The 57,671-nt window shown below is 46.6% G+C and carries 40 protein-coding genes, 1 tRNA gene, 2 pseudogenes and 1 other annotated feature; of the genes and pseudogenes, 32 read left to right on the top strand and 11 right to left on the bottom strand.

Features of this window, described 5'->3' with window-relative positions; translation table 11 throughout:
* Positions 1–15 precede the first annotated feature (15 nt).
* From QUB13_RS22210 to QUB13_RS22190, 5 genes are all read left to right on the top strand, one after another.
* Positions 16–723 carry an HAD-IA family hydrolase gene (locus QUB13_RS22210; RefSeq protein ID WP_333384844.1) on the top strand — a complete coding sequence of 236 codons (708 nt, stop codon included), beginning with the start codon at positions 16–18 and terminating at the stop codon, positions 721–723.
* Positions 724–880: 157 nt separating this feature from the next.
* Positions 881–1,504, top strand: a complete 624-nt coding sequence (locus QUB13_RS22205; RefSeq protein ID WP_333384841.1) for a DUF3859 domain-containing protein — start codon at positions 881–883, stop codon at positions 1,502–1,504.
* A 2-nt stretch (positions 1,505–1,506) separates the two neighbouring features.
* The gene (locus QUB13_RS22200) at positions 1,507–3,261 is read left to right on the top strand and encodes an asparagine synthetase B family protein (RefSeq protein WP_333384839.1); all 1,755 of its coding nucleotides are present in this window, start codon (positions 1,507–1,509) and stop codon (positions 3,259–3,261) included.
* Between the two features lie 208 nt (positions 3,262–3,469).
* Positions 3,470–4,690, top strand: a complete 1,221-nt coding sequence (locus tag QUB13_RS22195) for a diaminopimelate decarboxylase family protein (RefSeq protein WP_333384837.1) — start codon at positions 3,470–3,472, stop codon at positions 4,688–4,690.
* A gap of 124 nt (positions 4,691–4,814) precedes the next feature.
* On the top strand, positions 4,815–6,134 hold the full coding sequence (locus QUB13_RS22190; protein WP_333384834.1) for a hypothetical protein: 1,320 nt from the start codon (positions 4,815–4,817) through the stop codon (positions 6,132–6,134).
* 220 nt (positions 6,135–6,354) lie between these two features.
* Here the strand turns inward: QUB13_RS22190 and QUB13_RS22185 are convergent, their stop codons facing one another.
* From QUB13_RS22185 to QUB13_RS22175, 3 genes are all read right to left on the bottom strand, one after another.
* Entirely contained in the window at positions 6,355–8,028 is a 1,674-nt protein-coding gene (locus QUB13_RS22185) for an asparagine synthetase B family protein (RefSeq protein WP_333384832.1), read from the bottom strand.
* A 181-nt stretch (positions 8,029–8,209) separates the two neighbouring features.
* Entirely contained in the window at positions 8,210–9,670 is a 1,461-nt protein-coding gene (locus QUB13_RS22180; protein ID WP_333384829.1) for a serine/threonine-protein kinase, read from the bottom strand.
* A 444-nt stretch (positions 9,671–10,114) separates the two neighbouring features.
* Complete coding sequence (locus QUB13_RS22175; protein WP_333091839.1) at positions 10,115–11,119, bottom strand: LysR family transcriptional regulator; 1,005 nt, start codon at positions 11,117–11,119, stop codon at positions 10,115–10,117.
* Between the two features lie 284 nt (positions 11,120–11,403).
* Here QUB13_RS22175 and QUB13_RS22170 point away from each other — a divergent pair, with 284 nt between their 5' ends.
* The 9 genes and pseudogenes from QUB13_RS22170 (at position 11,404) to QUB13_RS22130 (ending at position 19,777) form a co-directional block, all read left to right on the top strand.
* Complete coding sequence (locus tag QUB13_RS22170) at positions 11,404–12,117, top strand: NnrU family protein (protein ID WP_333384826.1); 714 nt, start codon at positions 11,404–11,406, stop codon at positions 12,115–12,117.
* Between the two features lie 45 nt (positions 12,118–12,162).
* Positions 12,163–12,540 (top strand): thioredoxin family protein, encoded by a 378-nt coding sequence (locus QUB13_RS22165; protein WP_333193891.1) that lies wholly within the window; start codon positions 12,163–12,165, stop codon positions 12,538–12,540.
* A 379-nt stretch (positions 12,541–12,919) separates the two neighbouring features.
* Positions 12,920–14,965: an NAD(P)H-quinone oxidoreductase subunit 5 gene (locus tag QUB13_RS22160; RefSeq protein ID WP_333384861.1), complete on the top strand. Its 2,046-nt coding sequence runs from the start codon at positions 12,920–12,922 to the stop codon at positions 14,963–14,965.
* A 469-nt stretch (positions 14,966–15,434) separates the two neighbouring features.
* Positions 15,435–17,018, top strand: a complete 1,584-nt coding sequence (locus QUB13_RS22155; RefSeq protein WP_442922194.1) for an NAD(P)H-quinone oxidoreductase subunit 4 — start codon at positions 15,435–15,437, stop codon at positions 17,016–17,018.
* A 226-nt stretch (positions 17,019–17,244) separates the two neighbouring features.
* Positions 17,245–18,111 carry a hypothetical protein gene (locus QUB13_RS22150; protein WP_333384823.1) on the top strand — a complete coding sequence of 289 codons (867 nt, stop codon included), beginning with the start codon at positions 17,245–17,247 and terminating at the stop codon, positions 18,109–18,111.
* A 258-nt stretch (positions 18,112–18,369) separates the two neighbouring features.
* Positions 18,370–18,606 carry a type II toxin-antitoxin system Phd/YefM family antitoxin gene (locus QUB13_RS22145; RefSeq protein WP_333384820.1) on the top strand — a complete coding sequence of 79 codons (237 nt, stop codon included), beginning with the start codon at positions 18,370–18,372 and terminating at the stop codon, positions 18,604–18,606.
* A gap of 100 nt (positions 18,607–18,706) precedes the next feature.
* Positions 18,707–18,910, top strand: coding sequence for a type II toxin-antitoxin system VapC family toxin (locus QUB13_RS22140; protein ID WP_333384817.1), 204 nt, complete (start codon positions 18,707–18,709; stop codon positions 18,908–18,910).
* A gap of 132 nt (positions 18,911–19,042) precedes the next feature.
* On the top strand, positions 19,043–19,315 hold the full coding sequence (locus QUB13_RS22135; protein ID WP_333384814.1) for a hypothetical protein: 273 nt from the start codon (positions 19,043–19,045) through the stop codon (positions 19,313–19,315).
* A 252-nt stretch (positions 19,316–19,567) separates the two neighbouring features.
* Positions 19,568–19,777, top strand: a pseudogene (locus QUB13_RS22130) (type II toxin-antitoxin system HicA family toxin).
* A 62-nt stretch (positions 19,778–19,839) separates the two neighbouring features.
* On the opposite strand, the gene QUB13_RS22125 reads toward QUB13_RS22130, so the two are convergent.
* Complete coding sequence (locus QUB13_RS22125) at positions 19,840–20,547, bottom strand: LuxR C-terminal-related transcriptional regulator (RefSeq protein ID WP_333384811.1); 708 nt, start codon at positions 20,545–20,547, stop codon at positions 19,840–19,842.
* A 92-nt stretch (positions 20,548–20,639) separates the two neighbouring features.
* Here QUB13_RS22125 and QUB13_RS22120 point away from each other — a divergent pair, with 92 nt between their 5' ends.
* From QUB13_RS22120 to QUB13_RS30540, 3 genes are all read left to right on the top strand, one after another.
* Positions 20,640–21,062, top strand: a complete 423-nt coding sequence (locus QUB13_RS22120) for a DUF6220 domain-containing protein (protein WP_333384808.1) — start codon at positions 20,640–20,642, stop codon at positions 21,060–21,062.
* Between the two features lie 9 nt (positions 21,063–21,071).
* Positions 21,072–21,500 (top strand): MAPEG family protein, encoded by a 429-nt coding sequence (locus QUB13_RS22115; RefSeq protein ID WP_333384805.1) that lies wholly within the window; start codon positions 21,072–21,074, stop codon positions 21,498–21,500.
* A gap of 131 nt (positions 21,501–21,631) precedes the next feature.
* The gene (locus QUB13_RS30540) at positions 21,632–22,111 is read left to right on the top strand and encodes an IS1/IS1595 family N-terminal zinc-binding domain-containing protein (protein WP_442922193.1); all 480 of its coding nucleotides are present in this window, start codon (positions 21,632–21,634) and stop codon (positions 22,109–22,111) included.
* An 88-nt stretch (positions 22,112–22,199) separates the two neighbouring features.
* Here the strand turns inward: QUB13_RS30540 and QUB13_RS22100 are convergent, their stop codons facing one another.
* A complete protein-coding gene (locus QUB13_RS22100; protein WP_333384802.1) occupies positions 22,200–24,710 on the bottom strand; it encodes an ATP-binding protein in 2,511 nt (836 codons plus the stop codon).
* Positions 24,711–25,028: 318 nt separating this feature from the next.
* Here QUB13_RS22100 and QUB13_RS22095 point away from each other — a divergent pair, with 318 nt between their 5' ends.
* The 3 genes from QUB13_RS22095 (at position 25,029) to QUB13_RS22085 (ending at position 29,741) form a co-directional block, all read left to right on the top strand.
* Positions 25,029–26,426, top strand: coding sequence for an AAA family ATPase (locus QUB13_RS22095; RefSeq protein WP_333384799.1), 1,398 nt, complete (start codon positions 25,029–25,031; stop codon positions 26,424–26,426).
* On the top strand, positions 26,423–27,061 hold the full coding sequence (locus QUB13_RS22090; RefSeq protein WP_333384796.1) for a retron system putative HNH endonuclease: 639 nt from the start codon (positions 26,423–26,425) through the stop codon (positions 27,059–27,061). Before QUB13_RS22095 ends, QUB13_RS22090 begins: the two co-directional genes overlap by 4 nt.
* Before the next feature lie 649 nt (positions 27,062–27,710).
* Positions 27,711–29,741: an SUMF1/EgtB/PvdO family nonheme iron enzyme gene (locus tag QUB13_RS22085; protein WP_442922192.1), complete on the top strand. Its 2,031-nt coding sequence runs from the start codon at positions 27,711–27,713 to the stop codon at positions 29,739–29,741.
* Positions 29,742–29,854: 113 nt separating this feature from the next.
* Here the strand turns inward: QUB13_RS22085 and QUB13_RS22080 are convergent, their stop codons facing one another.
* Positions 29,855–31,624: a DMT family transporter gene (locus QUB13_RS22080; RefSeq protein WP_333384790.1), complete on the bottom strand. Its 1,770-nt coding sequence runs from the start codon at positions 31,622–31,624 to the stop codon at positions 29,855–29,857.
* Positions 31,625–32,245: 621 nt separating this feature from the next.
* On the opposite strand from QUB13_RS22080, the gene QUB13_RS22075 reads away from it, so the two are divergent.
* Positions 32,246–35,581: a non-ribosomal peptide synthetase gene (locus tag QUB13_RS22075; RefSeq protein WP_333384786.1), complete on the top strand. Its 3,336-nt coding sequence runs from the start codon at positions 32,246–32,248 to the stop codon at positions 35,579–35,581.
* A 147-nt stretch (positions 35,582–35,728) separates the two neighbouring features.
* Positions 35,729–37,165 (top strand): PepSY-associated TM helix domain-containing protein, encoded by a 1,437-nt coding sequence (locus QUB13_RS22070; RefSeq protein WP_333384783.1) that lies wholly within the window; start codon positions 35,729–35,731, stop codon positions 37,163–37,165.
* 220 nt (positions 37,166–37,385) lie between these two features.
* On the opposite strand, the gene QUB13_RS22065 is transcribed toward QUB13_RS22070, so the two are convergent.
* Positions 37,386–38,452 (bottom strand): ISKra4 family transposase gene (locus tag QUB13_RS22065; protein WP_333384858.1). Its coding sequence is split into 2 segments (ribosomal slippage): positions 37,386–38,284 and positions 38,284–38,452, totalling 1,068 coding nucleotides; the frame shifts between segments, so codons are not numbered across the junction.
* A gap of 180 nt (positions 38,453–38,632) precedes the next feature.
* Positions 38,633–39,733 (bottom strand): alpha/beta fold hydrolase, encoded by a 1,101-nt coding sequence (locus QUB13_RS22060; RefSeq protein ID WP_333384780.1) that lies wholly within the window; start codon positions 39,731–39,733, stop codon positions 38,633–38,635.
* A gap of 163 nt (positions 39,734–39,896) precedes the next feature.
* Here QUB13_RS22060 and QUB13_RS22055 point away from each other — a divergent pair, with 163 nt between their 5' ends.
* Together QUB13_RS22055 and QUB13_RS22050 are read left to right on the top strand one after the other, a co-directional pair.
* Positions 39,897–44,858 (top strand): amino acid adenylation domain-containing protein, encoded by a 4,962-nt coding sequence (locus tag QUB13_RS22055; protein WP_333384777.1) that lies wholly within the window; start codon positions 39,897–39,899, stop codon positions 44,856–44,858.
* A gap of 36 nt (positions 44,859–44,894) precedes the next feature.
* Positions 44,895–48,968, top strand: a complete 4,074-nt coding sequence (locus QUB13_RS22050; protein WP_333384774.1) for a non-ribosomal peptide synthetase — start codon at positions 44,895–44,897, stop codon at positions 48,966–48,968.
* Between the two features lie 32 nt (positions 48,969–49,000).
* Here the strand turns inward: QUB13_RS22050 and QUB13_RS22045 are convergent, their stop codons facing one another.
* Positions 49,001–50,392 (bottom strand): inorganic phosphate transporter, encoded by a 1,392-nt coding sequence (locus tag QUB13_RS22045; RefSeq protein WP_333384771.1) that lies wholly within the window; start codon positions 50,390–50,392, stop codon positions 49,001–49,003.
* 67 nt (positions 50,393–50,459) lie between these two features.
* On the opposite strand from QUB13_RS22045, the gene rplS reads away from it, so the two are divergent.
* The 8 genes from rplS (at position 50,460) to rplL (ending at position 55,039) form a co-directional block, all read left to right on the top strand.
* Positions 50,460–50,843: a 50S ribosomal protein L19 gene (gene rplS / locus QUB13_RS22040; RefSeq protein ID WP_194069690.1), complete on the top strand. Its 384-nt coding sequence runs from the start codon at positions 50,460–50,462 to the stop codon at positions 50,841–50,843.
* 134 nt (positions 50,844–50,977) lie between these two features.
* A tRNA-Trp gene (locus QUB13_RS22035) sits at positions 50,978–51,050 on the top strand.
* 324 nt (positions 51,051–51,374) lie between these two features.
* Positions 51,375–51,608 (top strand): preprotein translocase subunit SecE, encoded by a 234-nt coding sequence (secE, locus tag QUB13_RS22030; protein WP_333384768.1) that lies wholly within the window; start codon positions 51,375–51,377, stop codon positions 51,606–51,608.
* Positions 51,605–52,243 carry a transcription termination/antitermination protein NusG gene (gene nusG / locus QUB13_RS22025; protein ID WP_194069689.1) on the top strand — a complete coding sequence of 213 codons (639 nt, stop codon included), beginning with the start codon at positions 51,605–51,607 and terminating at the stop codon, positions 52,241–52,243. Before secE ends, nusG begins: the two co-directional genes overlap by 4 nt.
* A gap of 3 nt (positions 52,244–52,246) precedes the next feature.
* Positions 52,247–52,672 carry a 50S ribosomal protein L11 gene (gene rplK, locus QUB13_RS22020; protein ID WP_006635588.1) on the top strand — a complete coding sequence of 142 codons (426 nt, stop codon included), beginning with the start codon at positions 52,247–52,249 and terminating at the stop codon, positions 52,670–52,672.
* 233 nt (positions 52,673–52,905) lie between these two features.
* Positions 52,906–53,619: a 50S ribosomal protein L1 gene (gene rplA, locus QUB13_RS22015; protein WP_194012020.1), complete on the top strand. Its 714-nt coding sequence runs from the start codon at positions 52,906–52,908 to the stop codon at positions 53,617–53,619.
* Between the two features lie 108 nt (positions 53,620–53,727).
* Positions 53,728–53,899, top strand: a sequence feature (ribosomal protein L10 leader region).
* Positions 53,900–53,928: 29 nt separating this feature from the next.
* Positions 53,929–54,531 (top strand): 50S ribosomal protein L10, encoded by a 603-nt coding sequence (gene rplJ / locus QUB13_RS22010; protein WP_333384766.1) that lies wholly within the window; start codon positions 53,929–53,931, stop codon positions 54,529–54,531.
* A 118-nt stretch (positions 54,532–54,649) separates the two neighbouring features.
* A complete protein-coding gene (gene rplL, locus QUB13_RS22005) occupies positions 54,650–55,039 on the top strand; it encodes a 50S ribosomal protein L7/L12 (protein WP_333090297.1) in 390 nt (129 codons plus the stop codon).
* A gap of 264 nt (positions 55,040–55,303) precedes the next feature.
* Here the strand turns inward: rplL and crtD are convergent, their stop codons facing one another.
* On the bottom strand, positions 55,304–56,899 hold the full coding sequence (gene crtD, locus QUB13_RS22000) for a C-3',4' desaturase CrtD (RefSeq protein WP_333384763.1): 1,596 nt from the start codon (positions 56,897–56,899) through the stop codon (positions 55,304–55,306).
* 181 nt (positions 56,900–57,080) lie between these two features.
* Positions 57,081–57,671, bottom strand: a pseudogene (locus tag QUB13_RS21995) (CopG family transcriptional regulator); the annotation flags it as partial.

Here is a 57,671-nt window from a genome sequence, read left to right as displayed (position 1 = left end):
AATTCATTCTAACTAATGACAAAAATTATTTTTTTAGATGCCGCCGGTACACTGTTTGACGTTCGCGGCAGCGTCGGCGAGGTATATGGAAAATTAGCCAGCAATTGGGGAATAACTGTTTCTAACGAAGAGTTAAATGCAGCATTTTCCCAAAGTTTTGCCACAGCCAGTCCGATGGCATTTCCTGGGATAGAAGCAGCAAAAATTCCCCAGCTAGAATTTGAATGGTGGCTGACAGTTTCCGCGAAAGCATTTCAAATAGCAGGCGTTTTCCATCAATTCTCAGACTTTCCAAATTTCTTTGCCGAACTCTACGCTCATTTTGCCACCGCCGAACCTTGGTTTGTCTATCCCGATGTATTCCCCGCCTTAAATAGGTGGCAGCAACAAGGAATTGAATTAGCCGTAGTATCGAATTTTGATTCGCGAATTTATGCAGTCTTAAAAGCATTAAATTTAGCAGAATATTTCACATCGGTGACAATTTCTACCGAAGTAGGTGCTGCTAAACCAGATTATAAGATTTTCACGGCAGCTTTACAAAAGCACAACTATATTGCTGAAGATGTGTTGCATATTGGCGATAGTTTTAAGGCTGATTATTGTGGTGCTAAAAATTCTGGGTTAAAGGCAATTTGGTTGAATCGCCACCAGGAAATACTAGATTTAGAAAAGTTAAATTTTCCGAATGTGGAGGAATTTGCTAGTTTGGATTTGATCTAAATATGATTTTTATGATGTTAAGTTTATGATTTTTATGAATTGACTTTAAAAATTATTTATTGAATAATATGGATAATTTAACCGCAGAGGGCGCAGAGGGCGCGGAGGAAGAGAAGAGAGGGGTGATTTATATATCTGATTTTTACTGGAAAACTCTATGGAAACTCGACTTACTCAAGTTCAGTTAGCACAGGTTGTCGCTGAAATCGATAGGTTATCAAACCAGCGTGATTTAGAATTGGGGACTGATCAGGTAAGAGAAATTTTACGGGAGTTGAATTTGCCTGATGAACTTCTGGAAGATGCGATCGCCCAAATGCACCGCCGCGAGGCCTTGGAAAAACAGCAGCGACGGAATCGTTGGATTGCGATCGCCTCGACTGCGGTTGTGATTTCGGCGATCGCGATCGGCATTCTATTCGGGCAAAATCGACAGCAGCAAAATGCTGGAGTTGCGTCAACAGAAGACAGGATTTCGCTATCGAAAAAGGGTGGTGATAGCCTCAGTCAAGTCAATCGTCAAATCAATCCCCGCATCTACTACCAGGTGACGTTGAAAAATGCTCCGATCGGCAATCGGTTGTCTCTGCAATGCGACTGGACTAATCCGAGTGGTCAAATTGTTCATCAGAACAAGTATCAGACTCGCACGATCGATACATCAGTTTGGAATACTTACTGTTTTTATGACCTCGGATCTGCTTCCTTGCAGGGAAACTGGGAGGTTCGGATGTCTCTGGATGGGCGCGCGATCGGCAGTGAACCTTTCGTGGTGAAATAGATATGGGTGCGATCGGCAAACCTGCACATTTCATCGGCTACTGGGGACAAGCCGATCTCACAAAAACCCTTAGCCGTTTAGTGCCTAATTACTTTATCCGATCGGGCAAATTGTCAGAATGGGCGATCGCCTCTGCATCAATCCTCGCGGCTGACACAGTGACGCTGAATGCTTGCGGGCGATTTCAACCGACGGATTTTCCGGGAGATGTTTGGGCTGGAGTGGAAACGGGACAGCTACGGCTGGGGCGCGATCCGTTTGGGCGCGTGCCACTTTACTGGATGCAGTTGGCAAAAACGATTTGGTTTTCGACTCAAATGCAATTGCTGCTACCGCTGATTGATTCTCCTGAAGTGAGTCCGATCGCCCTACACAGTTATGCTTGTTTTTCCTATGTACCAACGCCGTTAACTGCGATCGAGCAAATTGCATCTGTAGCAGCCGGAACCGAAATCGTTTGGGAAATCGCCGATGTTCAGTCTCAGCCGAAAGTGAGATCGCTGAAATCAGCTTGGAAAGAAGCGCCGCAATTACTGCGGAGTGAAGATGAGGCGATCGCACAATTGCAAACGCTGTTACAACAGGCGATCGATCGACAGGTGGCTGATTTGCCGATCGACGAACCAGTCGGCGTTTTGCTATCAGGCGGGATTGATTCTTCCCTAGTGACAGCGCTGCTAGTCAAAGCAGGCTTGAAAGTCCGCGCCTATGCCCTCGATTTTGGTGTCGAAAGCTATTCCGAATTGCCCTACGCGCAACAGGTTGCCGACTTTTTCGGGATTCCGCTAATCCGAGTGGCGGCGACGGGCGATGCAATCTTGGGCGCGATCGGGCCAACCGCCAAAGCCCTAGATTCACCCTACGGAGACGGCACAACAGCCCCGCTGTTTTTGCTCAAACAGGCGGCGGCGCAAGACGTGCGAGTTGTATTCAATGGCGAAAACGGCGATCAGCTATTTGCCGGATGGACAAACAAACCCTTGATTGCTAACGGAGTTTACAGCGCAGAACATCCAGCCGGCAAAGAAACCTTTGAACAGCAGTATTTGCGGACATTCCAGCGATTTTATGGTTATGAAAAACAAATTTTTACGCCCAGTTTTTTATCAAAGAGGCTCGATCGCACTCAATCCCACGATTTAAGCGTTTACCTGCAAGATGCGATCGGTACCGACACCTGTCCCTCCCTGCTAGCCAAACTGCGGCGGGCTTCGCTGATGCTCAAAGGTGCCCAAAATATCCAGCCGAGGGCCACCGCATTGGGCTTTGCTTGCGGTTTGTGGGTGCGATCGCCCTTCTGCGACCCCGACCTCACGGACTGGACGTTTCAACTCCCTGGCGAGCTGCTACTGCAAGGTGCGTGCGAAAAATACATCCTCAAAAAAGCCTCCGAACGTTGGTTGCCACCGGAAATTGTCTGGCGGGAAAAACGCGGGATGGGTGTGCCGTTGAAGGTGTGGTATTACCGGGAGTTTTGGAGTGCGATCGGATCTCGGCTGAATCCGAATGTACTGCGATCGCAAAAATCCTGGCAACCGCATTTAGCCGACTCGATGTTATCGGGAAAACTCGGAGTTGCCATGCGCGATCGATATATTGGCAACAATCTCTGGTTGCTGCTGATGTGGCAAGCATGGCGAACCGAAGTGTTAGGCGAAATTCCGGTTGGGCGATCGCTGGATCATGTTTTTTGGTTGCCACCGGCGATCGGACAACGCATTTGGAAATATCGAAGGAGGTTAACAGTTGACAGTTGACAGTTGACTGTTGGCAGTTGACTGTTGACAGTTGACTGTTGATATGGTCGGGGCGGGTTTATAAATTTGTTGGCTTTGAATTTGAGAATACTGGTGAACCCGTCCCTACAAGATATGGAATTATATCAGAACAGATCCATCGGACTTGATATAACCTCCGTTACATCCGTTACATCCGCTACAAAATCCGTTGCCGAACTTCTTCCTTATGATTGAATCTCTGCTAAATAATGAAACCAAAATACATTCGCCGCCGTGCTCCGAAGCAATCGCCAAGCGACTGTTATCAACCTACGGTTCGCCGCTTTACGTGTATCAAGCCGATCGCCTTTTTCAAACCCTAGAACACATTACGCGATCGATCGACTATCCGCACGTTCAGTTTCATTTTGCCACTGTCACCAACGGCAATATTGCTCTGTTGCAACTGATTCAGCCAACTGGTTGGGGGCTGCACGCGAATACGCCCGGTGATGTTTTTTTAGGACTGAAAGCGGGTTTTACGGGCGATCGCATTGTCTACACTGGCAGTAACCTCAACCGGGCGGATATTCAGCAACTGATTGAATGGAAGATCGATCGATTCAACTTCGATAGCCTGTCGCAACTCCAGGATTTTTGCGAATATTCGCGCAGTCAACCGCGATTAATCTGTCCCGAAATTGGACTGCGGCTCAACTTACCGGAATTGACGGGAGACAGCCGCATCGGACTCAATCCCGCTGAATTTGAAAAAGCCCACGAAATCGCGCAGCAGCATGGTTTTAGCATCACTGGACTGCATTTTTATCGGGGGACTGGAACTAATGCCACTGGTGCTTTTACGCAAGTAATCGATCGCCTAATTGCGATCGCCCAACAGTTACCCGATTGGCGAATTCTCGATTTTGGGGGTGGTTTTGGCTATCCCTATCGAGGCGGTGCGGTGTTTGACTGGGGGGAGTTTGGTACGGCGATTACTGAACGATTGAGTGCGCTATCTCGCCCGATCGAGTTAGTGATTGAACCGGGACGATCCGCGATCGCAGGTTGCGGTATTTTGCTAGCAAAAGTTGTGTCTGTGAAGTGGTTGGGCGAGCGGCAAATAGTCGGAGTCGATACCACTGTATCAAATCTATCAGTGCCTGCGGTACACGGAGGCTATCGGGCGATCGCAACTTGGGAAACCGGCGATGTATCGCGATATGAAACCGATATTTGCGGCAACACGACTTATTCGCGGGATTATTTGGGGCGCAATTGTTGGCTACCGAAACTGCAAATTGGAGATGCGATCGCCATTTTGGATAGTGGGGCTTACGGTTATGCGATGTCGTCGCATTTTCTGCACCGCCCCCGCCCTGCTGAGGTGTTGATTGATGCTAAGGGCGATCGATTAATTCGACAGCGAGAAGACTATTCCATCTTGTTAAACGGGCAAATCTTTTAAACCGAATTATTCATCTCTCTCTTCTCTTCCTCTGTGCCCTCTGCGCCCTCTGCGGTTAAATCATTCCGAAACAACCGTAAACGACATAAATCCATTAAATTAATCAGGAGTAACCGAAATGGGAATGAAATGCGTCCAGTGTAACACCGACAACAATTTGCGCGATCGTACCACCAACTCAGGGCGCTGTAAGAATTGCAACCATCCCTTTGTATTTGATCCCACTACTATCACCGATCAAAAAATCGCATTTACCGATCCATTCTTCAAGAATGCGATCGCAGATATCTCCAGCCAAAATATGTTATTTTTTACGCCCAAACAGTTTTTGTATTTGATGGATAAACGGCTAAAAAATCGCACGTCATCTAACCTCTGGAAGTGGACTTTAGAATATTTGATCCAGAGCTTGATAATTCTAATCGTTGGCGGTTTATTCATGAGCTATATTTTTTCTGATACTGTGGGATTTTTGATAGTCTGGGCAGTTTTAAATATTATTTGGATTGGGGGCTTTTTTGCCAAAAGCAAATCTACCGAGCAAAGTGCTCGCAACAGAAGAATTAATGCCACAAATTTACAAACTTTAGGAATAATTATTTTAGTAACAGGCATTTCAGCAAGCTTGATACTGAACTATGTCCCAGGATACATCGCAGCGATCGCCCTAGGACTATTTTCCTACTGGCTGGGCATTTCACAAAAAAATAGTCCACAGATAACTGGTGAAATATTTCTAGTCAATCAAGCCCAGAGCGATAAATGGCTGCGAGACTGGCAAAGAGTAAACGGTACACTAGAAAAACTCCTCCCTGCACCTCGCCAACAAGCTTTATCCGCCAGCATCGATCCAGAAATTAGCGCCTACAGTTTCGATCGCGCAATCATCTGCGACAGTGACGAAACCGCCCAATTCCTGATTGCCAACAACGTCCATTTTGAGAACAACTGCGCCATTCTCAGCATCAGCGGCTATCCCCAAAGCATCTTCGACACAGTAATCGCAATGCTGCGACGCAATGCGGATTTAAAAGTCTATGCGCTGCACGATGCGAATCCTGCTGGAGTTAGTTTAGTCCATCAATTACGAACCAGTCCAAACTGGTTTGCAAATCAAGCTGTCACAATTTTTGATTTAGGCATTTCTCCCCGTCAAATCTTGGAAACCCGCGATATGTTTGTACAGCAATCTCAAACAATGGCACAAAGCGCTCGTCAATTACCCGACGCTGTGAGGCAAGGTTTAACAGCAGAAGAACTAGCGTGGCTAAATGCCGGCAATTTCGTGGAATTGGAATCTTTTACGCCGCAGCGGTTGTTGCGCGTGGTGAATTATGGACTTGCTCAGAGTGGAGATCCGCAGAGCAATGAAGGCTTAATATTAGTCGATAATTCTGTGGGATATGGCGGCGGCTATGTGTTTGTTTCCGATAGTTTTGGTTAACGGCGTATTTTAAAACTTTTAGGACTTAGGCAGAAACCGGGTTTTTTACGAAAATATTGCATTTGAGTCTTTAAAATTGGTAAAGATCCGGTTTTTTTGAGATTTATGGTAATATCCGTTACAGTTGGATCGGAATTATTTAACCGCAGAGAACACAGAGAACACAGAGGAAGAGAAGGGAGTGATGAATGGTTTCGATGAAGGGCGGATTTGATATTAGTTAACGGCGATTTACCTGTAACCAAATTTCTAGTGTTACCAACAGCCACAGCTTCAGCCCGTAGCGGGGAAAAACTTCGCCTCGATAGTTTAGCCATTCATCAATCAATGCCCGATCGAGGTAAGGTGCGATCGCCGCATGACGATTCAACAGCAACGATCGCGCTTGTCGTTGCCAATCCCTCAAAAACCACTGCTGCATTGACATTACCATCCCGCTTTTCGGACGGTTGACAATCGCATCTGGGAGTAAATCGGCAACAGCAGCCTTGAGCACAGCTTTTTCCTGGGCGCCCGAAAGCTTGTATTCTGGGGGGATTTGCAAACTCAGCGCCACCATCCGCCGATCGAATAGGGGCGATCGAGCTTTTAGCCCCGCAGCAGCCGTCAGATTATTCACCTTAGTTAAAATGTAATCGGCTCCCTTATACTCAATATTCAGGCGCATCAACCGATTCAAAAAAGTCGTTTCTGTCTGTTGCAATTCCTGTGCAAACACCGAAGGCGTATTTTTCACCTTTTCCCAAACCTCCGGTTTCAGCAAGCGCGGTAAATCCACATAGCATTTCTGAAACGAAGTTAAGTAAGCTGCGATCGGATCTGGTTTACCCTGAATCGAACCATACAAACTATTCAGCAACATCGGCTTATTTTTGGGCCCGCCAAAACACGGATCGCCACCTTCCCCATTCAGTACCACATCTGCAAATTGTTTTGCCGATCGCCCCAACAGCAAATTGGGCACCGTCAAGCCTTCCCCCACCGGATCGTCCATAGCAGCCAGCGTTTCCGGTAGCAATTCCCAAATTTGCTTGGGCGAAACTTCTAAAATATGGTGCTCGGTGCCACAATGTGCTGCGACGATGTTAGCAAATTCAATCTCGTTTGGATATTGGGCCCCAAAGTGCATCGAAAAAGTGTGCACCGGCCGATCGTGCAACCGGGATGCGATCGCAGTCACGCAACTTGAATCAATGCCACCCGAAAGGTATGCTGCGACAGGTTCCCCGGCTGGTAGCCCTTCTTGCACCAGTTGTTCCAAGAGCGATCGCACTTGTTGACTGTGCCATTCCAAAGGGCGATCGGCATTCGTAATTTGCTCCTGCGGTTCCCAGTACCTCTGCGCCTTAACATCCGGTAAATACAAGTAACTACCAGGGCGCAATTCTCGCACCGATTCCCACAGCGTTTGGGCTCCGGGTACAAAGGCACAGCACAAATAGTCGCGCAAAGCAACTAAATCGAGTGTGCGATCGTGATACGGATTGAGCGATCGCAGTCGAGGCGCAATCCAGCGAGTATTTCCCGCACGGGTGTAATAGAGCGTTTTGGCTCCGACGCGATCGCGCCCCAGACACAAGGTTTTCTCCTCTAAATCCCACACAGCCAGCGCAAACTGTCCTTCCAGCAAGCTCAAAGTTTGAGGGCCCGACTGTTCCCACAGCCGCCCGACGATCGCCAAATCCGTCAATCCATCGCTGTCAATCTGTTGTTTGAGTAGCAAAGTGCGATCGAAGGAACAGTCACCCACCAGCACAAATCGCTGAGTAGGGCTGAAGGTAGGTTCAGCTCCAATTATGGCAAAACCGGCGGTTTCCCAAGTTGCAGGGTGCGATCGGGCTTTTGGACCCCAAGCGATCGCCCAATTCGGGTTAATCGACTTCTGATTTTCCATCGATTTATATCCGGTTGTATCGGAATAATTAAACCGCGAAGGCGCAAAGGACTCGAAGGAAGTCCCCCCTGCCCCCCCAAGGGGGGAAAGAAGAAGATGCTGTTCTTTCTTCGCGCTCTTCGCGTCTTCGCGGTTCGTTTAATATTACTCCATAACAGAACTTTATATAATACAATTCCGATTAAAAAACATTAGAAAGCAACTTATAAATCAAGCGAAATACGGCTGTTGCCGCGATCGCCCCCAAAGCCCCCAAACATCCCACAAACAACACGCCAACGATCGGAGAACCGGGATAAATCATAGTTGCGGCCTTCTGCAAAGCCGGGAAAAACCACAGCACAGCCAGAGTACCAACACCAATAATCAGTATCTCAGTTTGTTCGATCGCCCTGCGGTACTGAGCGTAAATCAGCCCCCCCACGATCGCACCCAGCAACCCGATACTCAAGCCAGGAGATGGCAGCCAACTCGTCAGGGCGATCGCCAGCAACGCCCCCTCAAAACCCGTAAACGCAGCCCCACGCAAAACCTCCCAAATCGAAAAATCCCCTCTCGGCCGAGGTTGCAGACTTCCCGGAGGAGTCACAGCAACAGGCACAGGAGGCGGCAGAGGAGGTGGTAGCTGCACAGGAGGTAGGGGGGGCGGAGTCTGCACAGCAGGCGGCTGCACGACCACCGTAGGCTGTTGAGAATTGTATTTCAGAGCCGCTTCCACCTCGGCAGCAGATTGAAAGCGCTGGCTCGGAGCCGGCAACAACATTCGATCGAGAACTTCAGCCAAACGCGGGCTTACCTGCACCTTAGAATGCCAATTCCACTGATTTTGATAACTATCAAACAACTCCGTCGGCTGCAAACCGCTCAACAAAGTAATGCAAGTCACAGCCAAAGCATAAAAATCCGTTGCCGGATAAACTTCTTGCCCGCTCATCTGTTCTGGCGGAGCGTAACCCAAAGAATAAATACCAGTAGAAGCCTTAGAACTGCCCGCAGTTTGCGTCACCTGTTTGACAGCCCCAAAATCTAATAAATAAAGCCGACTATTTTTAGCCCGCATAATATTAGCAGGTTTAATATCTCGGTGAATCGAACCGCGAGAGTGCACAAAATCGAGAACCTTCAAGATTTCTCGCAGCACCTCCAGCGTTTGGGCCTCCGAAAACTTACCCTTAGCAGCAAGTTCCTCCTCCAAATTTTCACCGTCAATAAATTCTTGAACCAAATAGAAAAACTGATCGTTGTTCCCCCCTTGCAAACTCGGAACAGTCAGCTCAAAAAACGCCAGCAAACTCGGAATTTGCGAATGTTCGTTTCCCAGTTCTTCCAGCACCGCCGCTTCCCGTTCAAACAGAGTATGAGCGATTCTTAGCTGTGCCGGAGTCATATTTGCCGACGGCTGCAAAAGTTTAGCCACGCACTGCCGCATCGCCGGAGTGTAGCGGTCTCTAGCCAAAAATGCCGCCCCAAAACCGCCTTGACCCAACAACCTCGCGGGCAAATAGCGGCCGCTCAAAATTAGGGGCATCCCGCAAGTCGTGCAAAACTTTTGCTGCACCGTTTTTAGCAGGGAACTGTCATCGAGGTCTGCAAAATTGTTTTGAGGGCGCGGGCAGCCCGGGCGGGTGCAGTAAACTTCCATTTTGGTTTGCTAATTGGGAATTGGTAATTGGGAATTGGGAATTGGTAATTGGTAATTGGTAATTGGGATTGCTAATAGAGGGTTGGGATTTGCTAGTTGCTAATGGTTTAATTCCTAATTATGTGCTGTTAAACTTTCTTTTTATGCAAGTTCCACTTTATTTTACCCTCTTTAGCTAGTTTTGGTATTAGCTTGTTGCATCAAACAAGCCGATTACCCATTAAGCTGTTCTACGTTTTAATTGTGCATCAAAAATCAATCAAGATATTGTGGAATCGGCACTTCCCGAGCCAGTTCCGAACATCCAATTTAAATGCAAAACAACTTACCGATTACCATTACCGATGACCCACGATCAATTAGCAAATTTTTCCAGGGGCGATCAAACCATATTTTAATCTCTAAACTAACAGCGAACTGCGCGCCTGCCAACGACCTCAAAGATTAATTTTCCGCTGCATTGGGAGTTACTATTTCTATCAGAGGTAAATCGATCGCCGGAGCTGCTTTTTTCTCCTGGATGGTGGAATAAGTAGCAAACAGGGGCAGAATTTCATTGCTGAAAGCCTCTGCCGCTTTAGAACGGTAGCGGTTGGGGTTGCAAATCAGCGACAAAATCCGAGTTACCAAAACTTCATCCATTTTAGATTTGTGCAAAACGCCCATCAGCAACTCTTTTTCGATCGCCGAAACCGACACAAAAGCAGCACCTAGCCCCGACTGAACCGCATTTTTAATAGCTTCGATCGAATTGAGCTCCATTTCTATTTTCAAGCGGCGCGTGTCAATGCCGCAGCGAGTCAGTACCTGATCGATTACTTTGCGGATAGTAGACTGCGAGTCTAGGGAAATAAACTGCAATTTATAAAGGTCTTCTTTTTGGATACTTTCTTGTTGTACCATCGGGTGAGACGGAGGCAGAATCAGAGCCAGTTCGTCTTCTGCGTAAGGCACAATTTCTAAAGCTTCTACAAGTTCGGTAGGAATTTCTCCGCCCACAATTGCTAAATCGATTTGCCCGTTGGCCACACTCCACGCGGTGCGGCGGGTAGAGTGAACGTGAAGTTGTACCGCTACATCCGGGTACTTTTGGCGGAACATCCCGATCATCCTGGGTAGCAAATATGTCCCGGTTGTTTGAGAAGCGCCGACTATCAAAGTACCGCCTTGGAGATTTTGCAAGTCTTCGAGAGCTCGACAAGTTTCTTGACAAAGCGATAAAATTTTCTCGCCGTAACTCAGCAGCAGGTGTCCGGCTTCGGTGAGTTGAGCCCTGCGCCCCCCCCTGTCAAACAGCGGCACGTCCAACTGTCTCTCTAGGTTTTGCACCTGCAAGCTAACTGCGGGCTGGGATACGTAGAGGCTGTCGGCGGCGCGTTTGAAGCTTCCTTCGGAGGCGATCGCCTTGAGAATACGTAACTGGTCTAAAGTGAAAGGAAGGTCAGACATATATCTAAATTGTCAGTTGTCAGTTGTCAGTTGTCAGTTGTCAGTTGTCAGTTGTCGGTTGTCAGTTGGTAGGGGCGGTGCCCCCGTGCCCGCCCTCTTAGTTGTCAGTTGTCAGTTGACGGTTGTCAGTTGTCATAACAGCAAACAGCGAACAGTCAACAGCGAACAGTCAACAGCAAACAGCGAACAGTGAACAGTTAACTGACTGATAACCGCTGAATGCTCCTATAGATACTTTGTGACACAACTTGGCCACGAATCAATAACTTTTCTTAATATTTGCAATGACGATCGACTTAGCGCTTGACTCCCACTTAGTTATTCTGGGACTTTTATTCGGTTTTGCGATCGCCCACAGCGGTTTAGCAGCCCTCCGGCCAACAGGTGAAAAGCTGATGGGGGCTAGACTTTACCGGGTTTTGTTTGCCCTTGTCAGTTTGCCGCTGGCGGTAATTCTGATTGTCTATTTTTTCAACCACCGCTACGACGGCGTGCAGCTTTGGCAAGTACAGGGAGTGCCCGGAGTTAAACCCGCAGTTTGGATACTTTCAGCAATTTCCTTTCTGTTTCTGTACCCCGCAACCTTCAACCTCTTAGAAATTGCCGCCGTCCAAAAGCCGGAAGTTCACCTCTACGAAGCCGGGATCATCCGCATCACCCGTCACCCGCAAATGGTGGGACAGGTGATTTGGTGCGTGGCCCACACCCTGTGGATTGGCACTAGCTTTACCCTCGTCACTTCCATCGGTTTGGTACTTCACCACCTGTTCGGAGTGTGGCACGGCGACCAGCGGCTGCGGGCGCGTTTTGGCGAATCCTTTGAAACCATCAAATCTCAAACCTCAATTATTCCATTTTTGGCCATCCTGCAAAAGCGTCAAACCCTTGATTTGCTTGAGTTTATGCGTCCTTCCTACGTAGGTGTAGTTATTTTTACGGGCCTGTTGTGGAAAATTCATCCTTTTTTGATGCGTGTCACGGGGAACATATACTGGTAGCATGATCCCTAGGATTGAAAAAAAATTATTAAATTTTGAGGGATCATGGTGTTGTCGGTTAGCGAACGCACTTTTGCACAAGAGGTATTTCAAGCCTCTACCCCCGTTTTAGTTCACTTTTGGGCACCTTGGTGCGGTTTGTGCCGCGCGATCGACCCTACGCTTAAGACTTTTGATGCACAGTGGGCAGGAAAAGTCAAGCTCCTAGGGGTGAATGCCGACCAAAGTTTGAAGTTAGCAAATACTTATCGGCTGACAAGTCTGCCGACGCTGATTTTGTTTGAGGGCGATCGAGCTCAATTTAGATTTGAACATTATCAAGGACGCGAGGAACTGCGGCGGACTCTCGATTCTTGGATGCTAGCCACTGTGAATTCTTCCCAAACTCAACGCCTGCAACCGCAGCAAGCAGTTAACAGGTAAGGATTCCCAGACATTTGGCCCGCGCGGTAGAAAGTATTTGGAATTCCCCATTTATTTCGATCGGCCATCCGACGGCACCTCAGTAGAGGCAGAAACCGAGTTTTTTTACGAAAATACGGCGTATATCGCCTGATATCGATAAAAACCCGGTTTCTTGAGTCGATCAGCTCTAAAAGTGTATTGATTTGTCAATCTATCTTTAGGAATAGATTGAAAGCGAACAAGATCGATCGGGAAAAAATAAAGCAGTTCTCAAGGGTTGTCGATCGGCAATACTGAAAAATTGGAGCGAGTATTTTTGCCCAGTGGCGCAGGCGTGTGTCACAATTGTTTACAGTTTTGGCAATATCTAGTAGAAACTTTAAACAACCTATCAGTCATGGAACTGCTTTATCAATACGCTTGGCTGATTCCAGTCCTGCCGCTGGCAGGCGCAATGCTAGTAGGTTTAGGCTTAATCACCTTTAACCAGGCAACCAACAAACTCCGACAAGCGAATGCGATCTTCATCGTCTCCACGCTGGGAGGGTCAATGGTACTATCTTTCGCATTGCTGTGGAGTCAACTACAGGGCCACGCACCCTACACCCGCAATATTGAGTGGGCCTCTGCTGGCGACTTCTCGCTAAAAATGGGCTATATCATCGACCCCCTGACGGCGGTAATGCTGGCGATCGTCACCACGGTCGCCTTTTTGGTGATGATTTACACCGACGGGTACATGGCACACGATGACGGGTACGTGCGATTTTACGCCTACCTGAGCATCTTCAGCGCCTCAATGTTAGGTCTAGTCCTCAGCCCCAACATCATTCAGGTTTACATTTTCTGGGAACTCGTAGGTATGTGTTCATACCTGCTAGTAGGCTTTTGGTACGATCGCAAACCCGCTGCTGATGCTTGCCAAAAAGCCTTCGTCACCAACCGCGTCGGCGACTTCGGCTTGCTGCTAGGCATCCTCGGCATTTACTGGGCAACCGGCAGCTTTGAATTTGAGGTGATGGGCGAACGCCTCCACTCTCTAGTCGAATCCGGCGCCCTTTCGGCGACTCTAGCGACAATCTTCGGAGTTTTGATCTTTTTGGGCCCAGCCGCCAAATCCGCTCAATTCCCCCTCCACGTCTGGCTCCCAGACGCAATGGAAGGCCCCACACCGATTTCGGCCCTGATTCACGCGGCCACGATGGTAGCCGCCGGCGTATTCCTGATCGCTCGGATGTACCCAGTGTTTGAAGGGCTGCCGGCTGTCATGAATTTGATCGCCTGCACCGGCTGTTTTACGGCATTTATGGGTGCTTCGATCGCAATTACCCAAAATGACATCAAAAAAGGCTTAGCCTACTCCACCATCTCCCAATTGGGCTACATGGTCATGGCAATGGGCGTCGGCGCCTACAGTGCCGGACTGTTCCACTTAATGACCCACGCTTACTTCAAAGCAATGCTGTTCCTGTGCTCAGGTTCAGTCATTCACGGCATGGAAAATGTCGTCGGCCACAACCCAGCTCTGGCTCAAGACATGAGAGTCATGGGGGGCTTGCGTAAATATATGCCGATTACCGCTTCTTGCTTTTTAATCGGCAATTTAGCAATCTGCGGCATTCCGCCCTTTGCAGGTTTTTGGTCAAAAGACGAAATCCTCGCCCAAGCTTTTCACGCTAATCCAGCTCTCTGGGCTGTGAGTTGGCTGACTGCGGGCATGACCGCGTTTTATATGTTTCGGATGTATTTCAGCACCTTTGAGGGCGAATTCCGAGGCAATGACAGCGCCATCAAGCAACGACTCCTACAACCTAATCTGGTTTTCGGCCCCGGAGCGATGAATGTTAAGGAATTGGCACCGACTGGCGAAAGTCACGGCGAACACGACCATTTTCCTCACGAATCTCCTCTGACAATGGCTCTGCCGTTGGTGTTGCTGGCTGTACCTTCAGTATTTATCGGTTTTGTCGGTACGCCGTTTGCTAATTATTTCGAGCAGTTTGTGCACGCGCCGGGGGAATCTCTAGAAGAAGTTTTGCAACACGCCGCTGAGTTTGATTTGACGGAATTCCTCATCATGGGCGGGAGCTCTGTAGGTATTGCTTTGCTTGGCATTACTTTGGCTTCTCTGATGTATTTGAGCCGGAAAATTGACCCGAGTGCGGTAGCTGCAAAAATCAAACCGCTTTACGAGTTCTCCCTCAACAAGTGGTATCTCGACGATATCAACGAAGTTCTCTTTGTCAAAGGCAGCCGCCGTTTAGCGCGACAAGTCATGGAAGTGGATTTGCGAGTTGTCGATGGTATTGTCAACTTGACAGGGTTTCTGACTCTGGTAACAGGCGAAGGTTTGAAATACTTTGAAAGCGGTCGCGCTCAATTTTACGCCCTGATCGTGTTTGTCGCAGTTCTGGGTTTTGCGATCGTTTCTGGAGTCAGTTAAATCTGTAGGGAAATGGCAATGCCTATTGGTCTCAACAATCGCCTGAAACCTTTTGTCTTTCTCCTTTACTGCCGAAGTCTGATCCCCCTAAATCCCCCTTAAGAAGGGGGACTTTGAGCAGATTCTTGTCCCCCCCTTTTTAAGGGGGGCTAGGGGGGATCTGGCCTCGGAGATCGACGAGAGATACAAAGGTTTTCAGGCGATTGTTGAGACGCCTTGGGCGAAGCGAAGCGGAGGGATTGCCGTATCCCCACCAAGAGATATTTTAAGAAATGCTATTAGCTCAATAACTCACAATTGACAATTAGCCAATAGAAATAAATTTTGAATGAAACTCATTTTTGGCGATCGCACAAATTGTCGCAAATATAGCAAAAACAAATGTTTCGTATAAAGAAAGTATAAAATTTATAGGAAAACGGTTAAAATATGTTTAAACCTAATAGTTGATGGCTAATTTTAAAACGCAATGGATACAGCTAATTTCCCCTGGTTAACAACAACAATTCTGTTTCCCATTGCTGCGTCCTTGCTGATTCCTTTGATTCCCGACAAGGATGGCAAGACGGTGCGCTGGTATGCACTAATTGTAGGTTTGATCGATTTTGCTCTGCTTGTTTACGCTTTTTGCACTCATTACGACTTCAGCAATCCAGATTTGCAACTGGTAGAAAGCTATACTTGGGTACAGCAACTCGATTTAAATTGGTCGGTGGGTGCTGACGGTTTGTCGATGCCGCTGATTTTGCTGACTGGTTTTATTACTACGCTGGCTACTTTAGCAGCTTGGCCTGTCACATTTAAACCTAAGCTTTTTTACTTTTTGATGCTGATCATGTACGGCGGACAAATCGCAGTTTTTGCCGTACAGGATATGTTGCTGTTTTTCCTAGTTTGGGAACTGGAATTAGTCCCCATTTACCTAATTTTGTCCATCTGGGGCGGCAAGAAGCGCCTCTACGCAGCAACTAAGTTTATCCTTTACACCGCAGGCGGTTCGCTGTTTATTTTGGTGGGCGCGCTGACGATGGCGTTTTACGGCGATACGGTGACTTTCGATATGCGGGCGATCGCGCTTAAAGACTTCGCCCCCAATATAGAATTGCTCCTGTACGCAGGTTTCTTAATAGCCTACGGCGTCAAACTGCCAATTTTTCCCCTCCACACTTGGCTCCCTGACGCTCACGGCGAAGCCACCGCACCCGCCCATATGTTGCTAGCAGGAATTCTGCTAAAAATGGGCGGCTACGCTTTGCTGCGGATGAATGCGGGAATGCTCCCCGATGCTCACGCTACTTTCGCACCGCTGTTAGTAATTTTGGGTGTGGTAAACATTGTTTACGCCGCCTTAACTTCTTTTGCTCAGCGCAACTTGAAGCGAAAAATTGCTTATTCTTCGATTTCGCACATGGGCTTTGTGCTGATTGGGATAGCTTCGTTTACCGATTTGGGAACTAGCGGTGCAATGCTGCAAATGGTTTCCCACGGTTTAATCGGGGCGAGTTTGTTCTTCATGGTAGGTTGCACTTACGATCGCACCCACACCCTCATGCTCGACGAAATGGGCGGTGTCGGCAAGAAAATGCGTAAGGTTTTCGCGATGTGGACTGCTTGTTCTATGGCTTCCTTGGCTTTGCCGGGAATGAGCGGTTTTGTAGCAGAATTGATGGTGTTTGTAGGTTTTGCAACCAGCGATGCTTACAATCCGGTATTTAAGGTTTGCGTGGTATTTCTAGCGGCTGTCGGGGTAATTTTGACTCCGATTTACCTGCTGTCAATGCTGCGAGAAATCTTCTACGGCCCAGAAAACAAGCAATTGGTGGAACACGAAGAGTTGGTGGATGCGGAACCGCGAGAAGTGTTTATTATTGCGGCTCTGTTAGTGCCGATTATTGGCATTGGGTTGTATCCAAAGATGCTGACTCAGGTTTACGATGCGACTACTTCACAGTTGACTGCAAAGTTGCGGGCTTCTGTACCGTCTCTGGTGGCTAAGGCTGCTGATAAAACGGTGGCTCTGCGCGCTCCGGCGATCGAGCCGAGCAAGTTGTGATTTGAACGAGATTTAGGAAGAAAACCCCCAAAATCTTAGAAAGATAGAGTTTGGGGGTTTTCTATTTTTATTGATAGACAAATCAGGGAAACTTTGGCTCTCAATCAATCTGGAGTTGGGTTTGAGAAATAAAATGGGCAGGCGGTAAATGAGGGCGATCGGAGTGTTAGACCGCAACTTCGGTATAATTGATAGTTATGTACTTTGCTAGATATGCAATAAGTCAATGATCCTAAATCCAAAATCACTTGAGAAGCTTAGGAACCTAATCAATGAAGAAACTGAGTATCGCTCAGGGCCGCAACTCGTTGAATTTTTTAACGCGTTAGGGTTCAGTGATTCTTACCGTCAAGGTTTTCCGTCTCGCTGGATATTCACTGATGAGCGTCTCCGCCAGCTTAATGGCAAGCCCGAACTTGATGAATGTATAAAAAGTGTTCTTTCACCAGTAAATTTTATCAATCGGACTCTCGAACTAGACAAGCATATTGCAGAATTCAACCAATATATCGCCTTTGACCAATGGAAGGTAGTTCGTGATGGCGCTAATATAGGTTTTGCTAAGCTTGAGAAAATCGAAATCGATGAAACGGCAACTCCAACAGAAGATGAATTCTTGAAGAGAGAGTTCTCTAATATTTCGATTGCGGAAATCGGTCTTGAAAGTGATTTGTCAGATATTCTTCAGCAAAGGATCAAGGAAATTGAACAGTGCTTTTCGGCCGGTGCATATTTATCAGTCATCTTATTGGCTGGCAGCACACTTGAAGGAATTCTCTTGGGCTTGGCAAAAAAGCATCCACAGCAATTTAATACCTCCAAAAAAGCCCCCAAGGACACTTCGGGAAAGGTAAAGAAGTTCCCGGACTGGTCGCTGAATAGTTTTATTGATGTTGCAAGAGATATAAATCTAATTCAACATGATACCGAGAAGTTTAGCCATTCTCTGAGGGAATTCAGAAACTATATTCATCCTTTCGATCAGATGAGATCGGGCTTTAACCCTCGACAGGACACTGCAAAAATCTGTCTCCAAGTGTTGAAGACTGCAATCCATGAAATTAATGAAAGCGTCAGTAATATCAGTACATAACAACCATGTTGCAGCGGACAGTTTGGAGATATTTGTTGTGACGCAGTAGTTACTCACCGCCGCTGAACACGAACGTCATGCCACAGCCTAAGCTCTACGAGTAAACCCGCCTCCGCAATGGCTGAGTATCACGTTGAGAAACCGGGTTTTTTACCGAATCTGCGGGCTGGAACCGGTCTTTTAGTAAAAAACCCGGTTTCTGGGCCCTGATGCGTCCAGGACTATACAATTGAGTGAGCTTTATACTGAGGCATTTTTATGTTGAACGTGACAGTTGACGAAATTCAGCGCGATCCTTCAAAGTATCTGCGTCAAGTGGAAGCAGGTGCAACTTTTGTTATCCTGCTTGCAGATAAGCCGATCGCCGAACTAAGACCTATTTCTAGCAGCAAGCAATTGCGACCATTCGGTTTGTGTGCAGGCGAGTTTACCGTTCCAGATGATTTCGACGCTCCTTTGTCGGAAGATATCCTCAGTGCATTTGAAGGTAAATGAATATTCTGGTAGATACGCACATCTTTTTATGCTTCATCAGTGGTGACAGTTATCAACAGATGTTCGAGATGCAATTCGCGATCCAGATAATGAGGTATATTTGAGTGCAGTTTCAGTCTGGGAAGCAATTGTCAAGTACCAGTTGGGTAAGTTACCTCTGCCGGAGCATCCCGAAACATATTTACCCAAACAGCGCGATCTTCATCAAATAGTCAGTCTTTCTCTTGATGAAAGTAGCGTAGCTCAACTGGCTAAACTGCCACCATTACATCGCGATCCATTTGACAGAATGCTTATCTGTTAAGCTTGAGAGAATGGTCTGACTATTGCGACAGTAGATGGGGCAATTCGTGCCTACTCGGTCAGCGTTATGTAGGAGTGTAAGTGAGCTATCATATCCATAACAGGATCAAAAGTTACAAAAAAGAGGGAATGTATGCAAACAATCCTTTTGAGTCGTGAAGAAGTCGCTCGTCGTGCGAAACATTTGTATGAGAGCACCATCCGCCAAAAAATTGAATTAGAAGAGAATATTGGCAAGATGGTCATCATTGATATAGAAACAGGTGACTACGAAGTTGATAAAACTGGGCTAAAAGCCGCAGGTAGTCTGATGGCAAAGCATCCGTATGCTCGACTTTTTGGCATTCGTATTGGTTACAATGTGGCTGCTTCGTTGGGTGGTGTAATGGAGCGTTTCAACAAGTGATTTCTGGTATCATATTCATATTGATCGGATATATAGCTATTAGAGATTGCTCATGAAGATTAAAGCGATTATCTGGCAAGAAGATGGCGTATGGTGCGGCTCGGTTCCAGCACTTCCAGGTTGTCACACATGGGGAGAGAGTTATGAACAGTAGTTGTTAGAGATGCTTGAAGATGCTGTTCAGGGTTGGCTTGAAGTCGCCAGCCAACAAAATGAACTTGCACCCGATAAACAGTTAATTGAGTTATCTCTATGAAATCTGTTTCTGGCAAAGCACTCTGCAAAATCGTTGAGCGATATGGTTGGGAGCTAAAAAGAATCACTGGTAGCCATCATATCTACGCGAAATAGGAGGTTGCAGTTATTCTCTCTATTCCTGTGCATAGCAATAGAGACTTACCTACTGGAACCTTAAGAAGTATTCTCAAGGATGCTGGGATTGCGGAGGAAGATGTGCAATGACAGCCTTCCATTCGGTGCGTTAGCGAAGCCCTCGAAGAGGATCGCTCTTTTAGTTTCTAGCGTTATTGTTCTGCCAAAAGTGCATTCTTTTTGACACTTGACAAATGGTATTTTGTAGCCGAAAGCTGTGCCACCATTTCGGCACGAGACGAAACCTCAAGCTTGCGAAACATTCGTTTCAAAGCTTGTTTCACCGAATTCTCAGTAATCCAAATTTCCTTCCCGATTTGTGCGTTTGTTCGTCCTAAAGCAACCAATTCGGCAATTTCCAATTCACGAGACGTTAATCGATCGCTCTTGAAAGGTTGGTGTTGAAATCGCACTGTTGCAGCCCAAACAGACAAATGCAAACAGATCGCACTCAAATCGGCTAAATTTTGTGTATCGAAGGCAAACATTGACTGTTCGCGGGTACAACCCACTACACCCGCTAATTGACCGCGATTGACGATCGGGCCCGCCATGACGTGCCAATGATCGGGGCGGGGACAAATCATTGTCCAAACCTTGGGTGATGTCACCAATGCTTCGTGCACGGGAGCGTGACGCTCCACTAAATAACGCGCCAGAGGATTGTGTTCGATCGATAGCGCAACTTTCAAAGTTTTCTGAAGATTGCTATCTAGTGAGGGAAGTCGATCGAAAAAGAAGATTCCCGATCGCTTAGCTGCAAAATACTCGCCGATTTTGGGCACGACTTGCGATCGCAAATCTTGTTCGTCCTTCACCTGGTCGATCGCTTCAAATAAAAGCTGTAAGGGACTTTTCATGGTCATGGTGGCAAAAAGAGTACCCGATCGAGGTCTAGAAGCATTGCAATACTCAAATTATATTACCCTTATAGTCTCAAAAACAACTTGACATGACAACAGCTTTGGAAATCGATCGCGCTCCTGCACGTTGGATGGCGATCGGCTTTTACACGACTTCAATCATCTTTAATCTCTGCTTGATTTCTCAGTTATTAACAGTTGGAGTTGCCTACTTCAACAATCCTGGATGGTGGAATATTCATGTTTGGCTAGTGCGAGGTTATGGCGGACTGTCATTAGTATTGCTGGGATGGGCGTTGATAGCTCCCTTCTCGCGCAGAATACGGCATCTCGCCGCAAGTCTACCGGTGCTGCTGGGACTGCAATTTGCCAGCATTCATCTCAAGAGTCCTCTTCACCTAGAAATACTGCATCCTCTGATTGGATTTACGTTGCTCTATGTTTCTTCCAGCCTTGTACATCACCTATCGCGCACTTTATCGTCCAGCAACTATCACAAAAATCAAATTTGAGAGGTATAAATGACGCAAGATGCAATCTTCAGTCCCTTCTTTGCAACAGTGTTTATAACACTCTTAGTCTGGGTGTATATGTACATCCGCCGGATTAGTTTTATCACCAGTAAAAAGCTCAGCCAAAAAGATTTTGCTGTCCCGGGCGCACTGGCACAAATTTCGCCAGCAAGCGTATCCAATCCATCAGATAATCTAAAAAACCTGTTCGAGATTCCGATAATTTTTTATGCGCTTGTCCTATATCTGTTCATCACAAAGCAGGTGGATGCAGTGTATGTAAACGCCGCCTGGGTATTCGTTGTGTTTCGCGCATTGCACAGTGCTGTCCATTGCACGTTCAATCTCATCATCCTTCGGTTCTACCTCTATTTATTTTCCACGCTTGCGGTGTGGTTCATCGCGCTCCGCGCAGCACTTATCCACTTTGGCACGTAGGTATGCTATTACCGTATTTTCTTCTCAATTTGACTGCTTAAGCTATTGGCTTGGGATGACGCTGAAGGCATCTTCACTGTCTACCTTGAAAGATTAGGCTCCCTAACATTGCCCTTTTCACTGCTGCTGAGATGTTTGAACAGCCAGTATCGCGGGTGCTGTTCGTGCAGTTTTATATAGCACGCGAGATTTTCCAGTCGATCGATGAAAGTATGACCCAGGAAGCGATCGACTTTATGGCGAGTCTTTTGAAGCAAAGAAATCCCAGCTTGGGGGAGGCGCAATGCAGCCTGTTAGCGGAGGTTTGCGTTCACAGCAGTAATGCTGTCATTCTGTCGGCACTTCGCAACCGGGATCGACAGCACCGCCAACAACTGGTACAGCAGATTGAGGATTTGTTGGTGTCGTATTTAGAGCCATATGTGGGGGAAGGTAGGTTGAGCGATGTAATGAAAGTAATGAAATGTCCTCATTGTCAATCTGAGCAGTTGTCCAAAAACGGTTATCGACGGGGGAAGCAGTGCTATCGCTGTCAGGAATGTGGCAAACAGTTTGTCGATAATTCCCAGCGATCGGTTATGTTGAAAATGAATTTGGTCGATCGGATGTGAGTATCGAGCCACATATTGATACCCATATCTATTAATTAATAATTGTGATGCCTCAACTTGTTTGAGGGCTGCACAAAACGCGAATTGGTTAAAATTCAGCAGCAATCTGGAATGATGAAATAATCGATTGCCGAATCGGGATCTGAATCAGAAACTCAGTGCCAGATCCAAGTTCAGAAAAACACTTGATTTTACCGCGATGTTTTTCAGTAATGATTTGATAACTAATCGACATCCCCAAACCCGTACCTTTCCCGATGGGTTTGGTGGTGAAAAAGGGGTCAAAAATGCGCTGCTTCACTGGGTCTGGCATACCGATTCCGTTATCAGCGATCGCCACCTCCACCCATTGATTGTCGATCGCAGAAGTCCGAATCGTAATCTGGTTTGGGGTATCTTTAAGCTCCTGATAGGAGCGTTTGGTATTCATCTCATCTAGGGCATCCAGGGCATTGACCAAAATATTCATGAATACCTGATTGAGTTGTCCGGGGAAACATTCCACCTTCGGCAAAGTGCCATAGTCTTTGATTACTACCACACCTGGACACTCTGGTTGATCTTTGAGCCGGTGTTGCAAAATCAGCAATGTACTTTCAATTCCCTCATGAATATCAACATCTTTGAAGTCTGCTTCATCCATACGAGAAAAGTTTCGCAACGAGAGAACAATACTGCGAATTCGATCGGTGCCTACCTTCATAGATGAGATCATCTTTTGGATATCTTCTGTGAGGAATTCCAAATCAATTTCCTCTGCCATTGCTTGCACGTCTGGATCGTTGCTGGGATGCCGCTGTTGATAGAGTTCGATCATCCGCAGCAGATCTTGGGTGTATTCGTCCAGGTGGGTGAGATTACCGTGGATGAAGTTGACCGGGTTATTGATTTCATGGGCAATTCCCGCAACCAATTGTCCCAAGCTAGACATTTTTTCGCTTTGGATAACTTGCATCTGAGCTTTTTGCAGTTCGTTGAGCGTCGTCTCCAGTTCTTTAGCTTGTGCCGTCGAGGAGATTGCTAGTTCTTCGATCGCAGCAACCTGGGGCAGACTTGTCCAGCAAGCAATTGCCACCCCCACAAATGCCAGCGTCATCAACACAATAATCAGCAGATAGGGATTTTTGGTTCCGGCTTCTAACCGCAGCCAGGATCTGATCAGCCAACTGATTGTCGCTGTACCACAAATCAGCGCGATCAACATTGCAACCTGAAACACTATAAAATCTTCGTTTTTAGGAGGAGTTACTGGCTTGGCATGGAGTCGATCCCACCACGGTAAGTGTAAAGGTGCCCAAGGAATCCGCCGAATTGCCGCGTCGATCGCGATCACTACTAACGGCAACAGCAATCCGAGACCAAAATTCATCCATCCCCAGGCAACACCACCCACCACCAGGGAAATGAACTCCACCACCAGTAATGCTAAGGATAGTCGCCCCCAACGCACGACTGGATCGTTGCGCTGCATCCACAGCCCCAAGTGGAACCCCATGATAGAAATGAAAAAACTCACCCCTGACACCACGACAATTCGAGTGGTGTTGCCCCAGACTAAAAATCCTAAACTACAGATAAAGGTTAGCAGCAGGGCGGGTTCTAGGGAACCCCGACGGGACACTGCACCAAACACTGGAGACAACAGCCCATCCTGCGCGAGTTGGAAAAGGATGCGGGGCGTATTGCAAACGCTAGTCGCAGATCCCAACAAACAGCTAGCAGCAACCAGCAAAGTGACTATGACAGGGGCAGCGTCTCCCCAGAAAGGCTTGGCAGCCACCAAGAAATTGCCGTACAAATTGCCTTCTAAACCGGAAGCGGTTGCCAACTGCACCAACACTAAAGTGCCACCGACAAACACCAGAGGCATGAACCAGGCAACCCAAGACAGGGCCTTGAGGGTGTCTTTTGGGTGGAGACTGTCTGCTACAAAGGATGAAGCTGTGTCACAGCCATAGAAGCTATAAGCGGCAAACAAGTACCATTTCAGCCAGTCCTGGACACTGATGGCATCAATGCTGCTGGGCAAGAGTCCGGGGCTTTGGGGCGCAAAGGCAAGCCAGCCTAAACCCTGAACGCAGAAGAGGAGTAAAAAGCCGATCGAAGGAAAGACAAAAAAGAGGTGCAGAATGGCGACGGCGCGGGTGCCACTGAATGCTAAAAAGTAAGCGATCGCAGTAAAACCGATCTCAAACACTTTTTCTGGAATATTCAGCCCCATCGGTTCTAAATGGAATTGGATCAAATCTGTGATGACGATCGCATTAATGGCCGGAAAGGAAACCCACCCCAAGAAGTAGGCAATCCCCAAGTAGCGGGAAAGGGCAGGGTAACGATCGAGCAGTCGCGTGATGTAATTGGGTGTTCCCCCAGATATATCTGGATATTTCTCACCCAAACTCTGAACTTGAAGGTTAAACAGAATTCCGACGATCACACCAGGAATCCAGACCAACAGCGATGCCGAGCCAATTTCTGCTTGCATCGACGGCGCTAAGGTAAACCACATCAGATATCCAACCACACTAAACCCCCAAGCTTCCGCAGAGGACATTGTGCGCCGGAGGCGATTCAGAAATGGCACACGATCTATTTCCATAACAAGCAGATAAAAGTAATCCTATTGTGATACAAGTGTAATTTCCACAGCCCAGAAAAAAAACCCTACCTAGTGTTTCCTTCTCGGGCCCAAAATTGTCAGCTCGATCTAATGTAGCGGTGAAAGATTGAGGCGTAATCAGTTAAGGTTGCTAGCGATCGCAATACTCAATACCCAATACTTCAAAATTACCAGTGGGTCGATCGCTTTTCAATGAGCGTGCGTAAGCGTTGCCCTCGAAGAGGATCGCTCTCTTAGTTTCTAGTCCGATCGTTCTTTTTTGTGAGACATATAGATATCCTATAATTAAAGCTGTTGGTGTCGTACTACGATGATTTCTATGCTACAAATTACAAGCTGAATACCGATCGACAGTGGGACATTAGCATGAGAATTGACCGAGTAGAAATCGCAAACTTCAAGAAATTTTCAGACTATACCCTTGACTTGCATCCCCAATTTACCTTGCTAGTTGGGGACAATGGCACAGGTAAAACGACGATCCTCGATGCTTTGGCGATCGCGGCTGGAATTTGGCTGGTCAACTCCCCCGACACAACCCTCAACAATAGCCGCCGTAACATTCTTCCCTCAGAAATTCGCTTAGAAGCGATCGAATCCGACACCATCACCCAATTTATAGAACGAAAACCCGTCCAGATTAAAGCGATCGGCACGATTAACAGTCAGCCAGTCCAATGGCTCAGACAAATCAAAACTAACGGCTCTAGAACCTCCAACACAGCCAAACAAGCTCTAGAAATTATCTCCACTTTATTTCAACAGGTTGAAGAAGGCGAAAAAATTTGGCTACCCATCATCGCCTACTACGGAGCAGGTCGAGCTTGGCTACCCTCCAACCAACGCGACCCCAAAGCCACTACCCACACCAGCCCCGCCCGCCGTTGGGATGCCTTCTATGACTGCTTTGAAGAACGGATTAGAATCGCCGATCTCCATACTTGGTTTCAGAAAGAAGCGATCGCTTCGGTCAATCGACAGGGACAAATGCGCCCTGGTTACAAGGTCGTAAAGTTGGCTATTTTGCGTTGTATTCCCAATGCAAATGACCTATGGTTTGACCCCGAGCGATCGGAAATTGTTGTTTCTATCCAAGGCAACCCCCAACCCTTTAGTAACCTTAGTGCCGGTCAAAAAATGATGGTAGGTCTAATTGCCGATATTGCCATCAAAATCGTTACTCAAAATGCCTCTTTCCTAACCGAAAAATCAGAAGATATATCTAGTCAAAAATTGCCTCTGATTTTGCAAGAAACACCAGGGCTAGTCTTAATTGATGAAATAGATGTACATCTCCATCCGAAATGGCAACGTCAAGTCGTAGATGACCTCACCAAAACCTTCCCCTCAATCCAGTTTGTTTGCACTTCCCATTCGCCGCTTGTTATTGGTGAAGTCGAAGCAAGCTGTATTAGAAGCCTCGAACGTGATGAAGAAACTGGCAAAGTTATTTCTACAATTCCCTTAGAATCTTATGGTCTTGATGCCAACCGAATACTAGAGGAGCAGATGGGAGCGTCAGAACGTAATCAAGAGGTAGCAGACAAGCTTCACGCTCTTTTTAGACTAATTGATGATGAAAATTTTGATGGCGCACGTCAAGCTATGATGCCCCTTGTTGAAAAAATTGGACACCAAGCTCCTGAGATTACTCAAGCTCGATCGCTGATTAAATTCTTAGAAGGTAATGAATGAAAAACATCCAGAAAAAGACCGAACCAACCTCGTTGACACAGCATCGGTGCAATACAAATAGTGACTATGATAACTATGCCGAAAAAGATGACCTGAGAGCAAGTCTGGTGAGCGAGCAAAGAGGAATTTGCTGTTACTGTATGCGACGGATTCGTCCTGACTCAGAAAACATGAAAATTGAACACTGGCAAAGCCAAGATATATACCCTCAGAGACAGCTAGAATACAATAATCTCCTTGGGGCTTGTCGAGGAGGAGAAGGGCAAAAGAAAGATAAACAGCACTGTGACACAAAAAAAGGAAATCTCGATCTAACTTTTAACCCTGCCGATCCATCTCATAACGTCGAAGGTAAAATACGTTTCTTGGCAGACGGTAAAGTTGTATCAAATGATCGCCAATTCGATAAAGAAATCAATGAAGTCTTGAATTTGAATGAAAAGGCGTTGGTTGGTAATCGTCAAGCAGTATTAAAAGCCTTTCGCAAAGGATTGATTCAAAAACAACCCTCTGATGCAGATATACGAAAAGAACTACGCAAGTGGAATGGCGATAATGGAGGAGAACTAGAGCCATTTTGTCAGGTTGTTGTTTATTATCTTCGTAAAAAGATTGCGAAAATGAAATCAAAATAACTTCTGAATGAACTTTTCAAAATGCGATCGAAGATGTCCTCCCAGAACCGATCGCCATTAGAGGGAGGAGGACGCATCCTTCTGTCAGCATGGCACCGAGGGAGAGACAAAACAGATGCTACACGTTGGCTTTGCCAAATCGTTGCAGAATGTTAAAGAAATTTTCTTGTGTTTGATGAGAATGATTAGACTGAAACTATAGCAGTTCTCAGTAACATAAGGTACGCCTCTAGATGAGTCGATACAGATTCTGAACGATCGTAATGAATATGTACCAGATGGCAATCCAAATATCAACGAACATTTTGTCAGGCATCCCTCAAATTATAAGCTGCGGGTCAAGTTGGTTGCTAATTGCAGTGAGTGCGTTGCGAAAATAGGTCGATCGACCTAATATTTTTTACTTTCAAATCGATTTCTCATAACTCTTGTGGGGAGTAGGGGTTAGGCATCCTGCCCGCCATAAAGCTTAACATTCTGCCCGCCTGAAACGTTAATTTTGAATAAAGGACAAAGGACAGTTGACAAATTGCGATCGCTGCCCGAGCAGGCATAAAAGATATATGATAATCTTTTACAAATTTTTACGGCTCCATGAGGAACCCGAAAAGATATATCATTATCTTAACCAGATCATTTCTTCCCAGATATGTTCTACTGCTCAAATCCAAGGTGCTCTAATCCTTTCAATCCCGACAACTCTAAATTTTGTCAAAGTTGCGGTGAATCAGACCTCACACCTCTCTTCAGAAACCGCTACCGCGTGATTGGACTGTTGGGCGAAGGAGGATTTGGCAGAACTTATGAAGCGGTAGATATTGATCGCCTGGACGATCCGTGCGTCATCAAGCAGTTTGTGCCCCAAGTTCAGGGAACATCAGCACTTCAAAAGGCTACAGAACTGTTTAAGCAAGAAGCGAAACGACTTTACGAACTCGGCGAACATCCCCAAATCCCTCGATTAATTGCTTATTTTGAACAAGATGCGCGGCTTTATTTAGTACAAGAATTGATTGAAGGGCAAAATTTACTGGCTGAATTAACTCAGCAGGGCGCTTTTAACGAAGAAAAAATTTGGCAGTTGCTGGCAGATATTTTACCGATTCTGAAATTTGTGCACGATCGCCATGTCATTCATCGAGACATCAAACTTGAGAATATCATCCGCCGCCGCACCTCTGTTAGCTCATCCGCGCCCAAGTCTGCAAATTTTCGCAATTCGGCTTTCCGCAGAGGAGGGCGGGGAGAGTTAGTTTTGATTGATTTCGGCGTTTCCAAACAAGTTACGGGTTCCCATCTAAGCAAAGTCGGCACCACCGTAGGAACGCCCGGATATTCCCCGGTAGAACAAATGCGGGGTCAAGTTTTCCCCGGAAGCGATTTGTATAGTTTGGGGATAACTTGTCTCAGACTGCTAACTAAATGTTTGCCACAAGTTGACGGTTTCGATGACCTTTACGACCCGATTAACGGCGGCTGGATTTGGAGAGAACGCTTACCAGCAGGCACAAAAATCAGCAGCGAATTAGCAATAATTTTAGATAAATTAATTCAAGATTATCTCAAAAATAGATATCAATCTGCTGATGAAGTAATCAAAGCTTTAAATCTCTATTCTCTACCTCCCCCACCTGACTGTGGTAATGGCGGACAACATACTTTAAATTATGCTCAGCCCAAGGTAGCCCTACCTCCGTTCAATGCTTATTTGAACGAGATTGAACAACTTGCTCTCAATAGTCAGAGCCAGCGAAGCCGACAAATAAACAGCAATATCTCTGTTAATCCGAGTGGAAAATCCCACACCACTCCGCCTCGGAGCAAAGTAACACAAAGTATTGCTAATGTCAAAAGCACCTTTGAATTTCAGGTAGTGACAGTAGACAATCGCGGACAGCAAACTAATATTAACAGCCGCAGAGCGCGTTTTTTTGAAGAACATATCGGCAGCGGTACAGTCATGGAAATGGTATCTGTTCCTGGCGGTACTTTCCTGATGGGCAGCCAAAAAGATCGGGGTGACAGCGACGAAAAACCGCAGCACTCAGTAACTTTAGCTGCTTTCTATATTGGTAAATTTCCAGTCACTCAGTCGCAATGGACAGCAGTGGCAGCACTGCCGGAAATTAAAATGTTTCTCAATCCTGAGCCTTCCCGTTTTAAAGGTGTAAATCGACCGATCGAAAATGTATCTTGGTACGAAGCGGTGGAGTTTTGCGCTAGACTTTCTCGCAAAACTGGTAAGAAGTATAGCTTGCCTAGCGAGGCGCAATGGGAATATGCTTGCCGGGGGCAAACTATGACGGCGTTTCACTTTGGGGAAACGATTACCAGCGAGTTAGCAAATTATAACGGAAATGCTAATGAGGCTGATGCGCCGAAGGGAGTTTATCGATTTCAAACGACAGATGTTGGCAGTTTTAAACCCAATGCTTTCGGATTGTACGATTTCCACGGCAATGTATGGGAATGGTGCGCGGATGCTTGGCACAGTAATTATAAAGGTGCGCCTGTTGATGGCAGTGTTTGGGTGTCTGGCGGCGACTATTCGCTGAGGTTATTGCGGGGGGGTTCTTGGAACGATCGCCCTCCGAATTGTCGCAGCGCGTGCCGGCTTCGATATCAGCCGGATTGTAAGGCTAGTATTGTGGGTTTTCGTGTGGTTGTTTCTGTTGTTTGATATTGTGTTGGCTTCTATTTTAAACACCCTAAAACAAGTTCGATAGTTCGGACTTTAATCCTTAAAATCCTACGACTAAAGTCCGAACTACAAACACCAGTTTCTACCTTAGCTTAACTAGCCTTCTTCTGAGGAGCCACCATGCGTTCTACACTCATAGCAGCCACGCTCAATGTCACTACAGCCATGCCAATAATTGCCAAAGGCTGTAACTTCTCATTGATAATGACAAACCCGAAGAGTGCGGTCATCGCCGGCCCCAAAGTGCCAATTACGGAGGCTAAGGCTGCCCCGGCAAACCGGATAGCAAAATTGTTCAAAAGATAGCTAAACAGCGTCAGCACCCCTAAAACAACGCCTCCAAAAATCAAACCGGGCCATACATTTGGGTCGATTTTAGGAGCTAAATTTTCCGAGAGCGGCACCCACAAACTCAGGGCGGAAAATACAAAAATCGTGGCGAAATTAACTAAACTAAAAGGAATCGGGTGCAGCTTGCCCGCGGCCATTTGCGTCAGCAATACGTAACCTGCAAAGGTAATGCCAGCACCGAGTGCCGCGGCGACTCCCACCCCGACATTGCCGCCGCCGGGAGGTGGCGCTGCAAAACTCGGCCAGCCGGCTAAAATCAAACCTGCGGTAATTCCGCAGATTGCCAAAAAGCCGATCGTGCTTGGGCGAGCGCCAAACAAGATCCAAGAACCGAGTACGGTGACGATCGGGTAAATAAAGAAAATCGTAATCGCAATCCCCGCCGGAATATTGCCGATCGCCAAATAAATCAAAACCTGAGACAAAAACAGAAAAAATGCGCTTCCTAAAACCTTGCTCCACAAAGCCCGATCGCCCGACTGGAACAACCGCCTAATATCTTTCCACACAGAAGGATACAGAAAAGTTGCCAATATTGGCATCAAAGCCATCACCACGATCAGCCGCATCAACAAAATCAACAAAGAATTGCCAAAACCAGGAGTTACAACCCCCGGAACTTCAAACAAGCCAAAAATCATCCGAGGATTTCTGCTTTTAATCAAAATTCTCAAACAAACATTAAACAGCGACAATACCACCGCCGAAGACAAAGCCAGAATCAAACCTGCTTGCACTTGAGAACCTGCTTGAGCAATTGCAGCAGAACCTGAAGAAGGCTGCGGCACAGAGTCCCGCGGCGCATCCACAGGTGTTGGCGCTATAGCTGGCGGGCGGACAGAATTAGCTGATACTTCGGGATAGGAATCTCTAGCATCGAAAGGATTGTCAAGATATTCTTCTTCTTCTTGTTCGAGTTCTTCCCTGATGCGGTTTACAAGATTTTGTAACAGCTCTTCCCCTTGCCGCTCTAGGGTTTGCATATTATTGAGCCGCATGGAAAGCTCGCTTTCATAGCTGCTCAAATCTTGTTCGAGCATCTGGAAACTGCGATCGATCCTTTGATCCAGCGCCGCCAGCAACTCCGAGGCCCGTTCGTCGTAGTTGCTCGGCGGCATCGGTATCGGGAATTCGCCGCTGGGAATGGGGCTGCTGAGAGAATGTCCCGAGTTAGCGCTGAGTTCGCTGAACCGCTGCACCAACAAATCCTGCAAATTGTGAGCCAAAACTTGAGCCAACTGCTTCAGCCACAATTGTTGCTGCTGAATGTATCGCCCAGACAGAGATTCCATTTGCTGGGACTGCAATTTGCGATATTGCTCTCTGAGGTCTTCAATATCGTCAATCAGGTGATTTTTTTCACTTTCGAGCCGAGTAATGTCCTGATTTAACTGGCCTTTGACATTTTGGTGCAAAGCGTCCAGTTCCTGAATCACTGAGTGGAGGACTTCCTCTGCTGATTGTGCATCCCCTGGGTCGTCTTTTGACGAGTATACGTTGCGCTGCGCCATTAGCCTATAACCTCTAATTTAAACTGCACGTTCAGTGTTCTTAAGTATTTTTGCAAAGTAGAGCCCAACTTCCAGTCATTTTCTGTAAAAGATCCCTGACACTGTTTAATCAATATTAGTCGCTTGGGTTGAAGATGTGAGAAAATTGCGATCGCCCCAAAAACACTTTGTGCAATTAGAAATCATACTACAGCTTGACCTGTACACCGATTGCTCTGGGTCATTTTCCGATCTGAAACCAGCTTGCTAAAAGAATGCCGCTGCTGTTGTGCCCCAAACCCCGATTCAGTCACTTCTCTATTTTTTGACCGCAATCGGCAGCGACAGTTTTTGACGCCCAACAGTAGAATGAGGGTTCCAGCGCAATCGGCCTGCATTCGACAACGCTACTGCTGAGTTCCAAACCCAAGTTCTCTTTAAGCATTCGCACAAAACTCCGAGAAACCCGGTTTCTGGGTTAATTTCTCCTCACTAAACCCAAAACTCCGAGAAACCCGGTTTCTGAGGATGTTAAAAGTGTCATTTTTTTACTCGCGAAAGTTTTAAGAGGCGATCGCACCGTCAAAAAGCCACCCCGCGCCATCAAAAAATTAACACATCTCATCCCCAAGAGCAACAGATATGGCATCCGAAATTCATGACAATTTCTTTACAGGCGATCGACAAACTCTGAATATTTCCTCAGAAGCCGAAGTCTTTGTCTTTCCCGCCTCTTTTGCCCAGCAGCGCTTGTGGTTTCTCGACCAATTCGCACCAGAAAACCCTTTCTACAATGTAGTAACAGCACTGCGATTAATCGGTTCCCTCAACTTAACAGCCTTGGAACAAACCTTCAACGAAATAGTGCGGCGACACGAAACTTTGCGAACCACTTTTGCAGCGGTATCAGGTCAACCAATGCAGATAATTTCTCTGAACTCTCAGATAACTTTTAAAATATTAGAACTGCAACATTTGCCGCCAGAACAACGGCAAACAGAAGCCCAGAAAATCACCGCCGCCGAATCTCTGCGCCCTTTCAATTTATCCACCGGGCCCCTGATGCGAGTCACCATTTTGCGGCTGACAGAAACGGAGCATATTCTCTTGCTCAATATGCACCACATAGCCTCCGATGATTGGTCGATCGGCGTGCTAATTCGAGAAATAGAAGCTATCTACACAGCTTTAATAAATCAACAGCCATCTCCCCTGCCAGAATTATCACTTCAATATGCCGACTTTGCCGAGTGGCAGCGCGCTAGGCTGCAAGGAGAAGTATTAGAAACTCAGCTAGTTTATTGGCGGCAGCAATTACACGGAATTTCTGTATTAAATTTGCCCACAGATCGCCCTGCACCAGCTAGGCAAAATTATCGCGGAAAAACTCAATATTTAGAAATGCCGAAACAACTGAAGGACGCACTTGTAGCGCTATCGCAGCGAGAAGGAGCGACTTTATTTATGACACTGCTCGCAGCATTTCAAACTTTGCTTTACCGCTACTCGCAACAAGCAGATATTGTTGTCGGTTCGCCGATCGCCAATCGCAATCGCAGCGAAATAGAAGCATTAATCGGTTTTTTTGTCAACACTTTAGTGCTGCGAACAGACTGCTCGGGAAACCCGACATTTCGAGATTTTTTAGGTCGGGTGCGGGAAGTAACCCTGGGAGCTTACGCTCACCAAGATTTGCCTTTTGAGAAACTGGTTGAGGAATTGCATCCGGAGCGATCGCTCAATCGCCACCCGTTATTTCAAGTGGTATTCGGCCTGCAAAATGCGCCTGTAGACGAGCTAGAATTGCCGGAATTAAAGTTGAGTTCTTTTCATTTGGAGACTCAAACAACGCGCTTTGATTTAGAGCTGCATTTGTGGGAAGCTGCGGATAAGTTTAGGAGCAGGTACGGCGAACAGTGGAAAGATTCGGAAGGGCTCAGAGGCGTAGCTGTGTACAATACGGATTTATTTGATGAAGTTACGATCGCCCGAATGCTGAGGCATTTTAAAACGCTGCTGGAAAGCATTGTCGCTAATCCAGAACAAAGAATTGCTAACTTACCTTTATTGAGCGAGAATGAAGTGAATCAATTATTAATAGAATGCAACAAAACTCGCACAGATTATCCTCAAAATAAGTGCATTCATCAGTTATTTGAAGAGCGGGCCCTGCAGCATCCCGAGGCTGTCGCCCTAACTTTCGACAGCCAGCATTTGACTTACAGAGAACTCAACAGTCGCAGCAACCAACTGGCGCGCTATCTACAAAAACTGGGCGTGGGTGCGGAGGTTTTAGTGGGGCTTTGCGCCGAAAGATCGATCGACCTAATTGTCGGGATGTTGGCTATACTGAAGGCTGGAGGAGCCTACTTACCGTTAGATCCGAGCTATCCGCGCGATCGGCTAAACTTGATGCTGGAAGATGCTCAAGTTAAAGTCTTGCTAATTCAGGATAAATTGATTGAGAATTTCCGAGACTTCTCAAACTCGGTGATTTACTTCGATCGCGACTGGGAAGACATAGCCAAAGAAAGCGCCGAAAATCCCGCCAACACCGTAACAGCAGACAACCTAGCTTACGTTATTTACACATCTGGCTCAACAGGAAAACCCAAGGGAGTTGCTGTCACCCACAAAGCAGTAAATCGGCTGGTACTCAACACCAACTATATAAAAATAGAACCTAGCGATAAAATTGCCCAAGCATCAAACGCTTCATTCGATGCAGCCACATTCGAGATTTGGGGAGCCTTGCTTAACGGCGCTCAACTCGTAGGAATTAGCACAAATATTACCCTTTCGCCTCACGATTTAGCCTTAGAACTGCGCCAACAAGGCATCACGGTTTTGTTTTTAACAACCGCCTTATTTCAACAAATTGCTAGAATATTACCGCAAGCTTTTAATTCGCTGCGCTGCTTGCTGTTTGGCGGAGAAGCGGTCGATATTAGATGGGTGAAAAAAGTTCTAAAACACGCGCCAACCACTCAATTAATTCACGTTTACGGGCCGACAGAAAATACCACATTTTCGGCTTATTATTGCGTGCAAGACGTACCCGAAACCGCAACATCGATCCCCATCGGCCGTCCGATCGCCAACACGGAAATTTATCTCCTCGATGCGGATTTGCAGCCGGTGGCGATCGGTGTTGCAGGTCAATTATACCTCGGCGGCGACGGACTGGCGCGAGGCTACCTCAACCGCCCAGATTTAACCGCTGCTGCATTCATTCCTAACCCTTTTAGCAATAAACCTGGTTCGTACCTTTATAACACAGGTGATTTAGGCCGCTATTGGATTGACGGCAATATCGAGTTTTTAGGCCGGGTTGACGACCAAGTAAAAATTCGCGGCTACCGCATCGAATTGGGAGAAATTGAAGCGGCTTTGTGCCAGCATCCACAAGTGCGCGAAGCAGCAGTAATTGTAAGGGAAGAAATCCCAGACGATAAACATTTGGTAGCTTATGTTGTGACTGACGGCATTAATGAAAAAGCAGAAATTGACACTCTAAAGTCAAGTGAATTGCGCCAATTTTTGAAACAAAAGTTACCGGGATATATGGTTCCTGCAACTTATGCAGTGTTGGATTCCCTACCGCTAACACCCAACGGCAAAGTCGATCACCGCGCTTTGCCTAATATAGATACAAACAGCGAAGATATAACAGACAATTATGTAGCTGCTCGGACTGATATAGAAGAGGTGCTATGTAAAATTTGGGCTAAAGTTTTGGGAAAACAGCAGGTTAGTATCTACGATAATTTCTTTGAATTAGGCGGGCATTCCCTGCTAGCAACTCAGTTAATTTCTCGCATTCGAGACGCTTTGCAAGTCGAATTACCTGTCAGCAATTTGTTTGAGGCTCCGACTGTGGCGAGTTTGGCAAAATACATTGAAACAATGCGCTGGGCTGCGAAAGGTTTGGATACTCCCAGAACCGACGAAAATGAGCGCGAAGATGTGGAATTTTAAGGGCTTACATAATTGCGGGATGATTTTGATTGTTTTGTGAAATGACCGTCCAAAAGTGGGGAGCATCTCTGTTTGACAGCCTGTCTTTTGACATTGTTCATACTTGTGTAGCACAATGGTTTTTTGTCGATATTTTGGCAGACGACAATGAGTAAATTGAACAGCGTTTTGAACCCTTCACTGGTTGCTGAACCTCCCAGTAATCGTTTTTATCGCACCGTTTGGCGATGGCATTTTTATGCAGGCTTGTTTGTTATTCCTTTCATGCTGATTTTGTCAATCACAGGCATCATTTACCTGTTTAAACCGCAATTAGATGCTGCGATGTATCACCAGAATATGTTTGTGCAGCCTGCGGATGTGGTGATGTCTTATACTCAACAGGTGGCAGTTGTTCAACGAACTTATCCTGATGCCAAAGTAACAAAATTTACGCCGAGCGTTGCGTCTAATCGTAGTGCTGAAGTGACGATCGCGACTAAAGATGAAAGAACACTAGCCGTTTTCGTGAATCCTTATACGGCTAAGATTTTAGGCGATCGCGATGAAAATAATAATCTCCAAGCGATCGCACGCAAGATTCACGGCGAACTGATGATCGGAAAATTGGGAGATTACTTAGTAGAGCTTGCTTCCTGTTGGGGGCTTGTGCTGCTGATTACGGGATTGTATCTGTGGTGGCCTCGCCGCAAAGTAACTTTTTTAGGAACATTAATTCCGCGTGTGTGGAGTCAGAATAAGCGGGTATTTTGGCGGGACTTACACGCCGTTTCGGGATTTTATGGCGTATTGCTAATTGGCTTCCTCATCCTCAGTGGACTACCCTGGACAGGTTTTTGGGGAGATACCTTCGCTCGTTTATCGAACTACTACCCTGCACAAATGCGGGATAACGTGCCTCAATCGACAACACTCACAGGCTCCCTCAATCAGCAGGGCAATCAAGTTGTGCCTTGGGCAGTAGAGCAATTACCAATTCCTAAATCGAGTACGCCTAGAGATGAGCATCATTCAGGACACAACGAAGTTATCGGGCGAACTCTTGCTGATACGTCCGTAAATCTAGATTATGTTGTAAATTTAGCTCAAGCAAAAGGCGCACCCCCTGGATTTAGTGTTAGTTTTCCAGAATCTAAAACGGGTGTGTATACGGTTTCGGCATTTCCCAATAATCCGGCGCAAGAAATCACTTTGCACATCGATCAATACAGTGGCAAAGTATTAGCAGATGTGCGATGGAAGGATTACGGGTTAGTACCCAAAGTCGTATCAATGGGAATTTCAATTCACATGGGAAAATATTTTGGATTGAGCAATCAACTACTGATGTTGTTTGCATCCTTAATTTTGATTGTGCTTTCAGTAAGTGGTACGGTGATGTGGTGGCAGCGTCGTCCGAAAGGGACGGGTTGGCTCGGTGCGCCTCCAATGCCCACCCATGTTCAGGGATGGAAAGTGCCACTCGCAATCATTGCTGTTTTAGGGATTGCCTTCCCGCTTGTAGGACTTTCACTCGTCACCGTTCTGCTGTTAGATTATTTCGTGTTGGCTCGTATTCCTGCGCTCAAGCGCATTTTCGGTTAAAGGTGGGAGGGTGACAAAGAGCTCTAGGAACTAGACCGAATCAGTGCGTAGGTTGGGCCGCGAGGGAACAAACCCTCCGTTTCACTCCGCCCAACATTTTCGCTACAATTTTCCTTAACTAGACCTCTTGCAAAAGTCCTTTTCATAAATTTATTGGACGGGCTCTCCGGCCCATCCCACAAGAAAAAATAACTGGGTGCATCTCAGTTTTGCAAATACATCAAATTGAAAGTTGACCGTTGAGATAAGCACAGCGAAGAGCAAGGATAGACGAAACGTTCTCAATATTCCATTGCGCTCCCGATATTTTCACCCTTAATCCAATGCGTTTAATTATTGATTCAATTGTTCCCGAACCAATCGAACTTATGGATTCTTCTTTGTAGTATTGGTAATTTACTATTCGGCAGCGATGGGTTTCTAAATAATTACAAAACGTTTTAAATGCTTGACCTTTAAAGTCTTTAAATATTTTTATAATTTCATCAAGTTTGCCTTGCCATAACATAGTTTCTGCTGATTTTAATCGTTTTATTGAACCCCCTACCTTGTAGAGATTTTCTTTAAGATGATACCAATCTAAGATTTCTTGTCTTTGTTCATGATCTCCAATTTCTTTAAATATGTTCCAAATCCCGGCATGACCATCCCCTAGGCAATACATAGGATGTAGTAATTTTTGGCTATTAGTCCAATCAATTAAATCTTGATTATTTTGAAAAAATGCTCCCGAATAAACATTGTCCAAACACACGGCTTTATAGTCTTTCCAGTAACAGCTCTCGCCTTTGGTTTCGTTGCGTAGTCTGACTTTGCCACCATCTAATGTAATTTCTTTGACTCCTTGTTTAGATGTAGGTAATTCAAATTCTTGTCTCTTGACTAATCTTTGTAATGTACTGTGAGAAATTTTGATTCCCGTAAATTTCTCCAAATCTTTTTCTGCCATTTGATAAGATTCATTGGCACTGATTAAAAGACAGCAATTTTCCATGAGTGGACTAAATTGACTGTAAGCTTTTAAGTCAAAATATTTTGCCTGATTATCTGTAATATCCAGGGAGCCGATTATTGATTTTATTTTTCGGGGTTTTCCTGTTTGAATTCCTGATACTGCTGAAAAAAAAAGCTACCTAGTTCTGGGCCAACTTCTTCTAACATTTTCTGGCGCAGTGATTTTTCTATACTTTCAAAACTTTTTAACTCGGTTGGATCTGTATTTCTGTAAAAAATTTCTGCTACCGCTTGTAAGTGGGATTTTAGCTGTTGTTGGTCTGATGGTGTCATTTTATTTGCCTTATATTTATTTGACGATTTTACTAACTTTTTCATTTTATCTCTTTTTTGACACATTCGCCAAAGTGAGATGCACCCAAATAACTCTTGTGGGATGGGCCGGAGAGCCCGTCCTAGTTATTTTTGCAAGAGGTCTACTGAACCGTATTGGATTTTAACTCACATTTTTAGTCACGAAATTTCAGTGCAGAATGCCCTAACAGCTTGGGCAAACTCTTGGTTGTGTTCCATTAATGCCATGTGTCCTCCTTTCTGTATAGTAACTAGCTCTGCTTGAGGTAATTCTGCTTTCATCCGCAGGCTAGCTGGGGGGGTAGTGGCTATATCTGAATCGCCGCATATCACCAACACAGGAATATCAATCGATCGCAAAGTTTTTGTTTCATCATATTTGAACATTCCCAGTGTGCCGCGAGCGAGAACGCCGGGAGAACCCAAGGCTGATAAGAAAGCTGAGAACTCTAATTGACCGCGCGTTTCAGTGCCTTTAAATCCCGATAATTCTACACTGATGTGCAGTGAACCATTGAGATAGCTCAGCCAAGTCATTGCCCACATAATGGGTTCCAGAGCTGCGGTGACGTAGAGGATAGGTTCCAGCAGCGGCTTCTGCAAAGCGCGTAATAAACTGCTAAAAATAGCGGTATTGACGGGATTAGTATAAGTCGTATCTACCAGAATTAAACCAGCTACTCGACTACCGAGAAGTTCTGGAAACAGCCGACTGAATGTTAGAGAAATCATGCCGCCCATGCTGTGTCCGAGTAGGATAACAGGTTTATTTCCTGCTATGGCAATGACGGCTTCGAGATCGCGGGCAAATTTTTCTAGGGAGTAATCGCTGTTTTTTGGTCGAGTGGATTTTCCCAAACCTGGAAGATCCCAAACAATCACTCGGAAGCGATCGCTTAGTTGCCGTTTCGCGTAATACCAAACCATACTGTTCGGCCCCCAACCATGAGAGAGGATAATCGGCTGTCCGTCCTCTGGGCCGTAGAATTCTACTTGTAAAATAGTGCCATCAGGTCTCTCTACCCGCTGCACCGTACCCGTCCGGGTCGGCTTGGGTTCGTCAGCACCGGGGCGGCGGAACAGCGGCAAACTGATAAAGCGGCCGCCAACAGACCAAAGAAGCATCAAGACTCCGCTGACTAAGTAGGAAATCCCTACAAGTGCGCCGATGTACCATTCGTAAATAATGTATATACCTCCGCCAAGTACCCCGACGGACAGCAGTCCCACCAGCCATAGGAACAGGAAATTGAAGGGCATGAACGGCATAAGCTGAAACCTTGGGTAGGATTTTGGTTGCGGATTCAAACAGAATCATACTTAGGTTAGGCCACAGTCGGCAAGGGGTAAGTTAAGCTCTTAATTTGTGCGCTTGTAGAATTTCTTTTATTGATTTGCAAAAGTAATCATAGGATGACTCAAAATGCCAGAGCCAACAATATCGAGTTCATCGGCAAATGTAAGAGATTCTGTCACGGTAGAGTTAATAGAGTTTTTATCTTACCTTCGCAGTCTAGATATTAATATTTTTATTGAGGGCTATATTCTGCGCTGCAACGCTCCCGAAGGAATTATTACACCCGAATTGCGCGCCGAAATATCTCAGAAAAAAGCCGAAATAATTTTATTTTTACAAGCAGCTAATCGTACTTCTAGTTTCACTCCTACACCGATTGTTCCGATGGGGCGGGACGGAAATTTACCGCTTTCCTTTGCACAGCAGCGCTTGTGGTTTCTCGACCAATTAGTACCGAACAATCCCTTCTATAATGTTCCCGCAGCATTGCGTTTGACAGGTTCGCTCAATTTTTCGGCGCTGCAACAAACCTTCAATGAAATTGTGCGCCGCCACGAAGCTTTACGCACGACTTTAGCAGTAGTTTCGGGGCAACCCGTTCAGAGAATAGCTGCCGCTTTCCACCTCCCGATTAATGTAGTGGACTTGCGAAATTTGCCAAAGGAATCTCGACAAACTGAAGCAAACAGACTCACCGCCCAGGAAGCTCAACGCTCTTTCAATTTGTCCAAGGACTTGTTGCTGCGAGTCACATTATTGCAGTTAGATGATGCCGAATATTTGCTGATGCTGAATATGCACCACATTGTCTCCGATGGTTGGTCTATCGGAGTGCTAATTCAGGAATTAGGCGCGCTTTACACGGCATTTGCTAGCGAAAAACCTTCGCCTTTACCGGATTTGTCGATCCAGTATGCTGATTTTGCCAAATGGCAGCGCGAATGGCTGCAAGGGGAAGTTTTAGAAACGCAGCTTGCTTACTGGCGACAGCAGTTAAACGGCATTTCTATGCTAAATCTGCCTGCGGATCGCCCCAGGCCAGCAATTCAAAGTTACCGAGGCAAAAGGCAATTTTTGCAACTGCCAAAACAACTGAGCGAGGCTTTAGAAACGTTGAGCCAGCGCGAAGGAGTGACGCTGTTTATGACAATGCTGGCAGCTTTTAAAACGTTGCTTTACCATTACGCCCAGCAAGAAGATATTGTTGTAGGTTCGCCGATCGCCAATCGCAACCGCAGTGAAATAGAAGCATTGATCGGGTTTTTTGTCAACAGTTTGGTGCTGCGTACAGATTTGTCGGGAAATCCAACTTTTCGGGAACTTTTAAACCGAGTCAAAGAGGTAGCATTAGGAGCTTACGCTCACCAAGATTTGCCGTTTGAGAAGTTAGTAGAAGAACTGCACCCCGATCGCGCGTTGAACCAAAATCCCTTATTTCAGGTGGCGTTTGCGCTGCAAAACGCGCCGGGGAATCAGTTAGAATTGCCAGAATTAACACTCAGCCCGCAGCAGTTAGATGTAGGTACAGCGCGGTTTGATTTGGAGTTTCATTTGTGGGAGCGATCGCCCAACAGCTCGGGAAGCAACCAATCGCCCAGCAATAAGCTGTGGGTTGATAGCTCCGAGGGCATCAGCGGCATGGTTATTTACAGCGCAGATTTATTTGATGAAGCTACGATCGCCCGCCTGATCGGGCATTTTCAAACCTTGTTAGAAAGCATTGTGGCAAATCCCGAACAGCGCATAGGAAATTTGCAATATTTGAGCGCCAAAGAGCGCTATCATTTGTTAGTTGAATGCAACAACACTCAGGCGGATTATCCGCAGGATTTGTGCATCCATCAGCTATTTGAAATGCAGGCAGATCGGACACCCGATGCAGTGGCGCTGGTATTTGGAGAGGAGCGAGTCACATACCAGCAGCTCAATCTCCGCAGCAACCAACTAGCACGTTATCTGCAAAAAATGGGGGTTGGGGCGGAAGTTTTAGTCGGGCTTTGCTGCGGGCGATCGCTCGATCTGATTGTGGGGATGTTGGGTATCCTGAAAGCGGGAGGAGCTTACTTAATTTTAGATCCGAGCTATCCTGCTGAGCGATCGAGCTTTATGATAAAAGATGCTCAATTATCTGTTGTGTTAACTCAGCAGCAATGGGTAGAGAATTTGCGTGAAGCGAAGCTATCCCGCAGGGAATCGCCCAATGTACAGATAGTTTGTTTAGACACAGACTGGGAGATGATTTCCCAAGAAATCGCCGACAATCCCACCAGCGCAGTCACAGCCGAAAATCTGGTTTACGCGATTTACACCTCCGGGTCCACGGGAAAGCCGAAAGGAGTGGAAATTGAGCACGGGAGCTTGTTAAATCTCGTTTTTTGGCATCAAAAAGAGTTTGGGGTGTCAGCGGGCGATCGAACAACGCAAATTGCAGCGATCGGCTTTGATGCTTGCGGGTGGGAAATTTGGCCTTATCTCGCCGCCGGAGCTAGCATCTACTTTCCAGAAGATGACATCAGGCGAGATCCGGAAAAACTGCAAAACTGGTTAGTATCAAACGCCATTACAATTAGCTTTTTGCCAACACCTTTAGCAGAGAAAGTTTTGCTATTAGATTGGCCTCAAACAACAGCGTTGCGAATCTTGCTCGCAGGCGGCGAAAAACTGCAACAACATCCTTTAAAATCCCATCCATTTAAGCTCGTAAATAATTACGGCCCAACCGAGAACACCGTCGTCACAACTTCCGGTTATATTCCTGTAACAGAGCAAACAGACATCGCCCCGACAATTGGCCGCCCCATTGCTAACACTCAAATCTACATATTAGACAAATATTTGCAGCCAGTGGCGATCGGCGTTGTTGGCGAATTGTACATCGGCGGAAACGGACTCGCTCGCGGCTACCTCAACCGCCCAGATTTAACCGCACAAAGCTTTATTGTCAATCCTTTTAAACCAAATTCAGACACCATTCTCAATGACTTGTTTACGAACAGGCAAGATGCCTGTTCCACAATAAAATACATCTCTTGTGGAACAGGCATCTTGCCTGTTCATAATAATAGTGCAACATCTCAGTTTAAACCAAATTCAGGAGAGCAAATTTACAAAACCGGCGACTTAGTGCGCTACCGAAGCGACTGCAACCTTGAATTTTTAGGACGCATTGACGAACAAGTAAAAATTCGCGGTTTCCGCATCGAATTAGGAGAAATCGAAACAGTATTAACTCAACATCCGGCGGTACAGCAAACCGCAGCTACAACCTCGGAAGATGTAGAAGGAAATAAACGTTTAATAGCTTATGTCGCCCTCAATGCAGAATATAGCGTTGCCCGCGAAAATAACCAAATCATGCAATTGCAGGACGAACAGGTTTTGCAGTGGCAAATGCTCTACAATGAAACTTACGATCGACCAGCAGTTGACTCAGATCCAACATTTAATATAGTCGGCTGGAATAGCAGTTATACCAATCAGCCAATCCCAGCAGAACAGGTGCGCGACTGGGCGAACAATCAAGCAGCCCAAATTTTAGCTTTGGAGCCGCAGCGAGTCTTAGAAATTGGCTGCGGTACGGGCTTAATGCTGTTTCAAATTGCACCTCACTGCACTGAATATTGCGCCACAGATTTTTCCCCAATTTCGATTAATTACATTCAGCAGCACTTGGCTAATCAACAGTTAGCTAATGTAACGCTGCGGCAGAAAATGGCGACTGACTTTGAAGGAGTAGAGACAGCAGCTTTTGACGCAGTAATTCTCAACTCTGTCGTGCAATATTTTCCGAATATCGACTATCTCGTGCAGGTGCTAGAAGGTGCGGTGAAAGCAACTGCTCCCGGCGGCTTTATATTCATCGGAGATGTCCGCAGCTTGCCGTTGCTGGCAGCTTTCCACGCTTCGGTACAACTGTATCAAGCCGAACCTTCTCTCGCGGGCGAACAGTTGCAGCAGCGAGTACAAATGCAAATTTTTCAAGAAACAGAGTTAGTTATTGAACCAGATTTTTTTAGCGCATTAAAGCACTGCTTTCCGCAGATTAGCGGCGTAGAGATTCAATTAGTTCGCGGTAGTTACCACAATGAGTTAACTGATTTTCGGTACAATGCGATTCTGCATATTGCGTCTGAAAGCGAACTCCCAAAATCCCCTGACGAACGGGAGTTGCGGGGAGCAAAATTGCTGGATTGGTCGGCTGAAAATCATAATTTGACTGTTACAAACGTGCAACAAATATTATTGAAAAATCAACTCGATATTTTAAGAATTGCTAATGTGCCAAATGCGCGGCTAATGGCAGCAGTTAAGGCGGCAGAATTGCTGTCTGTTGTCGATAAATTTCCAACAGCAGGTCAGTTGCAGAAAGCCGTGGAAAAAGTCGAGAATTTAGGAGTCGATCCCGAAGCGTGGTATGCTTTGGAAGTTCCGTATAATGTTAATATTAGTTGGTCTAATTCCGACAGTCAAGGGCGCTACGATGTAGTGTTTGCACGGGGCGAAACCAGAGATTTTGGGCAAGAAACCAGAAGCGATAACTTGCGTCCTTGGCGCTCTTATGCTAACAATCCCTTACAAGCTAAAGCAGCGCGTAAATTAGTGCCACAGTTGCAGGCTTATCTAGCAGAAAAACTGCCGGAATATATGGTTCCGTCGGCTTTTGTGGTGCTGGAGTCGCTACCGGTGACGGCTAACGGAAAGGTCGATCGCCTCGCTTTGCCTGCACCGGAGCCAATTAAGTTAGAATGGGCTGGCAGTTATGTTGCGCCTCATACTTCTATTGAGGAAGTTTTAGTGAAAATTTGGGTTGAGGTTTTGGGGATAAAGCGAGTGGGTATCCGGGACAATTTCTTTGAATTGGGAGGCCATTCGCTGCTGGCGACTCAGCTTGTTTCTAGAGTGCGAGATGCTTTCGCGGTAGAGTTGCCTTTGCGAAGCGTTTTTGAAGCGCCGACAATCGGAGAATTGTCTAAGATTGTGGAGAGTTTAAAAGAGAGCAAGGTTAATATTAAAGCTCCGGCGTTAGTGGCTATTTCTCGCGAAAGTCGGCGGATGAAGCTATCATCTTTTGAGCGAGAAAGTAAATAAAATTAAGGCGGTTGAACGGGTGCAATTCCGATAAATATGCAGCAAGAAACAGAAGTTTTTGTCTTCCCGGCATCCTTTGCTCAGCAGCGGCTTTGGTTCCTCAATCAATTAGCACCGGGCAATCCTTTCTACAATGTCTCAACAGCACTCCGCTTAACAGGTTCGCTCAACTTAAGAGCTTTAGAGCAAACCTTCAATGAAATTGTGCAGCGGCACGAAACTTTACGCACTACTTTTACGCTTTTGGAAGGGGAACTCGTACAAGTTATTGCTCCCTTTTTAACCGTATCTCTTCCCACAATCGACTTACAAAATCTCTCGCCAACTCAGCAGGAAACCGCAGCGCTGCAACTCGCAACCGATGCAGCGCAATGCCCTTTCGATTTAGCCGCCGGGCCGTTATTCAAAGTAACGCTGTTACAACTCAGTGAAACAGAACATATATTGTTGCTGAATTTACATCATATTGTGGCTGATGGTTGGTCGATTGGAGTGCTAATTCGAGAGCTGGGAACGCTCTACACGGCATTTGTAAAAAACGAGCGATCGCACTTACCAGGACTGCCCGTGCAGTACGCCGACTTTACAGAATGGCAGCACCAATACTTGCAGGGCGAAGTATTAGAAACCCAGTTAGATTATTGGCGCGAGCAGTTAAAGGGAATTACCGCAATAAATCTACCGACAGACAGACAAAGGCCGGCGGTTCCATCCTACCGGGGTGCTAAACATTTTATAACACTATCACCTGCTTTGAGCGAGCAGCTAAAGTCATTTAGCCAGCAAGAAAGCGCGACTTTATTTATCACTCTACTAGCCGCTTTTCAAACTTTGCTCTACCGCTATACAGGACAAGTAGATATTGCAGTAGGAACGCCGATCGCCAATCGCAACCAGAGCGAAGTAGAAGCATTAATCGGTTTTTTTGTCAACAGTTTAGTGCTGCGTGCAGATTTATCAGGAAACCCAACTTTTCGGGAACTATTGCATCGGGTAAAAAACGTCGCAATGGCAGCCTACGCCCACCAAGATTTGCCCTTCGAGAAGTTGGTTGAGGAAATGCACCCCGATCGCGAATTGAGCCGCAACCCCCTATTTCAACACAGTTTCAGCCTGCAAAACACTCCTGTAGCAGCGCTAGAATTGCCGGGAATCACTTTGGGGGCGATCGACTTTGACGCGGGAACCGCCAAGCTAGATTTAGAGTGCCACTTGTGGGAAAATGCAGGAAGTATTCAAGGGCAATTTGTCTACAGCACAGATTTATTTGATAGCGCCACAATTGCGCGCATGGCGGGACATTTCCAAACGCTGCTCGAAGCCATTGTTGCCAATCCCAAAGAGCACCTCAGCGACTTGGCTTTGCTGACAGCGCCAGAATACCAGCAATTATTAATCGATTGGAATGACACTCAGAGAGATTATCCGCAAAACCAGTGTTTCCATCAGCTATTTGAAGAGCGAGTCGCGCTCGCGCCCGATGCTATCGCCGCCGTCTTTGAAAACCAGCAGTTAACCTACCGCCAACTCAACAGCAAAGCCAACCAACTTGCACGTTACTTGCAGCAATTGGGTGCCAAACCAGAAGTTTTAGTGGGCTTTTGTGTAGAACGTTCCTTAGATGCGATCGTCGGATTGCTAGGCATTATCAAAGCAGGCGCAGCCTACGTGCCTTTAGATCCAACTTATCCTCAAGAGCGACTTAACTTCATGTTAGAAGATGCTCAGGTGTCGATTTTGGTAACTCAGCAGCACTTAGCAAAAAACTTGACGCAGCCGGAAAATTACGGAGTTTTTTCAGTAGTGTGTTTGGACTCCGACAGAGAAATTATCGCCCGACAAAGCCCAGCCAAATTAACTACAAATATTTTACCAAAAAATCTAGCCTACATCATTTACACATCTGGTTCAACCGGAAAACCCAAAGGCGTTTTAATCGAACATCGCGGACTCTACAACTTAGCACAAGCTCAAATAGAAGCTTTTCAAATCAGCTCAAATCACCGCATCTTGCAATTTGCATCCCTGAGTTTTGATGCCTCAATCTTTGAGATTGTCATGGCATTGGGAACCGGAGCAACACTTTACTGTGCCAAGAAAGAATCTTTATTGCCAGGACAAACATTAATCCAATTTTTGCAAGACAATGCTATTACCCACGCTACCCTCCCGCCGTCGCTGCTAGCAGTCCTTCCAAGCGCCGAACTTCCCGCACTGCAAACAATCATCTGTGCTGGCGAATCCTGTTCCTTGGATGTGGTGAAACGCTGGGGTTTTGGGCGCAGGTTTTTTAACGCTTACGGCCCTACAGAAGCGACTGTCTGGTCGAGTTTTGCCGAAATTGGCGATTCCCTGCGCGATAGCTTCGCTTCACGCAAAAAACCGCCAATCGGTCGCCCAATAGCTAACACTCAACTCTATATTTTAGATAAAAATTTACAGCCTGTACCCGTTGGAATTCCCGGTGAATTGTACATCGGCGGCAGCGGATTGGCGCGAGGCTACCTCAACCGCCCCGAATTAACCGCCCAGCGATTTATTGCTAATCCGTTTACCCAGAAAGCAGGAGAACGAATTTATAAAACTGGTGACTTAGCCCGCTATTTTCCCGACGGCAATATTGAGTTTTTAGGCCGCGCTGACGAACAGGTAAAAATTCGCGGTTATCGAATAGAATTGGGAGAAATTGAAGCGCTGCTGGTTCAGCATCCCGCAGTCAAAGAAACAGCGGTGGTGGCTGAAGATGATTTGTCTGGCAACAAACGCCTAGTTGCCTATGTCGTGGCCAATCACAATCAGACGCTTAATCCCGGGGAAATGCGCCATTTTCTCAAACAACAACTGCCCAATTACATGATTCCCAGTGCTTTTGTGGCGATGGATTTTCTGCCCCTAACTCCCAATGGCAAAATCGACCGCCTGCGCCTACCTGTACCGGGAACTCTAACTAGCAATTCAATAGATAAAAGCTGCATTGCACCTCGCACACCAACCGAGTCAACCCTCGCCCAAATTTGGGCCACAATCCTCAACGCAGAGTGCGTTGGCATTGGCGACAACTTCTTCGATTTGGGTGGAGATTCCCTGCTGGCAATCCGCCTCATCAATGAGATTAACCAGCAATTTGAGCGCGAGTTGCCGCTCTCTGCTCTTTTTTTAAATCCGACAATTGAAGGTTTAGCCGATTCGCTATCTTCAGAAACAAATTCTCTGGAATGGTCGCCTTTAGTTGCAATTAAGCCTCGCGGTAAAAATCCCCCGTTCTTCTGCGTCCATCCCATCTTTGGCGTCGTGTTTCCTTATGTCGAGTTAGCATTTCAGCTAGGAGAAAATCAACCGTTTTACGGGCTGCAACCAAAGGGGATTGACGGCGAAAGTTCTCCGTTAACTAGCATTGAAGAGATGGCGGCTGACTACATCGCAGCCTTGCGTACAGTTCAACCAAAAGGGCCTTATTTTTTAGGAGGTTGGTCTTTTGGAGGTTTGGTGGCTTTTGAGATGGCTCAACAGTTACTCGCAGCGGGGGATGAAGTGGCTTTGCTGGCTGTGCTGGATACTTTAGCGCCGGTTGCTGCTAACAAACCTTCTGTTTGGGATGGTTGCAAGTTTATTCTGACTACTGTTTCCCGCTCTATCTGGCCTTTTGTGGTCGATTATTTTCGCTTGGTGGCTGCTGCGGAAAATGTGCAAGTTGGCGGTATTGCTGCCAGGTTTCCTAAATTAAATAAGCTGCTTAATTGGGCAGCTAATTTTTGGCATAGCTGGAATTGGAAGCAGGCGATTATGGTTAGTATCCTATCTCAGGAGTCAAAACAACACAACTGGCGCGAGCTGGCAATTCCGTCGATGTTCACTGTATTTCAGGCTAACAGTCAAGCAACTCTCAGCTATGTACCGAAAATTTATCCGCACCGAATTACTCTGTTTAGATCGGGGGAAAAGCTCAGCACGAACCATCAAGATCCGACTCTTGGCTGGAGCGATTTAACGGCGGCACAAGTAGAGGTGATTCGAGTTCCTGGCAATCACCTTACTATGTTGAGAAAGCCCTGTGTTGAGGTGCTGGCCAGACAGCTAAACCTTTGCTTGAAACAGAAATTAAGTGATTGAGCGGCCGTTGGGCGCGATCGATCGAATTGCGTTCATCTGGCTAAAATCCATTGGGCGATGCTAAAAATGCTAGCACCCAAAGCGCCTGCGATCGGAAGGGTAATTAGCCAAGCCGAACCAATTGACAGCAAAGTTTTCCAGCGTACTGTTTTCCAAGCTTTGATCAGTCCGACTCCGACAACTGCACCGACTAAAGCGTGGGATGTGGAAACCGGAAACCCGAAGCGGGATGCTAGCAAGACTGTGGTGGCTGTGGCTAATTCCGCGCAAAATCCGCCGCTGGGTTGCAGTTGGATGATCTTTTCGCCGACTGTGGCAATTACATTTTTGCCCCAAATTGCTAAACCGATGACGATTCCTACGCCTCCGACGATTAAAATCCACAGTGGAACGCTGAAATCGTCTGAGGGAAAGGAACCTGTGCGCCGGATGTAGGCGATCGCAGCTAGGGGGGCAACGGCATTGCCTACGTCGTTGGAACCGTGGGCAAATGCTACAAAACAAGCGCTCAATACTTGGAATCTTGCCATCTGTTGCTCGATCGGACAGTGGCGAGGAGGGGGGTCTTGGGGGAGAGTGGGGGAGGGGGAGATTGGGAGATTGGGAGAGTTTGTGTTTGTACTTCTTCCTTCTTCCTTCTTCCTTATTACTTCTTCCTTCTCTACTAATTCTAATGTTTTCCAGCTATTGAGGGAAAGTCCGATCGCCCCAATTCCCCCAATCGCGATCGCAATATCGTGCACCGGAATATTCCAGCCCAGTCGATCGTACACAAAGGCGATCGCTCCTGTCTGCACGAAAGCCGTGTCTACAATAGACGGCAGTACAATTATCCCGAATACGCTCAGCAGTGCAGCACTCAGCCAAGGTATCCACTCGCGCATCTGAAATAGAGGATCTGGTCGATCGAGAATCGAATACTTCACCGCACTGTAAAATAGTGCTGCTAAAACACCGCTGGCAAAAGGTGTCGCCAGCCAAGTTAAGGAAATACTGCCGATTGTTCGCCAATCAACCGCATGAATTCCGGCTGCAACCCAGCTAAAACCCGCGATCGCACCTACCACCGCATGAGATGAAGAAACCGGCAAACCTCGACTCGTAGCGATTTGCAGCCACAACCCGCAGGATATCAGCACTGAAACCATCCCGACTAAAAATACCTGCGGCCGGGCAGAAAACACATCTACATTGACAACTCCTGTTGCCAGAGTTTGGGAAACTCCTTGCCCGAACAGCACTGCGCCGGAAAACTCCAGTATGCCTGCAACAATTATTGCTTGCCGCAGCGTTAGCGCTTTCGAGCCTACGGATGTCCCCATCGAGTTAGCGACATCGTTTGCTCCCAAGTTGGCGGCGACGTACAAAGCCAGTACAGCCAGCGCCGCCAGTTGCAGAAATACGAGCTCTGAGCTATTTAACATTGCATTTTTTTGTCATAAAACTGGCAGTTCGATATATGATAAGGGATTGTGAGTTTTGGTAAATCCCATGAAAGGCGCAGAAATAATCCGTTCTATCGAAACGGAAGAAATCAATAGAGTCAAGCAAGAACTAAATAAACAACTCCCCCAAATTTACGTGGGCGACACAGTGCGCGTCGGCGTGAAAATTAAAGAGGGTTCTAAAGAACGGGTTCAGCCCTACGAAGGGACTGTGATTGCTATGCGAAACGGCGGCATTAATGAAACAATCACCGTGCGCCGCGTGCTTCAGGGCGTGGGTGTGGAACGGGTGTTTATGATTCACTCGCCCCGCATCGCTACGATCCAAGTCATGCGCCGCGGGAAAGTCCGCAGAGCCAAACTTTACTACCTGCGCGATCGCGTGGGCAAGGCAACTCGGGTCAAACAGCGGTTCGATCGCTCTCTGTAGGAATGCACCAAGCTTTCCTTTTGTTCATGGAAAATGGGAAATTGAAAAATTTCAAAAAAAAGTTTCCCATTTCCGAGCGCACTGTGTTAAAATAGAAATCTAGAGGTTAAGCGAGTTTCAGCAACCTCACCTGTGCGCTCTTAGTTCAGTTGGTAGAACGCAGGTCTCCAAAACCTGATGTCGGGGGTTCAAGTCCTCCAGGGCGCGCTGAATCACCAAACTTGAAATTCTGCCCGAAAGCGCCCGGATTATTGGCTGGAAACAGCTTAAACCGCAAGTTTTCGGGTAGAATTAATTTTTGTGGGCGGTTCGCAAAAAATGCCATCAACAAATGCTCGGTGTGGTCTCTCGATCGCCCTTAAGAGCGATCGGCACTTATACCGTTGATGGATTTAGCTTGTAAAAAAGTGCTGGCTTTGGATTTGAAATTTTGGACTTGGGCGTAAGTGGTTAGTGTCAAAAAATCAAAGAGCCGCGAGCCACTCACACAATCTAAAATCTACAATCTAAAATCGCAAGGGGGATTCGATAGTGGCGAAAAAAGACGAAGCTCAAGAAACTCAAGAGATCGCGGCGTCTAGGTTTGATCCGGTGGGTTTTTTAAAAGACACTAGAGAAGAACTCGACAAAGTGGTGTGGCCTAGTCGCCAGCAGCTAATTAGCGAGTCTTTGGCCGTGCTTTTGATGGTAATCCTTTCAGCAAGCCTGATCTATTTGGTGGATAACTTCTTTAACTGGGGCGCAGGAAAGGTGTTTGGGCCATGACTTTTGCATCAGAAGAATCTGATTATTCCACAGAAGCGACGGGACAAGCTTCATCGGCAGATGTGCCGGAAATTGATGCTCGCTGGTATGCTGTTCAAGTTGCCTCTGGCTGCGAAAAGCGGGTGAAGGCTAACTTGGATCAGCGGATTCAAACCTTGGATGTTGCCGATCGCATCGTTCAAGTAGAAATTCCGCAAACTCCGGCGATCAAAGTCGGTAAAGACGGTTCCAGGCGGCAGTCCGATGAAAAAATCTTCCCCGGCTACGTACTCATCCGTATGTTTATGGACGAAGATACGTGGCAGGTGATCAAAAATACCCCGAATGTAATTAATTTTGTCGGGGCAGAGCAGAAACGCCGCTACGGGCGCGGCAGAGGTCACGTCAAACCGCTACCTCTGAGTCATTCGGAAGTAGAACGGATCTTCAGAAACGCTCAGGAATCAGAACCAGTTGTCAAAGTATCGATGGCGACAGGAGACCACGTTGTGGTACTTTCCGGGCCGTTTAAGGATTTTGAAGGTGACGTGATTGAAGTGAGCCCGGAACGGAACAAGCTCAAAGTTTTACTCTCGATTTTTGGGCGCGATACGCCTGTAGAATTGGAGTTCAATCAGGTTCAGAAACAGAACTAACTAATGGCAAAGAAAGTTGTTGCAGTAATTAAGTTGGCGATTACGGCGGGAAAAGCCAACCCAGCTCCTCCGATCGGCCCAGCTTTGGGTCAGCACGGCGTCAATATTATGATGTTTTGCAAGGAGTACAATGCTAGAACCGCAGACCAAGCTGGTCTTGTGGTTCCGGTAGAAATTTCGGTTTTTGAAGACCGCAGTTTTACGTTTATTCTCAAAACCCCCCCGGCTTCGGTTTTGATTCAAAAAGCTGCTGGCATTGCTAAGGGTTCGGGTGAACCTAACCGCAAGCAAGTAGGGACAATTACACAGGCTCAGTTGCGAGAAATCGCTGAAACCAAAATGCCTGACCTCAATGCTAATGATGTTGAAGCAGCAATGAAAATTGTGGCGGGAACAGCTAAAAACATGGGCGTGGCGATCGCGGATTGAAGTCAGTTGTCAGTTGTCAGTTGACAGTTGGCAATCGGTAATTCCCAGTGTTGAAGCTCAAATCTTCAATTCTTTAATCCAAAATCAAAAATCCAAAATCGATCGATTCAGGGGGAGAAGCAAAGCTTCGCTAGGAATCGAACCGAACAAATTTTAGAGATCGGATTGGCTGATAAGTTCAATTCTTTAATCTAAAATCTAAAATCTAAAATCGACTGACCCCAGAGATAACAATGGCAAAGAAAGTATCGCGAAGACTGCAAGAACTTCAAAAGAAAGTAGAAGAGAGACCCTACGAACCGCTGGAAGCTCTGCAACTTTTGAAAGAAACAGCAACCGCTAAGTTTGGCGAAGCTGCTGAAGCTCACATCCGTTTGGGAATTGACCCTAAATATACTGACCAACAGTTGCGGACAACTGTGTCGCTGCCAAAAGGCACTGGTCAAGTAGTCAGAATTGCGGTGATTGCTAAGGGCGAAAAAGTTAAAGAAGCTCTGAATGCCGGCGCGGATCTTGCTGGTTCCGAAGAGTTGATCGAAGATATTCAGAAGGGCATGATGGACTTCGATTGTCTGATTGCTACCCCTGACGTAATGCCGTTGGTGGCAAAATTGGGCCGATTGTTGGGGCCGCGCGGTTTGATGCCTTCTCCGAAAGGTGGCACGGTGACGACTGACATTGCTCAGGCCATCAACGAGTTTAAAGGTGGTAAACTAGAATTTCGTGCCGATCGCACAGGCATCGTTCATGTTATGTTTGGCAAGGCAGCTTTCTCAGCGGAAGATTTGCTGGTCAACCTTCATGCTTTGCAAGAAACTGTTGACCGCAACCGTCCTTCGGGCGCAAAAGGTCGCTACTGGCGCAGTTTGTACATATCCGCAACAATGGGCCCATCGATCGAAGTCGATATCAGTGCCCTGCGCGATACCAAACTTGATGGTGCCTAGAAAGAATTAAGCAGAAGGCAGAAGTAAAAGACAGCTTCGGTTGTTTGTATAAATCTCTCACGAGATTTGCATTATACCCTTGCTAATGTCTGCCTTCTGATGATAGCCTAATCAAAAATCCATAAGCCCAAGACCGCAGGTGCCGAGCGCTTAATTTCCTGCCGAGGCTGAAGAAATAAAAACTCAAGAAAATAAATTAAAAAGTTCTATCTTTTAATTCCTAATTCTTAATTTTTAATTCTCTGCCCCGGCTATAAGGTTGGGGTTTTTGATTGGCAGTTTGAGATCCTAAAAGGAGGTGAAATAAGTATGGGCAAAAGTTTAGCAGTAAAAAATGAGATTATTGCAGACCTCAAGCAAACCTTGAGCGAATCTCAATTGGTAATCGCGATCGACTACAAAGGCTTAACTGTTGCTGAAATCACAGATTTGCGGCGGCGCTTGCGTCCGAAAGGCAGCAGTTGCCAAGTGGCCAAGAACACGCTAATGCACATTGCTGTTGAAGGCAATGAAACATGGCAGCCGATGCAGGAATTGCTGACAGGTACGTCAGCGTTTATGTTCGTGCAAGAAGATATTGGCGGCGCGATTAAAGCTTACCAAGAATTCCAAAAAGCTTCCAAGAAGACTGAACTTCGCGGCGGCGTGATGGAAGGACGGGTACTGAAAGAAGCTGATATTAAAGCATTAGCTGATCTGCCGTCGAAAGAACAACTCATGGCTCAAATTGCTGGCGCAATCAACGGCGTCGCAACCAAGTTGGCTGTGGGTATCAATCAAGTTCCTACTTCGATCGCGCGCGGTCTCAAAGCTTATGCTGAAAAAGACGGCGATGCAGCAGAAGCACCAGCAGAAGCACCAGCAGAAGCACCAGCAGAAGCACCAGCAGAAGCAGAAAGCGCATCTGCTTAAATAGTTTTGAGTTTTGAATTTTGAGTTTTGAATTGAGAAATCTCGAACTTAAAATTCACAACTGACAACTGACAACTGACAACTGACAATTAATCAAATCAAACTAGGAGTTTAACGAATGTCTACTGCAACCGACGAAATCTTGGAAAAATTGAAGACTCTGAGCTTGCTCGAAGCTTCTGAATTGGTCAAGCAAATTGAAGAAGCTTTCGGCGTCAGCGCTGCTGCTCCTGTAGGCGGCATGATGATGATGGGCGGCGGCGCAGCAGCCCCCGCTGAAGCTGTAGAAGAGCAAACTGAATTTACTGTGATGCTCGAAGAAGTTCCTGCTGACAAGAAAATCGCAATTCTGAAGGAAGTCCGCGCAATTACCGGTTTGGGTCTGAAGGAAGCGAAAGACTTGGTAGAAGCCGCACCGAAAGCAGTTAAGGAAGCTATTGCTAAGGAAGCTGCTGAAGAAATGAAGAAGCAGCTTGAAGCTGTGGGCGCCAAGATTTCTATCAAGTAGTCAGAGAATGTAGTTGATATCAATTCCGGTGACACCGGGATGATTGTTGACTGTTGACTGTTGACTGTTGACTGTTGACTGTTGACTGTTGACTGTTAACTGTTAACTGTTGACTGTTAACTATTCCTTAAAATTAATCGCGCGATAGTTACATCTCTCGCGCGATTAATTATTTTTTGCGTAGGGAAACGGCATTGCCGTGTCCTCTTTCACCAGGGCGATTAATTATTTTTTGCGCTAGGGAAACGGCAAGGCCGTGTTTTCTTAGATTTTAGAGGCGGCATCCATTTGCCGCACGACTGTTAAAGCAGAATAGGAAACACCGGCAGTTCCTTCTCCCGGATGCGTGGAGTCGCCTACTAACCACAAGTTTTTAATTGGTGTGCGGTTGGCAAATCCGAAGGGCCCGAAGGTTGGTATTCGCTGGCCGATGCCGCCTACAACACCCCTATCGCGCGCCGTGTAGCGGGCAAAGGTGCGGGGTGTGGCTGATTCTTGGTGTACAATTTTTTCGGGTGTCAAATCGAAATATTCGCTCAAACGGCCGATCGCCCCTGCGGTATATTTTTGCTTCAATCCTTCATAATCAGCGGAATTCCACCACATTCGAGTATCAGTAAAAGACGAAGCAATCACAGTCGCCATTCCCTGCGGTGCTCGGCCGTCGCCCGGATGACTGACAGAAACAAATAAGGAATTATTCTCCCCTATCTCGCCGTCGTAATCGTAGAGAAACTGAAGGTGCGGCGGACAATTTGCCGGAATTGCGCTTTCATGAACTCCCAAATATATGACAAATGCGCCGGATGCGGGCGGCAATTTATCAACTCGATATTTGTAGCCTGCCATTTGATTTGGCAGTTGGTTTGTTGTCTCTGAATTATCTGTTAAACTTTCTAAAACAGGCTCGCTTGACATCAATTTTACTAGATTTTGCGCGGTCACGTTGGCAACAATGCGATCGGCTGTTTCTGTCCAAACTTCGCGTGTTTTTTGATTGCGAATCACTGTAGCGGTGGCTTTGCCGTTGGCGGTGACTATACTTTCAACTGTGTGACGGAGTAAGACTTTGCCGCCGTAGAGTTCGATCGCCCCTACGAGTCGATCGCTCAACACCTGCATACTTCCTTGTAAATGATACAATCCCTGCGGCTCTTGGGAAACTCCTAAAGCCGTCGCCGCGTACAGCAACGCCGTTTCTTCAGTATCGACTTGAGAATACAATTTTAACTGCAAATCCAGAAAAGTTTTCAAGCGCAAATTGTCCCCCAACCCGCACAAGCGCAAAGCATCACCCACCGTCATAAAAGTGAAAGGCAAAGTAATTAAAGTATCGGGGCGCACAGCTTGAATTAATTGCCAAAAATCCCAGAAATTTCTGGGCGGCAAAACTGGATCGCGCCCTTGAAAGTTCCAGCTAGCTTGGAACAATGTAGATAATAATTGCCAAAAACGTTCGCTTCCGGGGAATTGTTTTTGTCTTTCTTGCTGCCACTTTTGCGGATCTCGCCAGACGCTAATCGGTGCAGTTTCTCCCGGCAAAAACACCGCACAAGCGGGATCGCAGGGCGTGGCGGCGGGAAGTTCGATATCTAATTCCGAGAAAATTCGGTGGTGAATGCCTCCGGGTTCCAATCCTGCAACCTGTGTCGCGCCGACATCGAAGGTAAAGCCTTGGCGTTTGAAGGTGGAAGCGCATCCTCCGGGGACGATCGCCTGATCTAAGACTAGCACTTGGTATCCTCTGCGGGCTAGCAGAGCGGCTGCTGTCAGCCCGCCGATTCCGCCTCCAATTACCGTGACGCGGCCCTTTGTTGCGGCTGGACTGGGTTTGCTCTCAGGGGGGCGATCGGCTCTCATAATTTATTTATTGTAATATTTCTTAATATTATGCTCATATTTTGCAATAAAAAGCTCTTGTGGCGACAGGTTGAAATCTATCGCTACAAGAGCTTGCGTCCGAGTTGAGAGGACGTTTCAGGGGTAATGCGTGCGGGGTTCACCCGAAGCATTAAAGTTTGTGTCGTAGCCTATCGGAGAATTAAGGGCGGCGCCACTTGTTGAGATAAGCTTCACCAATCCCAGCCACAGCCTGCATTTGACCTAGCTGTTCCCGTAAAGCTTTGATGGTTCTGATCTGTTCTTGAGACTGTTGCTGCAAAGCGTCGTAATTTCGCTGTTTGGCAGCACTCTGGCTCAATTGATTTTCTAGATATGGCAACTTAGTCAGTTGAGCTTGGAAGTTGTCGATCGCACTTGACGTTTCTGCCAACTTATGCTGCAAAGCTTCGTAACTCGACTTCGACACAGTTTCCTGCAATTGCTGTTCTAGATTTTGCTTGGAGGCTAATTCCTGTTGCAAAGATGCTAGGGCGTTTTCTTTTTCGCTCAACTGTTGCTGCAAAGTTTCGTAACTCGACTTCGATACAGTTTCCGGCAATTGACTTTCGACATTTTGCTTGGAGGCTAATTCCTGTTGCAAAGATGCCAGGGCGTTTTCTTTTTCGCTCAACTGTTGCTGCAAAGTTTCGTAACTCGACTTCGATACAGTTTCCGGCAATTGACTTTCGACATTTTGCTTGGAGGCTAATTCCTGTTGCAAAGATGCCAGGGCGTTTTCTTTTTCGCTCAA

It is taken from the genome of Microcoleus sp. B4-D4, assembly GCF_036705185.1.
In the GTDB taxonomy this organism is placed as follows: domain Bacteria; phylum Cyanobacteriota; class Cyanobacteriia; order Cyanobacteriales; family Microcoleaceae; genus Microcoleus.
Note: the sequence above shows the minus strand (reverse complement) of the source record. Positions and strands in the feature narration are given on the sequence as shown.

Coding starts and splice junctions, on each gene's coding strand:
- QUB13_RS22070 (WP_333384783.1), top strand. CDS start 35,729: ATGAGTAAATTGAACAGCGTTTTGAACCCTTCACTGGTTGCTGAACCT.
- QUB13_RS22150 (WP_333384823.1), top strand. CDS start 17,245: ATGATCCTAAATCCAAAATCACTTGAGAAGCTTAGGAACCTAATCAAT.
- rplA (WP_194012020.1), top strand. CDS start 52,906: ATGGCAAAGAAAGTATCGCGAAGACTGCAAGAACTTCAAAAGAAAGTA.
- rplK (WP_006635588.1), top strand. CDS start 52,247: ATGGCAAAGAAAGTTGTTGCAGTAATTAAGTTGGCGATTACGGCGGGA.
- QUB13_RS22120 (WP_333384808.1), top strand. CDS start 20,640: ATGACAACAGCTTTGGAAATCGATCGCGCTCCTGCACGTTGGATGGCG.
- QUB13_RS22185 (WP_333384832.1), bottom strand. CDS start 8,028: ATGGAAAATCAGAAGTCGATTAACCCGAATTGGGCGATCGCTTGGGGT.
- crtD (WP_333384763.1), bottom strand. CDS start 56,899: ATGAGAGCCGATCGCCCCCCTGAGAGCAAACCCAGTCCAGCCGCAACA.
- QUB13_RS22075 (WP_333384786.1), top strand. CDS start 32,246: ATGGCATCCGAAATTCATGACAATTTCTTTACAGGCGATCGACAAACT.
- QUB13_RS22135 (WP_333384814.1), top strand. CDS start 19,043: ATGCAAACAATCCTTTTGAGTCGTGAAGAAGTCGCTCGTCGTGCGAAA.
- QUB13_RS22045 (WP_333384771.1), bottom strand. CDS start 50,392: ATGTTAAATAGCTCAGAGCTCGTATTTCTGCAACTGGCGGCGCTGGCT.
- QUB13_RS22165 (WP_333193891.1), top strand. CDS start 12,163: ATGGTGTTGTCGGTTAGCGAACGCACTTTTGCACAAGAGGTATTTCAA.
- rplS (WP_194069690.1), top strand. CDS start 50,460: ATGAAAGGCGCAGAAATAATCCGTTCTATCGAAACGGAAGAAATCAAT.
- QUB13_RS22080 (WP_333384790.1), bottom strand. CDS start 31,624: ATGGCGCAGCGCAACGTATACTCGTCAAAAGACGACCCAGGGGATGCA.
- QUB13_RS22090 (WP_333384796.1), top strand. CDS start 26,423: ATGAAAAACATCCAGAAAAAGACCGAACCAACCTCGTTGACACAGCAT.
- QUB13_RS22200 (WP_333384839.1), top strand. CDS start 1,507: ATGGGTGCGATCGGCAAACCTGCACATTTCATCGGCTACTGGGGACAA.
- QUB13_RS22160 (WP_333384861.1), top strand. CDS start 12,920: ATGGAACTGCTTTATCAATACGCTTGGCTGATTCCAGTCCTGCCGCTG.
- QUB13_RS22085 (WP_442922192.1), top strand. CDS start 27,711: ATGTTCTACTGCTCAAATCCAAGGTGCTCTAATCCTTTCAATCCCGAC.
- QUB13_RS22155 (WP_442922194.1), top strand. CDS start 15,435: ATGGATACAGCTAATTTCCCCTGGTTAACAACAACAATTCTGTTTCCC.
- QUB13_RS22145 (WP_333384820.1), top strand. CDS start 18,370: ATGTTGAACGTGACAGTTGACGAAATTCAGCGCGATCCTTCAAAGTAT.
- QUB13_RS22180 (WP_333384829.1), bottom strand. CDS start 9,670: ATGGAAGTTTACTGCACCCGCCCGGGCTGCCCGCGCCCTCAAAACAAT.
- QUB13_RS22170 (WP_333384826.1), top strand. CDS start 11,404: ATGACGATCGACTTAGCGCTTGACTCCCACTTAGTTATTCTGGGACTT.
- QUB13_RS22115 (WP_333384805.1), top strand. CDS start 21,072: ATGACGCAAGATGCAATCTTCAGTCCCTTCTTTGCAACAGTGTTTATA.
- QUB13_RS22205 (WP_333384841.1), top strand. CDS start 881: ATGGAAACTCGACTTACTCAAGTTCAGTTAGCACAGGTTGTCGCTGAA.
- QUB13_RS22060 (WP_333384780.1), bottom strand. CDS start 39,733: ATGCCCTTCAATTTCCTGTTCCTATGGCTGGTGGGACTGCTGTCCGTC.
- QUB13_RS22195 (WP_333384837.1), top strand. CDS start 3,470: ATGATTGAATCTCTGCTAAATAATGAAACCAAAATACATTCGCCGCCG.
- nusG (WP_194069689.1), top strand. CDS start 51,605: ATGACTTTTGCATCAGAAGAATCTGATTATTCCACAGAAGCGACGGGA.
- QUB13_RS30540 (WP_442922193.1), top strand. CDS start 21,632: ATGTTTGAACAGCCAGTATCGCGGGTGCTGTTCGTGCAGTTTTATATA.
- QUB13_RS22050 (WP_333384774.1), top strand. CDS start 44,895: ATGCAGCAAGAAACAGAAGTTTTTGTCTTCCCGGCATCCTTTGCTCAG.
- QUB13_RS22210 (WP_333384844.1), top strand. CDS start 16: ATGACAAAAATTATTTTTTTAGATGCCGCCGGTACACTGTTTGACGTT.
- rplL (WP_333090297.1), top strand. CDS start 54,650: ATGTCTACTGCAACCGACGAAATCTTGGAAAAATTGAAGACTCTGAGC.
- QUB13_RS22190 (WP_333384834.1), top strand. CDS start 4,815: ATGAAATGCGTCCAGTGTAACACCGACAACAATTTGCGCGATCGTACC.
- QUB13_RS22125 (WP_333384811.1), bottom strand. CDS start 20,547: ATGAAAAGTCCCTTACAGCTTTTATTTGAAGCGATCGACCAGGTGAAG.
- QUB13_RS22055 (WP_333384777.1), top strand. CDS start 39,897: ATGCCAGAGCCAACAATATCGAGTTCATCGGCAAATGTAAGAGATTCT.
- rplJ (WP_333384766.1), top strand. CDS start 53,929: ATGGGCAAAAGTTTAGCAGTAAAAAATGAGATTATTGCAGACCTCAAG.
- QUB13_RS22100 (WP_333384802.1), bottom strand. CDS start 24,710: ATGGAAATAGATCGTGTGCCATTTCTGAATCGCCTCCGGCGCACAATG.
- QUB13_RS22175 (WP_333091839.1), bottom strand. CDS start 11,119: ATGTCTGACCTTCCTTTCACTTTAGACCAGTTACGTATTCTCAAGGCG.